Raw genomic sequence first — 57,671 nt, forward strand, 5'->3', positions numbered from 1 at the left:
CTCCTATGTTTGTTACCAATTAATATAGCTAATAATTTTGTATTGAGTGAAGGAGTATGAGAGCCGATTTGTGCTCAAACAACTCATGAAGTATGTTCTCGCAAAGATACGGCCTCATGCTCTTTTGCCCATTGGAGTTTGAACAGAATGTAAGGCATACTGCATAGCGGTATAGCTTGGATATCCAACCAGGAGACAAAACGAAGATGGGTTATTCACTTATTAAAATAGATATTAACAGGTGATGACAAGTGTTTTAAAGCAAGTTGCCGGCATTGATGTGGCACAAAAGGAATTAGTAGTATCGTTAGGCAGGATAGGCAGCTCCCTTGAGAAGGATATTTACGCTTGTAAATCGTTCGCCAATAAAGAATCGGGCTTTAAGGCTATGCTGGTTTGGGTAAGCAAGCATAGCGTAAACACTACCAGCGTAAGGTATGTGATGGAAGCCACCGGCGTTTACCATGAGAAGCTGGCGTACTACCTGTCCGACAACGGTTACGAGGTTAGCATAGTACTACCCAATAAGATCAGCAACCATATAAGGTCGCTGGATATCAAAACCATTACTGATAAAACTGCTTCAAGAGGCATTTGCGATTTCGGGCTTGGTACAAAACTGGAGGACTGGCAGCAACCGGAGAAGGGGTTCAAAACATTAAGGCAGTTAACCCGGGAAAGGGGGCAATTGATAGCAGAACGTACGGTGGCTAAGAACCAGCTGCACGCCGAGCAGGCAGAAGCATACCCTAACGAAAGGAGCGTAGCCAGGCTCAAAGATCGTATCGGGCTGTTCAACAGCCAGGAAAAAGAAGTTAAAGAAGAGATCGATGCCCTGATAAAGCAAGATGCCGAATTGACTAAAAGAGTACGTACTATTACATCTATCCCCGGCGTAGGGTGGCTTACGGCAGTTACCATCCTTGCAGAAACGAATGGCTTCAACCTGATCCGCAATAAAAGGCAACTGGTAGGGTATAGCGGGTTGGATGTAAAAGTTAAAGACTCGGGCACTTCGGTAAAAAGTAAGCCTCGTATATCCAAACGAGGGAACCGTTATTTACGGAAGGCAATGTATATGCCTGCATTAGCCGCTATACGTAGCGACAAGCATTTCAAAGCAGTGTTTGTGAGGTTAGTATCTAAACATGGAATTAAAATGAAAGCGGCGGTAGCGGTGCAGAGGAAGTTATTAGAACTGGTTTACACCCTTTGGAAAACAGGCGAGAGGTACGACAGCCGCTACCTGCAAGTACAAAGCGAGGAAGCAACCTCATAAAATAGTTAGGGTGGTTAAAGCTAAAGCCAACCACCCTAAACAGGCTGGCATAAAGCCGCCTTAGACAACAAAAGTAAAAAATCATTTGGTAATCAACACAGAATCTTTGCGGTTAAATGAGTTGGACAGTTAAACGAAGCGGGCGGCTTAATACTGCCACAAGCCTAGTTCCCAGCCGCGGAGGTTTGCTTTTTGGCGTTCAGCTTCGTAGAGTTTATCAATACCTTTGGCGTAATCGCGGATGCGTTCGTCGCGGTCGTTGCTTTGTTTGATAATGTAGCTGGTGAAGATGCGCTTCATAAACACATCATCAAAGCTCAGCGCGGTGGCATCGTTGCTGCGGTTCATGGCTTCGCGTGTGGCTAAAATGCTGCGTGCTTCGGGGAAGTAAATCCAAAAGGCGGGCTGAAATTCGGTATTGCTGATACCTGCTGCTTTAACCTGTATCAGCGGAGCAAGGCCTACTATACGTGGTTCGAAAATGCCACGTTGTTTATCGTACAGCCAATCTTCTTTTATCCTAAACTTCAATACATTGTCGGGGTTAAAATCGCCGGCAACTACTTTGGAGCCTTTTTTCTCGCCCGTTTTTTTATCGAAGATGTCTACCACCGTGCTATCGGCAAGGCGGCTAAGCGCTTGTTCAACGGTTAATCGTTTGGTAAACCCATCGCCATTAGGGTCGTCTTTGCTGGGTGTAGGGTCGTAGGCAATAATGTCACGCGCTTCAACGGCAGCCAATAACACATCCATCAGCCTCCTTTTTGGCGATGCCAGGTATTGGTTCATCTTTTCGCGCACATCAATTTCGCGCCAAACGCGTTTGGCAAATATTACATCGGCTTCGCGGGCGCTGGCATAAGGCGTGGTTTTGGTAGAATTGGTAATGTTATTTTTACGATAGTACCCATCCATCGGGCGTAGGAACGCGGGCTTCACAATAGTAAACTGCCCGGGCGTGCAAACACTGGTGAGGTATTCTTTGCCGTTATAAGAGCGTTCGCTGGTCCAGGTGCCATCGATAACAAAAAGCGTGTTTAGCGAGTCGACCATGAAGGTCCCCTTCATTTTTTTGAGGCAAAACTCATATTTACCCGCCTCGCAATCGCAGCTGATACCTTTGTTTTCTTCAAGCGTAACGGTTTTACCATCAATGCTGCCGGTTAACGCAAAAACAACTTTATGGTTATCAATGGTGCTGAAGGTGGATGTACCGGTGAGCGTTTTACCGGTTTGTACCAGGTCAATCTCCAGTTTAAACTTTACATCACGGTTGTTTTGGGGCAACTCGCCGAGCCATTTACCGGTAAGGTTTTGCCCGAAAGATATATGCGTAAACAGGAAAGCGGCTACAAAAAACAGGTATTTCATTTGCAGGCCAATTTGCAACAAAAAAAGCCTCTCTGCAATATGCAGAAAGGCCTTAATATACAATTATGTAAATTAAACGCGTTTTGACTTGATACGGGCTGCTTTACCGGTAAGGGCACGCAGGTAGTAAAGTTTAGCGCGGCGAACTTTACCAACGCTGTTTACTTCAATTTTATCAATGTTTGGAGAGTTGTATGGGAAAATACGCTCTACACCAATACCGTTTGATACTTTACGTACGGTAAAAGTTTCGGTGTTACCAACACTGTTGCGTTGTAAAACAACACCTTGGTAAAGCTGTATACGTTCTTTTGCACCCTCTTTAATTTTATAATACACGCTAACAGTGTCACCGGCTTTAAAAGCGGGGAATTGATTCTTAACTACTGATTGCTCTTCTACAAATTTTACTAAATCCATGATTTTTAGCCTTTAAAGCGACTTTTAACCCGTAAAAATCGGAGTGCAATAATAGGGAAATTATTTGAAATAAAAAAGTATGTTTTAAAAATTTCCACATTTTGTATTTTATGCACAATGTGGCAGCGGTTTTTGGTTCATTGAGTTGATTCAGAGAGTGGTTTTGAGGCGTTAACTATTAACTGAATCAACCACTCACTACTCACCAATTAACTTCTAACAGATATATTCTCCGTCATGGCGAAGATAATAAAAGCAGCAATAATGGCCACACTAAGCGCAATAAGTGCGATGTTCCACCAACGGATGCGGATGGTAAAGCTAAACTCGCGGTACTTGTAACCCTCGCCTGCCTTTTGGGTTTGCACATGGGTAATGGCCAGCAGGTTGATGATAATGCAAATTATTGGCAGAATGAAGAGCACTATCGGCGCCAAGAAATCAACCACCGGGCTGCTATCGAGGCTGATGATGGTATTGAACATAGCCTCGAACCAGTTACTGTTGGCATGCGAATAGTAATAAACAAACACACTCAACAGAAAAAAGCAGGGCAGGGCAACAAGCCATACGCCAACTTTTGCCGAACGGCTGGCGTTCAAAATAGCCATCTTGATAATTTTTTGGTGCTGCGCCGACGGATCGGCAGCGGGTACTTGCAGGTTTTCCATTTCTTTTAAAAATTCGTTTTTATCTTTCATTGTTATATCTCTATAATGCCTGAATGTTAATTGGTTGCAGTATTAATGCATCATTCGTAATTTTTCCAGCCCGCGCGAGAGGAGCGACTTTACGGTACCTTCGTTTTTATCCAGTATCTGGCTTATTTCGGTATTGGTTTTTTGTTCAAAATAGCGCAGGGCAATTACTTCCTGGTATTTTACATCAAGCTTAAGCAGGTTTTGGCGAACCTTATTATAGGTTTCCAAATGCAGCAATTCTTTTTGGATGATCTCGCGTTCGTCGTCCGCGCGTTGGCGCAGCAGCTTTTCCATGCCGGGCTCCTCCAACAGTTGCTGCAACGATTCGGGTTGGTACTTTTGCTTGCGGTAATATTGGTTAAGCTCGTTGGTGGCAATGCGGTACAACCATGCCGATAGGCTAACACCCCGCCATTTAAAATTGCCAATGTTGAGGTAGGCTTTCAGGAAGGTTTCGGCGGCTATGTCGCTACTCAGGTCGTAGTCGGCAGTGCGGCGGTATATGTAACCGAATATAGGGGCATACCAGGCATCAAACACTTCACCAAATGCTTCGGGGTTTTCCCGGCATCGTTGTAAAAGTAGTTGTTGCTGTTTGGTATCCACTATAGGGTATAATACAAAAAGCAGTTTTGGTTGCAGCGCAGTTGCAGTGAATGGTTGAATAGGTTAAGTGGTGAGTGGTTGAGTTGCTTATTTAGGCTTTACGAAAAGAACCACTCTCCATTCACTCATTCAACCATTCACCAACCGCTACTCCAACAAATCAGGCCGGCGCTGTTTGGTACGCTCTATGGCTTGCTCAAAGCGCCATTGTTCTACTTTGGGCGTATCGCCGCTTAGCAGAATGTCGGGTACTTTGTGGCCATTCCAATCTGCAGGGCGAGTGTAAACCGGTGCATCCAGCAGGTCGTTTTGGAAAGAATCTGATAATGCAGATGTCTCATCATTTAATACGCCCGGTATCAACCTAACAACGGCATCTACTAAAACGGCAGCAGGCAATTCGCCGCCCGAGAGTACATAATCGCCGATAGAGATCTCGCGGGTAACAAAAATATCGCGTATGCGCTGGTCGATGCCTTTATAATGCCCGCAAAGGATAATGATATTGCCTTTGATAGATAGCTGGTTGGCTATTTTTTGGTTAAGTGTTTCGCCATCGGGGGACATGAAGATGATCTCGTCGTACTCGCGTTCGCTCTTTAGCTTTTCTATGCAGGCCGCAAAGGGTGGTATAGCCATTACCATGCCGCTGCCGCCACCATATGGGTAATCGTCAACACTTTTTTGTTTGCCGGGGGCGTAGTCGCGCAGGTTATGCACCACAATTTCGGCCACACCCTTTTTTTGGGCACGCAGTAAAATAGAGTGGGCAAAAGGGCTTTCCAGCAAGCCGGGCAATACAGAAATGATATCGAAACGCATGGCGCAAAGATACGGAATTGGCGGATGTGCAAATATGTAGATTTCAGGTGCGCAGATGATGTCCGTTTCTCCATGTTATTTTCATAAGAAAACGTTCTACGAGGGTCAAGCAAGGGTAGTTTGAATTGGGGCCTTGCTCCGGAAAAACCTCATCGCATAATATATAATGAAGAATACTGTCTGCAATGATACCATCAGGTATACCAATGCATCCCAATACTGCAAGCCATATAATACCCAGGTAAATGTTAGTACTAATACCGCGTTAATAAATACACCAAAAGTCATGGCTGTTAGCCGGGTACTATCGTTAGGTTCTTCTTTTTCTTTGGACGCAATTAGTAAAACTACGAAAGGAAGCAAGGCGATAAAATTATCGGAGAAAGAACTGTAGGGAATATCAAATATTATGGCCACCGAAATGAATATAGCAAACAAAAGAATCCCGGTTTTGGCAATAATATTGTACGGCTTGTATGGTAATAAGTTTAATTTAACGGAATTGGTTTTATTCGATAACACATAGTAGAAGCGGATAACAAACACAAACAATAACGTGGCGAAATTCAATTCGAAAAGAAAGAAAAACACGCTGTCTGGTAAAAGCTGTTTTATGCTTTCGGGCATTGCTGATACGATGGCTAATAAACACATACACCCCGCTGTAATAGTGCATACTACAATTACAGACCAATACAAACTGTGTAAACGTAGTTGGTGGGTAAGGTTATTCTCGTTTTTTAGCCTTGAGAACCCGATAAGTATTGCGCCCAACACCATCGCGGTAGCGCCTGTCTCGTCGGTTAGGTTGCTCATTTGATTTGCAAATGGTTTTATGCTCTGGGTGCGCCCTCCGTAATTTAACCACGGAATTACGTATTCGGCAAACTGAACTAATACAGATAATATTATTCCAGCGGGTAATAGCACCCATCCAATAAATTTAAAATATCGAGGCAATAACATGGTTCAGCTTAGGTTTGGTTAATATAAAAATAGCGAGCCGTAAAGCTTTCTTTTACAAAGGCATAACGCAAGCCTTAAACATTAAATTATTCGTAGGCCAAAAAATAAGGCCTAAACGGTATCCGTTTGCGGAACGCCATTTGTAGCCTTATACCGCATCCAATAAAACACTACCAAAAATATCAGCTGGCTGGCTACCACGCTGCTGCCCAGTGCATCGGCATAGTCCCAGCCGTAAACCAACCAATATACAAGTACAAAAGCTATATAATGTATAAATAAACTTAACTGTGCTGCCTGTAACCGCAGTTTGAATAACTCCGGAGTTTCGTTCGGTTCTTTGCTGCAAAGCCATAAAGCAATAGCCAATGGGAAAAATGTGAGCAGCACATGGTAGTTGTTATTTGATGCGAAGAAAAGCCCGGTAACCATACCAATGCCCATGAATATAATGGTGGCGTATTTCCCCGCAAGGTTTAAATAAGGATAAGGCAATAGGTAAAGCTGTTTTAGCGGCAAGCCCTTTAGCGCCCTCCGCCTGAAGTAGCCAAATATGGGGAAAAAGATAATTATAGGTATGAACACATTGTAGGCCACAAACAGGTTGCTGATCTGGAAAAAGAAATCGAGCCAACGAGAAGGGGCATCTATCAGTTCAAAAAAATTGATAATAATAAAATATAAGCCTGTGGATAACCAGGTGATAACGGCCGCCCAATAAAAGGCATGCAGCCTTGCAGTGGTTGTTAAAGCCGTTTCGTTTTTCCGCTTACTAAAGGCTATCAAAACCAAAACAGCAACCAGCAATGTAACGCTCGCCTCGTCAGAAAAATCGTAGGTACGGCTCAGGAATATGCCCGCCTCGCCTGCCTGCTTGTGGAAATCTAAAAAAGGAATTACAAAATGGCCGAATTGCACGCAAAAGCACACAAACGACACAGGGAACAGTAATATACGGCCTATGAGTTTGCAAATGCGAGGTAGTAACATTGCCCTAAAGATAGGGATTTAGGATGTGCAGATATGCAAATGTGCGGATGTGCAGATGAAAAATTTAGCGGGCTTCATGCAACGTTATCCGCCATGCTGGTATATCGTCCATACATTGCCGCTTGGGTCGGCAAAGCGGGCTATGGGGATGCCTGAATCCGGATCGAACGGATCTACTATCGTGCCGCCTGCCGCAACAATTTCTTCCAGTGTTTTTTGTGCGTCATCTACCATGATGGATACCCGCATGCCCGATGTAGTTACCGGTTCATCAACCTTAAACCACATGCCGCTAACGCCGCCGGTGCCATCATCAAAGTTGGCGTTGCCCTGGTTATCGCTGCGTATTTCCCAGCCAAAAACTTTTTGGTAGAAAGCTACGGCGGCATCAATATCCAGTGCGGGTATTTCTACATAGCATATTTTGCCATGCCCGAAGATAGGTTCGTTACTTGCCATAGGTTATATTGCTTGTTGTATTTGCCATATATGCCCAAAAGGGTCTACAATATTTCCCTGGCGGTAACCATAATCGTAATCCTGCACGGGTGACGATAATGTTGCCCCCGCAGCTATTGCCTGCGCCACCACCGCATGTACATCATCAACAAATAAGCCTATCTCTACGGTGGTATGCCCTCCTGTTGCTTCAGGGTCGCGCGCGGTAGAATTTGGGGTTAATTCGTGCAGGTGAAAGTAGGCTTCGCCCAGCATAAATTCTGATACATGTATGCTGTCATCATCATTGCCAAACCTGCGTAACTCAACCGCGCCAAAGGCTTTTTCATAAAAGCTTACGTCTGTAGTCCCGTTGGGGATATACAACATGGGCGCAAAGCCGCTTTTGGGCGGGGTGCCCTGTTTAAATACCTGCACGTTCATAGCCGTTTAATTATTAATTGGTTATGCTAATATAGGTATTTGTAAACAGCTTCTGCCTTAATCAATCTTCTTAAAATCGTAAGGGCCGTATTCCACAAAGTCGGCCACTTTTACACGTACGCCGGATACTTTATTATTGGTAACAAAAAACGGGAAAACGGCTTTGCCTAATGTTGGGTCGCTAAAGGTTACGTAGAAGCGGTTGCCGCCCAGTGCCTGTAATTTGGCGTACATTTTAGGGTGATGCTCAAAACGCATCTCCAGTATATTGTCCTCGCCGCGAACTATTTCCATATTGCCGTAAAACTCGTTGTTGTATTTGCCGGTATAATCGCCCAGAGATTTTTGCGGTTTGGGCATAGTAGCAACGGTATCGCGCAGGCGCTTATCGGCCTGTAGTTCGCGGGCGGCATCGGCTTTATACTCGGCAAGGTATGCGCCGTTATAATTATGGAATTTCTGCTTAAAGTAAGCATCCATTATATCCCAGCGCAGTGCATCGTAAAAGCCGTTCTTATCGGTATTGGTAAGCACAATTATGCCCAGTTTATCCTGCGGAACTAAGGTCACTGAGGTTACAAAGCCGTTCACCCCGCCATCGTGCATTATAATACGGTGGTTGCTGTAGTCCTGTATCATCCAGCCCAGGCCATAAAGCACATAGTTGGTTTCGCCGTTAAGGTGTTTTTCGCTGCCCATAATATCCTGGGGCTCTCGGGTTGCTGCTATAGCGGCTGCGGGAATTACTTGTTTGTTGCCCACCTTGCCGTTGTCTAATAAGGCCAATACCCACTTGCTCATATCATTTACCGACGAGCTGATGGCGCCGGCAGGTGCCATGCCGTCTAATTGTGCATAAGGTATGGCCGTTAGGCGGTTATCAACCAAAGTGTGCGGTACGCTACGGTTAAAGGCTTTTGGCATATCCGCGCTTAGTGCCAGCGTATTCCCCATACCCAGTGGCGCAAAAATATTTTCTTTCATATAGGCTTCCCATGGCTTGCCTGCTACACGGGGGATAATTTCGCCGGCGGTTAAGAAGGCTGCGTTGGTATAGCCCCATGTAGTTCGAAAAGGATACACCAATTTCATTTTACCCAAGCGGCTTATTACTTCGCTACGGCTTAGATTGGTGTTGTAAAAAGTAAAATCGCCCTCGAAAGTCTCAAAGCCCAGGCGGTGACTCAACAAATCTTTCACTATAGCCAGTTCGGTAGCGGCTTTGTTCTCCAGCTTAAATTCGGGGATGTATTTAGTTACTTTCTCATCCAGCGAAAGTTTTTTATCGGCCTGCAGCATGGCCAGTGCGGTAGCGGTAAAGGCCTTGGTATTACTGCCTATCATGAACAGGGTATTTTGATCTACCTTGTTCATCATCCCCAGCTCTTTTACACCGTAGCCTTTCATTAAAACAATACGCCCATCTTTCACAATACAAACGGCCGCGCCGGGTATGCGCCAGTTGGTAAGCGCGCGGTTTATATAGCTATCGAGGCTATCGCGGATGAATTTGCTGCGGTCGGCATTTTGGGCTTGGGTGGTAACAAAGGCTAAAAGGCTTGCGCAAAGCAGGTATATTTTTTTCATTCGGCGTGGTTTTAATTTAAAGGCATTAAAATGCTAATTTAACGCAAAATTTATCAGGGCCGGTACAATTGCTAAATTATCGCCGCCCCGCATTCATAAACTATTGACTATGAAAAAATTTAGTTGGAGAGCCCCCGCTCTCGCACTTTCGTTATTGCTGATGGCCGGGCAAGGCGCATTGGCACAAATACCATCAAGCCATTGGGCTGCCGATGGCTACCAATACTACAAAGCCCAAAGTGGCGAAGTAGTAATGCTTGATGCCCGCGATGCCGCCAAAAAAACTGTATTATTGAGCAAAGAAATGCTAACGCCGCAAGGCGGAAAGGCTATTACGCCGCGCAACTTCTACTTATCGGCCGATGGCCAAAAGGTACTGGTGTATACCAATGCCAAACGTGTATGGCGCTACCCTACCCGCGGCGACTATTGGGTTTACGACCTTACCGCCAAGAAACTAACTAAAATTGGTGCGAAGTTCCCGGCATCGTCACTGATGTTCGGCAAATTCTCGCCCGATGGTACTAAAGTTGCCTACGTAAGCGGCCACAACATTTATGTAGAAACCCTTGCCGATGGCAACATTGCGCAGTTAACCAGCAATGGTACAGATAAGATAATCAACGGTACTTTTGATTGGGTTTACGAGGAAGAGTTTTTCTGCCGCGATGGTTTCCGTTGGAGCCCTGATAGCAAGCAGATAGCCTATTGGCAAATAGATGCCAGCAATACCAAAAACTATTTGATGCTGAACACAACGGACTCGATATACCCTTATATAATACCGGTAGAATACCCTGTTGCCGGCGAAGCGCCGTCGCCATTTAAAATTGGTGTAGTAAGCGTTGCGGGTGGCAGTACAAAATGGATGGATATACCAACCGATGCGGTGCTGCAATCATATGTGCCGCGTATGGAGTGGGCAGCCAACAGCACCGAGCTTATTATTGAGCACATGAACCGTGCGCAAAACCACACCGAAGTAATGTTGATAAACTCTGCGAGCGGCAAGGGCAAAACCATTTACCAGGAAAGCGATGCAGCCTGGATAGATATTTTGCCTGAGTGGGAAGGCACTTATTATTATGGTGGCTGGGATTGGTTTAAAAACGGTGCGGATTTTCTGTGGGTGAGCGAGAAAGACGGCTGGCGCCACCTGTACCGCATAAGCCGCGACGGCAAAAAGCAAACGCTGATTACCAAAGGCAACTACGATGTAATGCAGATAAACGCTGTTGACGAGAAATCGGGTTATGTATACTTTTCGGCTTCGCCGGATAATGCTACACAGAAATACCTGTACCGTACCAAATTGGATGGCAGTGGTAAAGCTGAACGCCTGACCCCAATGAACCAACCCGGCACACATAATTACGATGTATCGCCAAATGGTAAAGCGGCTACGCATAGCTTCACCAATTATTACTCGCAGGGTGCAAGCGAGGTGGTATCGTTACCGCAGCACAAAACCTTTAGCGGCGAAGAGCAGGCAGCCAAGGCCATTGCAGCTTCGGCAGATGCTAAAGCAAAATCTAATGTAGAGTTCTTTAAAGTGAAAACAGAAGAAGGCGTAGAGATGGACGGCTGGATGCAGAAACCCAACAACTTCGACCCATCAAAAAAATACCCGGTTGTATTATATGTATACGGAGAACCATGGGGACAGAATGTGAGGGATGTGTTTGGCGCTACCTATAACTCTTTATACGCAGGTGATATGGCAGCCGATGGCTACATCTACATGTCGATAGATAACCGTGGTACCCCTGTACCCAAAGGGCGCGAGTGGCGTAAATCTATCTACAAAGGCATTGGTACCCTTAACATCCGCGATCTGGCTTTGGGCACTAAGCAATTGCTGAAAGAACGCAGCTACCTCGATACATCGCGCGTGGCTGTTTGGGGCTGGAGCGGCGGCGGTTCATCAACCCTTAACCTGATGTTCCAATATGGCGATATATTTAAAACAGGTATTGCCGTAGCTGCAGTAGGCAACCAATTCACCTACGATAATATTTACCAGGAACGTTATGCCGGTGTGACGGTGGATGATGCGGGTAAAGCGGCCTATATTAAAGGCTCGCCTATTACCTACGCCAAAAACCTGAAAGGCAACCTGCTGTACATACATGGCACCGGCGACGATAACGTGCATTACAATAACGCCGAGCAATTGATAAACGAACTGGTGAAAAACAACAAACAGTTCCAGCTGATGCTGTACCCTAACCGTACCCACGGTATATCTGAAGGGCCGGGTACTACGCAGCACCTGCGCACTATGTATACCAATTACCTCAGGGCCAACTGCCCTCCCGGAGCGCGTTAACAAGCGTTTGAATATCCAATGTTGAAGTCTCTTACTTCATTATTCGAAATTCATCATTCAGTGTTCTATATTAAATAGAAAACGCCCGAGGCAACAATGCCCCGGGCGTTTTTATATTTAAGTCGGTCGTTTTTTATTTCAGTGTGAATGAGCTTTTACCCATGGTAAAGCCATCAGCATATAAAATAACTGTATAAGTGCCTTTTTGGAAAGGCGAATACTGCCAGTCGATGGTGTAACCGCTGCCATCATCTTTAAAATCGATAGCGGTTTTGTAAGTGTATTGCAGGTCTTGCGCATCGGCGCTGAACGTGCCACTATCTGCCGGGGTTATCAGGTTGCCGGTTGGGTCTATTACACGTACGTAAATATCGTGCAGCCCTTTTTCGGCTACAGTGTTGCCCGCTACAGTAAAGTTTACTTTTATTTTCTGGGTGTTTTTGGCTTTCTTCTCTTCAACCTCTTTTCCGCTGTTTTTAATTTTGTAAGCCACTACATCGGCGGAGCCAACCTTCAAGGCGGATGCTTCTTTCACCTTGGCATCCAGTTCAACGGTTTTCTTTTCTAAGTCCGCAGCCTTGGTACTTACTGTGGCCAAATTGGTTTTTAGCGTATCCCGTTCAACGGTAAGGTTGGTGTTTTCCTTCTTCAGTTCCTCAATATCGGCGGTGTACTTGGTTACAAAATAACGGAGTTGCTTAATGTCTTCCTGCGCGTGCGATAGTTCGGCTTTGGTTAGTTTGCCCTTGGCCAGTTCGCGCCTCAGTTCTTTAATTTTTGCGCGCAACGAATCGTTTTTGGCCTGCATCTCGGTGGTCATTTTTGCACGGCCCATGTTTACCTGCTCTATCTGTGCTTCCAGGCTATCCAGTTCGGTTTGCAGGCGGGTTTTCTCGTCGTTTTGGTAAACTATCTTCGTGTCCGATTTATTTTTCTGCATGTACAGGTATACATCGGTGCCTAACAGAGCCACCACTACCGCAATTAAAAAATAAATAACGTTCGAATTTTTCTTAGGCGGCTGTTGTCCGTATTGGTTTTCCATCGTGTTTTCTAATTAAAGTTTGCCGGGTTTAAACAGCTATAAAATCCGGGGTTTTTTCATGGTTGTTAAATAAAAGTAGTACTTTTTTTAATACTACGGTACAAAAATCGGTTTAACCACGTAAAATTAACCGCTGCGTTAACAAATTAACAATATGGTTAAAACACAAAATGCTTACAATTATTATATGTTATAATAAATCTGCTTGCTATCGAGTTTATATCTTTGCACCTTTTAATTAATACTACTGCTTAATGCGTTTATATAAATATCTGTTTGCCACTGTACTTTCGGCCATTGCAACCACTGTAACTATTGCGCAAACCGTTACTGAAGCTATCGCGCAAACTGTTGCCGAAGAGGATAGCGTACTGATACAACCCAAACGCGAATTTCGCGCGGTTTGGATAGCCACCGTAAGCAACCTCGATTGGCCGCAAAACGCCCGCGCTACCGCCGAATTGCAAAAACGCGATCTGCTGAACCAGCTTAATTCGCACCAGCAAACGGGTATAAATGCCATTATGTTCCAGGTGCGCCCTGCCGCTGATGCCTTTTACGCCAAGAGCCGCGAACCATGGTCAAAATACCTTACCGGCAAACAAGGCGATGCGCCCGATTACGACCCGCTGGAATTTGCTATTGACGAGGCCCACAAGCGCAATATGGAACTCCACGCCTGGTTCAACCCTTACCGCGCAACCTTCGATGGCAAGTTCAACCTGCTATCGGCCGACCATATAACCCGCACAAAGCCCGAATGGTTTTTTATTTATGAAGGTATAAAGCTTTTTAACCCGGGTATACCCGAGGTGCGCGAGTATATTGTGCAGGTAGTGCTTGACGTAGTGAAGAACTACGACGTAGATGGCATACATATGGATGACTACTTTTACCCTTACCCGGTAAGAGGGCAAGTGATAAACGATGCCGACGCTTTTGCCGAATACGGCGCAGGTTTCAGCAACGTAAAAGACTGGCGACGCGATAACGTGGATAAGCTGATACACATGCTGGCGGATAGCATTCATAAGTATAAGCCAACTATGAAATTCGGCATTAGCCCGTTTGGTATATGGGCCAACAAAAGCCAGCACCCCGATGGTAGCAATACGCACGGTGGTTCATCATACATCGAGAACTTTGCCGACACCCGCAAATGGATGAAGGAAGGCTGGATAGATTATATTTCGCCGCAGATTTATTGGCAAATTGGTAACCGCGCCGCGGCCTTTGATACCCTGTTGGATTGGTGGAGTAATAACACCTACAACCGCCACCTTTATGTTGGACTTGCACCTTACCGCTTTTACGAGGCGCGAAGCCCTGCTTTTAAAAACCCATCCGAAATCCCTAATCAATTAAGGCTGATGCGCGATAACCCGCGGGTGCAGGGTGGTATTTATTTCCGCTCGCAAACACTGGTGGCTAATGCCAACCATTTGGCAGATACGCTGAAGCAGGATTTTTATCAGTTCCCGGCATTGCCGCCGCCGATGCTCTGGCGCGATTCGGTACCGCCTAATGCGCCGCAAAACTTTATTGCCCGTGCCGAAAGGAAAAACATTGTGCTAAAATGGTCGATGCCTTTGCCTGCGGCAGATAGCGAACCCGTTTACGGCTACGTAGTTTACCGCTTTACCGAAGGGCAAGCCTTTGACCTGGGTGACCCGGAAAACATTCTGCATATACAGTACAATACCGAACCGGTTTATGTGGATACCAACGTACAACCCGGCAAAACCTACTTTTACGTAGTTACCGCGCTGGATAGGATGAAGAACGAAAGTGAACGAACGCCAACGGTAGCCGTAAGCTTGCCTGCCTTGTAGTTATTGTAATTTTACCAGGTTTCTTTCGGTTAGCGTTTGCAGGTAGCCATCCAACTGGCTATCGCCCATGCCGTATATTTTTTCGGTTTTCCAAAATTGAGGATATATGGTGCTTTTGGTATGGTTGCCGCTTTGGTAAATGTGCAGCAAGATTTGGTGGATATAATTGAGCCCATCGCTATCCACTTCAAGGCGTTTTACATGAGCTTCCAAGGCGGGTTTCAGGTTATGCATATTGCCCCAAAAGGTTGTTTCGGCAAGCCATGTTTTTAGTTTTGCCGCGTCGCCTTCCACATATAATTGCCATGCTTCGGCAGCCAACACAAAATCGTATTCGCTCAGGTGAACTCTGATATTATCGAACAGGTAGTCCATTTCTTCGCCGTTCAATTCGCCCATGCCCATAAAATCAGGCTTATCAGGATACTCAGCGGGGCTTATCAAATATACTTGGGGGGCAGATAAATTGGTTTGCTGGTTTAGCAGCATCATGGCGCCAAGCAAATTCACCTGGCAATGCAGATCGAACTCGAACCACAGGTTTATTTCTTCGTAAGGTTCGCTCAACTTTTCCAGCGGGACTATCATGTTGTGGTGATAGCCGTCGGGTGTTTCGCCATAGGTGCGGCTTATCCAACCCGAGCGTAATTGCCAAAATTCTGCTGAAGCAATGTTTTGCTTAAGCGGGCCTTCTGATAATACTTCGCGCCATATCATTATATCGCCATCAAGCCCGGCATCGGTAAAACCGGGCAGGGTGGCATCGCCATTCAGGATGTGGAGAGTTGAGTTCATTTGCAGGTTAATCTAATAGTCCGTGAAAAATGTATCGTTCATCATAATCAACCTCCTAGTTATTCAATAATTTGAGGTATTCCTCTTTAAAAGGCGTTTTTAGGTGATGTTGTTTTGGGCTTACGACATATCTCACCCCACCATCGGTTTACGATTTACTTCCCTTTCAACGTTTCTTCAAATAATTTGTAAATACGCTTATACTCATCCGTCCAGCTGCTGGGTTGAACAAAACCATGGTCTTCTACCGGGTACGATGCCAGCTCCCAGTTTTCTTTATGCAGTTCTATCAGTTTTTGGCTGAGGCGCACAATGTCCTGGTAATTCACATTTTGGTCTACCATGCCGTGCAGCATCAGCAGGCGTCCTTTTAGCCCGTCGGCAAAGTAAATGGGCGAACTTTGGCGGTATGCCTTATCATCTTCAAATGGTTCATTCAGGATATTGGAGGTATAGCCGTGGTTATAATGTGCCCAGTCTGTTACCGAGCGGATAGCGCCGCCGGCGGCAAAAACATCGGGCTGGGTAAACAGCGCCATCAGCGTTATAAAACCACCGTACGATCCGCCGTATAAACCCACATGTTTGGGGTTCACGCCGTACTTTTCGACCAGGTATTTCACACCGTCGGACTGGTCGGTTAAGTCCTTACCACCCATGTGGCGGTAAATGCCTGTGCGCATGTCGCGCCCGTAACCCGAACTGGCGGTGTAATCGATATCCATTACCGTGTAGCCATTATCCGCCAGCATATTGTTGAACATGTATTCGCGGAAGTAGCTGCTCCACCAGTAGTGCACGTTTTGCAGGTACCCTGCCCCATGCACAAATACCACCGCGGGCCTGGCCGGGTCGGGGTTCTTGGGCTGATATACGCGGGCATAAACATCGCTTCCGTAGCGGTTTTTAAAGCTGATCACTTCCGGTTCTTTCCATGCGTAGGACTCAAACTCGGCAGTGGTCGACTTAGTAACCGGCACAGCTTTCGCACCCGGTTTGTTGGCTTGTACGTACAGTTCCCAAGGTTTATTGGAGTATGAATAACGAATGGCCAGCCATTTTTCATCGGGCGACAGATCTACCTCGTTGCCCCCCTTCATCGAAGTTAGCTTAACCGGCGCGCCGCCAGTTACGGGTATTTTGTAAAAATGCGTAATACCCGGATGCTCGATATTAGCCGTAAAGTAGAACGTCTTTTTATCATTAGATAAGCGCAAGGTTTGCACCTCCCATTTGCCCGAGGTAAGCTGTTTTTTATCGCCGCTTATTACATCCACCACATACAAATGCGAGTAGCTGCTGGCTTCGCTTTGGTAATAGAAGTGCTGGTTATCAATAAAACCTAAAGTGCCATTGGCAAAGAAACCGCCGGTACCCGGGCCGCCTATCCAGGCCTCGTCGCGTTGACGATCCAGCAGCGATAGCTTGCCCGAAAAGGCATCCAGTTTCATTATCCAGCGGTCTTTATTATCCTGCGATTCTACCACCACTACCGCGGTTTTGCCGTCCTCGCTCCATATAACGGAGCCTATATCCACCTTGCGGTCGGCATTTGCCTTTTTGCGGTCTTCCAGTAGTTTGGGGTAATCTTTCAGGTAATCGGGCAGGTCTTTTATACCCGGAATTTCTTTAGTGGAAATGGCATACACACTATCCCTTTTCTTATCGTACACATAACTTACCGACGATGATTGCGGCGCCCCAACCTTGGTGCGGTTCGGTATATCTTCGGTAAAGCCCGAGCCGGTTACATAATTAGGCACTATACCACTGCGCGCGCCTTCGGCGGCTTGTATCAACCGGTAAGTAACATAGCGTCCGTCGGGGCTTAGCTGTACACCGCTTACACGCTTATCGCCAAAAGCTATCTCCTTTAATTTCGGCAAAGCCATTTCCGCGCGCTCTGCACTGTCCAGCTTGCGGTTTTTATCCTCCACTTTAATAATATCGAACAACTCCAGTTGCTGTTTCTTCAGGTAAGTTGTTTGCTGGTTATCGGTACTTTTTTTAGCGGCGTTGCTTGCAGTTTTTACAAAATTGGTTAGCTGCACCAATTCGCCTTTTGCCAGGGTAAGCTTATATAAGTTATTCTCTTTTGAAAAGAGTACGGCACTTTCGTCAGCAGTAAAAACGGGGATAGCCTCGCGTTCCGTAGTGCTTGTTAGCTGAGTCACTTTGCCTGTTCGCACATCCGACAGGTAGATATCACCATTCTTCTCAAATGTTTTTAGCGTATGCTTTTTATTCCAGCTGCCGCTTTCGGGTGGCATGCTGCGCTCTTCTTCCACACCAACTTCCTGTGGTTTAATATTGGTTGGGGTAATGGAGAACAAGGGGCTGCGCTCTGCTGCTTTTGGGTTCCAATCGAAATATATCTTCTTGCTGTCGTCGCTCCAGCGGATATCTGATGGCGATGTACCCATCCATTTGGGGTCGCGCATTATTTTTTCTACCGTGAGCGGACCAAGGGTTTGTGCCGATGCAGCAGCAGATGCCAATAAAAGTATGGGGGTAAAAAATTTCTTCATGATGAGATCAGTGGATAAAGCGCCGCAATTTAGCAGTTTAAGTAATATTACTAATTTTAGCACACGTATTGTTACAATGGAAGATATCAAAGGCAGCAATTTTACCCTGCGCCACTGGCGCGAAACCGATGCAGTTACCCTGCAGCGCCTTGCTGATAACCCCAAAATCGCCGCCAACCTGTACGACCGCTTTCCTTCGCCATACTCCTTAGCCGACGCAGAATTTTTTATCGGGTTACACCTTGGCAAAACACCTGCAATATCGTTGGTGATAGATATAGACGGCGAACTGGCCGGAACTATCGGCATCAATTTCCGAGAGGATGTATTTGCAAAGTCGCCCTTGTTCGGCTACTGGCTGGGCGAACCTTACTGGGGCCGCGGCATCATGTCGGAAGCCGCGATACTTGCTAAAGACTACGCCTTTACCAATTTTGATATTATTTGCCTGCAGGCGGGTGTATTCAGTTATAACCCGGCATCAATGAGGGTGTTAGAGAAGGCCGGGTTTGTGAAGCAAGGCATACTGAAAGCCGGAGTGTACAAACTGGGGCAGGTTATTGATGAGCATATTTATATGGCTTACCCGCCCAAATAACTATTGCTGCTTTGCTGTAGGCGCATGCCCGAACATCTTTTTAAAGGCTACTGAAAAATGCGATAAACTTTCGAAGCCTAATTGAAGGTAAATATTACTCGGGTTCTTGCCTTCGGTATTTATATTAAAGTAAGCTTCCTGTAAACGTTTCCTGGTTAGCCAACGGCCCGGCGAATCGTTGAATATTTCCTGGAAATCGCGCTTGAATGCTGAGAGGCTGCGCCCTGTTAGATAGGCAAAGCGGCTCATGCTCACATTAAAGTTAAAGTGCCGGTTCATGAAAGCCTCGAGGTTTATCTTTTCGGGCGGGGCAAAATCGAATAAAAGCCCACCGATATAGGGGTTGGTTTTCAGCAGGATGATGAGCAATTCTTCATACTTCAGATCTTCAAAAGCCTCATCTAATTGCATCACTTCTGTTTGGTATGGCTTTATAGATGCCATAAAGTTTTGCAATAATTCGCTGCCTTCTATCGCAACGAAAGCGCCCTCGGTTTTAGCCCTCGTAACAACCGGCTTATATTTAGTTTGAAAAGAGCGTAGGAAAGGTTCATCAAAGCAAAATAACACCGGGTCGAAACCTTCCGCGCTATCTGCTACAGCAAATTTAGCGAGGCTATTTTTACGCACTATGCAGCTATCGCCTGCAGACAAAACCCGGGTATTGCGGCCATCAAAAAAGCTTACCCCGCCCTGCCTGATGTATACGAACACGTGGTCGGGAATGAACTGCTCGCGCAGGATGTTGGCCTGTGTTTCTTTTGCTATCGCTCTCATTTAATAATTCCGTATTGGGCCATGCTGTCCACCGCCGCTAAAATAGCTTCCTCCAGCGTTGCCCGCGGTTGCCAGCCCAAAATGTTTTTGGCCTTTGCATTACTCACATTCCTGTTCATGCGGATGAACACCGCACCTTCGCTTGCCCGGGCGTTAAACAGTGATGCTAATTTAATAACCCAGGCGGGAATTACCTTGTTTGGTATTTTGCCGGCAATGGCGGGGCGGTTAGCTTTTGTAAAAGTGGCTATCTCCGGCATACTGATTTGCCCGTCGGCGGTGGCAATAAAGCGTTGGCCATTTGCCGCCGGGGTTATCATGGCACGGATATGCAACTCGGCCACATCGCGTACGTCAACAATATTCAGAGGGATATCCGGGATGGCCTTCATGCTGCCATCGAACATATTGCTGATGATATGGAAGCTGCCCGAAACATGCCCGTTGAGCGATGGGCCTAAAATAGCTACAGGGTTTATGGTAGCAAACTCCAACCCTGCGCCTTCGCGTTTTATAAATTCCCAGGCCGCCCGCTCGGCAAGCGTTTTGGATTTTTCGTAGACCGATAGCCCGCGCAGGTTAGTGTCGGTCCAGTCCTCTTCGGTGGTGAGCCTGTTTTTATCGGTTTGGCTAAAACCAACCGCACCAAAATTTGATGTCATAACCACGCGTTTCACACTGGCTTGCTTAGCAAATTTCAGTACGCGGCGTGTCCCCTCAAGTGCCGGGCGAATGGCTTCCTCTTCGTTTTTGGGCTGATGGAAGAAGACAGGCGAGGCTACACTCAATACATACTTGCAGCCTTTCATGGCTTCGGCCCAACCGGCGTCGTTGGTCAGCTCGGCTTCGGCAAAGGCTAATGCATTTATATTGGTGATGCCCTGCGCTTTTAGTGTATCTATGAGTTTTGTTTTACTGTTTAAACTGCGCACGGTGGTACGCACAGGGTAGCCTTGTTGCAGCAATTGCAAAATAATATGCATGCCCACAAAACCGGTGCCGCCGGTAACCAATACGGTTTCTGTATTTTCCATAATTGTAGTATCAAATTTATTAATACCACAAAGGTCGTGGGTTACGATGCCGGAAGGTTTATTGAAAAGCCCGTATCTACTTTATCCAGAAGCCCAAATTTGTACTGGTTTAGTATATCTTTCTATAGATCTCTTTAACCGCTTCGCCGGGATCCAACGACAAGTTAATGGCAGACGATACCGCAATGCCATAAACGCCCGCCGCCAGCAATGGCTCTACATCGGTTATTTGGATGCCGCCAACGGCTATAACCGGGATATCGATAGGATGCTTTTGCAATTCGCGGTAGCCGCCGTAACCCAACAGAGGTTTAATATTGGGTTTGGTATCGGTATGGGCAAAGGGGCCGTAGCCGCAATAATCAATCACGCCAGAGTTTTGCAAGCGTAACAAGGCTTCTACATTTGTTGCCGACGCACCAAGGGTTTTATCATCATCAATCACGGCACGGATGGCGGCAAAGTCGGCATCAAGGTCCTCTATATGTACACCCTGCGCATCTACCTTATCCAGCAGATGGTAGTGGTTAGCGAGTATCAGTGTTGCGCCCCAATCATCGCAGATGGCAGCGATTTGGTTTATCTCGTCAATAAGCTCCTCATCGCCTTTACTCATGCAACGGTATTGCAGCCAGTTTGCACCGGCCTCGCAAGCGATCTGTGCTTGTTCTGCATGGCTGCGGTGCGGCAGATCCTGCGTGAGGTAATGGAATTTGGAGATGTATTTGCGCATAATGATAGTCCGTAAGTCCGATGTCGGAAAGTCCGAAAGTCCAATGTCGGAAAGTCCGAAAGATAAGAAGAAGTCGGGATGCCCGAATGTATAAAAGTCCGAAAGATAGGTCGCTAAACACGATTCTTCTTTCGGACTTCCTGACTTTCCGTCTTTCGGACTAAGATCTTATTTCAATACCTCGCCAATGGCATCGCCAATGCTGCCGCTTGGGGCTTGTATATGCAGCAGGGCGGCGATGGTTGCGGCAATATCGGTCATATGCGTCTCGCGTACCAGGCTGCCATGTTTAATGCCCCAGCCCATAAATACCAATGGGATGTGCGCATCGTATGGGTTCCAGGTGCCGTGGGTAGTGCCTGTACCTCCGTGGCCGCCGTAGAAGCCCGGTTTTAAAACTATTTGCACGGTACCGCTGCGCTCAACATTGTAACCGTTGGTAATACGGGTACGCAGATCTTCGGGGATGTTGGCGGCTTGTACGCGTTGCATATCAACCACAAAGGCTACGCCCGCTTGCTTTTGCAAATACTGTATGCTTTCCGCTTTTATAGCATCTTCGCTTAAGCCTTCTTTTTTAATGGCAGCGTTGTTATAGTTAACCTGGTAGTTACCCAAATTTAGCACCAGGTTTTTCACTTTGAATTTCTCTTCCAGCAAAGCATTCAACCCGGTGCGTGCGGCCGACTCGTCAAAGTAACCTGCCGGGATATTGTGGTCTATCAAAAAGTTGGGGTTGTGGGCTGCGCCATGGTCGGCAGTTAAAAATACGGTGTAGTTGCCTTTACCCACTTTAGCGTCAAGGTAAGCGAAGAAAGCACTTATGTCTTTATCCAGACGCAGGTAGGTATCTTCTACCTCTACCGAGTTTGGGCCAAATTGGTGGCCGATATAATCGGTTGATGAAAGGCTCACGGCAAGGAAATCGGTCAGTTGGCCGCCACCTAAATGCTCATTCTCTACGGCAGCTTTTGCCAGGTCGAGCGTTAAGGTATTACCATAAGGCGTGCTGCGGATCATGCCCACGCGGCCTTTATACAATTCAGATGTTTTTACCGGGAATACAGGAGCTTCCGCGCCGCCAAACTTACCTTCGTATTTCGGGCTGTTATCGTCCGCGCTTTGTACGTAGGTGTTTATAGGGTAAAGGGTGTTCCAATCCTGTTTCAAGTATTTCTCCGCATTTTTTTGTGCATTGAAAGCAGTAACCCAGGCAGGCAGGGCATTCATGTAATAAGTACTGGTTATCCAGTTGCCGCTGGCATCATCAAACCAGTAAGCTGCATTGGCAGCGTGGCCAGCAGGGAGGATACCTCCGCGGTCTTTCAGTGCGATACCAATAACTTTCGAACGGAAGTTGGTAGCCAGTTTCAGCTCATCGGTAATGGTGCTTGCCTGCAAGTTACGGGGCGACATTTTACCCGCTGCCGAAACTGCACCAACGCTGGTAACCGTGCTATCATCAGTGCAATACATCGACTTGCCGGTGGCTTGTATGGTAAAATCGTTACCTGCAATGCCATGTATAGCCGGTACCGAACCAGTGTAAACGGTAGAGTGGCCAATGGCGGTTACTGTTGGTATATAAGGGATCAGCGTATTCTCGCAGGTGAAACCTTCGTTCAGCATGCGCTTAAAGCCGCCGGCTTGGTAGCGGTCGTAATAACGGTAAAGGTAATCCCAACGCATTTGATCTACCACTATACCAACCACCAGTTTGGGACGTGGCAGGGCAGTTGCAGCAACAGTAGTTTTTTTATTTTGAGCAGATGCGCCGGTAGCAAGCAGCAACGCGGCTAATATCAAGGGCCTTATTTTCATGCTAAAAAGTAATTTTAATGCGCAAATATGGGCATTGCCCGCCACTTTTGATGTGATATTTGCGTTACGTAAAGGTTAAAATACTTGCCCTACTATTTCATCAGCCCGTTAAAAATGGTTTTGGCCATCAATTCGCTGCCCACATCGCCGGGGTGCTTACGGTCGGGCGACATAATATCATCATATATAGATTGCTCGCTGAAATGCGGGAAAACCTTAGCAAAATCAATGTACGCCGCCTTGTTTTTTAATGCCAGTTTAAAAAGCGCGTCGGCATAGTTGCCAATGTTGTACGTCCTCGGGTCTTCGTTTTCATAAAGCGTTTCTGGCGGGCACATGATCATAATATCGCAATTGGGCTGTATGTGGCGCAGCCTGTCAATAATATGCTGCACATTTACGGCCATATCTGCCGGCTTTACGTTAAAATCCATCTCGTTAGTGCCGAACATAATTAATGCGCCCTTAGGGTTCAATAGTTTTATCGACTGCTCCCACAGGCCGTTGTTAGCAAAATAGTCGGCAGTGGTGCCGCTGCTCCCAACCTTGTGCATATTGAGAATATCGCCGGTGCGGCGGGCCAGTACGCCGCAAAATACCTGCCCTTCTTTAAGTGCTTCTATCTCCATGCTAATGTTATCGCCTTCGTTCTCTACATTTACTACTACGCTGCCGATATCCTCCGCAGCGTTTTCTTCGCTTACCACCGTCCAGGCGCCGCCATTTACACGGTACCTGAAATTGCCTGCGTTGGAGTGCCGTTCGTAAATAATGGTCATGGTGCTCAGTTGCACTAACGATTGAGCAGTTATTACTGCGTTGGGCGTATTACTGGTTACATTGCCGCAGGGGCCGTAATAATTGCTCTGCGCGGGGTCCCAAAGTAAGGGGTCGTAATCAAAGGTGAGCTCGTTCAGGTCCATCGATGCATCTATCGAATACATGCCTGTTGGGTCCCAACGCCCAAAGCTATCGTAGCCGGGCCCGCCATCGTTAAAACCATTGCTAAGCAACTTACCACGCAGCCTCCAGCTGTAAAAGTTCCCTTGTGTGTACGAGTCGCCAATTAGTAGCATATCATAAGCGCCTGTTTTGCTGGACTTGTATGCTTGCCAGTTTATCAGCCTGTTAAAATTGGCAGTGGCGGGAGTTATGGTATCTTTTATAACAGTATCGGTGTTACCCGTAACGGGCGGCGGGGTGGTAGGCGTGGTATCGGTTTTGGTAGTATCGGTTGGCGTGGTTATTACCGGCTTTTCGGGGAATACCGGGGCATCCAGTTTACAGCTTTGAAAAAACGAAAAAGCTATTGCAATTACGAAACCGCACGACAGGAAACGGACGCGAAGCTTCCGCTTGGGCTTAGGGGTAGAGTAGATCATTTTATTAGGGGCTTATGCAACACAAAACAACTGTATTACACACAGATAAAAATACATAAAAGCCATACCCCAGCCGTGCGTGCAACAAGAATGTTACAACCTGCAACCCTTATAATTACTCCATGAAAGTTAATAAAGCATGCTGGCCGGCGGTATGCAGATCGCGCCAAACGCGATTGATCTCCGTATCGGGCGATGCGGCAAGCAATCCGCAGTAAGGGTATAGCGCATCTACACTTTCGCGCGCGGTTTTGGCAAGCAACCGGCTCGTAAAACTTACTTGTTTTAAGAGGGCGGCATCGGTAGGTTTTAGCCATGAAGCCTCAACAGCTCTAAAGAATTGCTTCCTTATACCGTTAAGCTCCTCAACAGCATCCGCAAGAGCCTTATCCATAACGGCCACGTTGGCCGCATTTACTCTGCGAATGTTAGTTGCTTTGTGGGCAAACGCAGGTACGCAAAGGTCCATAAAATGCACGGCCATGCCCGATAGATTTGCCGCAAGGGTAGCTTCTGCCAGTTGCAAAAATGGGTAAGTATATAGCTGCTCGTTAATAACAGTAGCATGGGCATCTATTTTAAAGCAGCGGCTTTTATCTACCAAAAGCTCTTTCACCTCATAAGCATCGCTGCCTGTAGCTATCATGCCCATGTACTTCCAGCCGGGTAAAAGGTTTACATCGGCTCTGTCGAGTATGAAGGGTAATATGAGCTGCGCACCGTCATCCCCGAAAACAGGTTCTCCGTTATGAGTAATAACACAATTGACAGTTATGTGTGTAGCATGATGCACACCGCTGGCGTATTTCCAGCTGCCGTTAATAATGTAGCCCTCGCCGCTTATTTCGGCGGTACCGGTTGCTGCGCCACTGCCCGCTATGCAGGCGCGGGCATCAGCATATACCTGCCGGGCAATATCGGGTTGCAAAAACCCACCGAACCAACCCGCACCGCAGCATAAGGTAACCACCCAACCCAGGCTGCCATCGGCCCAGGCTAATGCTTCCTCCATTAATACGGCCTGTGGCAGTGGAGCTTGCAAGCCGCCATAAACCGCAGGCGATAACAAGTTGAACCATTTTTGTTGATACACCAATTCTAACTGCGCCGGGTGCAATTTGCCCAGCTTTTCGGCATCTGCCGCATACTTGCGTATAGTTTCTACCCAGTCGGCCTGCAACTGTGCGGAGGGATGGGGTATGGTTTCTATGTCAGGCATCCTGGTTTGATAAACGTTCGTTGATGATGATCTTGCGCCAATCGTAATAACCAAAAATGGCCACGATGAATAAAATGAGGGTAAGCACGGCGAACATCGCCAGGTCTTTATGGTAAAGCAGTGGAATAGCGAAAAGGTTACTGATGTTCAGCAACACCCAGTTTTCAATTTTACGCCGTGCCAGCAGCCACATACCCGCCCATGCCGTTGATGATACCCAGGCATCCCACAGCGGCACTGTCGACTGGGTGAAACTCACCAGCAGCCAATACAAAAGCCCCCAACCCGCAAAAACAATAAGCAAAGTGGTTATCCATTCGCGCCGGTTGGCATAAGCTACTTTTACGGGTGGTTGGCCGCGCTTTTTTATCCAGTGGTACCAGCCGTATACACTCATCACCACATAATAGCCATTCAGCAGGCATTCGGCGTAAAGGGCTACTTTCAGTAACAGGTAAACCGAAATTAAAGTGGCGGCTATACCTGTTGGGTATAGCCACACTTTGTTTGCCCGCGCCAGCAATACTTCGGCAACGCCTAATATTACGGCTGCCCATTCCAGCCAGGTGGTAGCTTTTAGCTGCTCTAAAAAAAGAGCTATCCAATGCTGCATGGCTTAAAAGCTTAAACTAACCGAAGCCATAAAGTTGCGCGTGGCCTGCGGGAAGTAATAGTTGTAGTTTACTACCTGCCCGCCCTCGATATCCGGATAGGTAGCACCATTGGCCTCGTACTTTTTGTTGAATACGTTATTCACCTGCAGCCCCAGCCCAATATTTTTCACCGAGCGTACGCTGAAGTTGTACCGAACCCTTACATCACTCACAAAGTAGCTTTTCAGCAACCTATCAGTAACGTAAGCGTTATTGCCCGATACCGGGAAGCCTACCGGGTTGGTGTTTGATGTATTATCTAAATACTGCTGACCAATGTATTTGCTGATGAAGGCTATCTCGCCGCCTTTAATTGGCGTAAGGCTCAACTCGCTTGAGCCAATGAACGAAGGCGAAAAGGCGATATTAGTTTTCTTCAACAGGATGAAGGCCTGGCTGCCGTCATCGTAATTGTTCAGGAACTGGCCGTAGTTCTTAATTTTATTACTGCTGATGGTTGCCGTAGCTGCCCAGCTTAGCGCTTTGGTAATTTTCAGTCGGCCATCCAGCTCAATACCCGTGCGGTAGCTATCCTTTACATTGCTTCGTATTTGCGCACCAACATCGTTAAGCGAACCTGTTAATATCAACTGGTTTTTATATAGCATATAAAACAGGTTAATGCCTCCGCGGAATGCAGATGTAGCAACGCGATAACCCGCTTCAAAATCTTTCAGGTTCTCTGCTTTAGGGCGGCTGGCAGGTGTACTGTTTGTGTAATCGTCGCGGTTGGGTTCGCGATTGCCTACGGCGAAGGATGCATACACATTATTCTGCCCGTCGAACTCGTAGGTAACGCCCACTTTAGGATTGAAGAAATTGAGCGTAGCGTTCTGCTGAATGTTGTTCAAATTCCTGTCGAACCCTAAGAACGAGTAGTAAATTCGGCGGTACTGCATATCGGCAAATACGGTGGTATTACCGGTTTTCAACTCGCCACGGCCAAAGATGTTGAAATCGTTCTTGGTTGCATCGTCGCGGTAGTACTCGTAGTTCGGCGGTATACCGGCGCTCTCGCGGGTGTAAATAATATTACCAAAGTGCGCGCCTTTATAGCGGTTGTACGCGCCACCGAGGGTGAAATTCAGGTTATCTTGCGGCAGGTATTTCAAGGCATAAGTAACGCCATAAAAATCGTTATCCAGCCAACGGCGGCGGGCTAAGTCGGTATTGGTGATGGTGGTGCCGCCTATTACAACAGGGGTTAAGCCGTAATCCTCTACGCTGGCATCCGCTTTATACTCTTCGTAATAGCCTTTGCCTTTGGTGTAGTGCAGGGCACCACTGAAAGATACTTTGTCGGATAGTTTTTGGTCGTAAAGTAATTGGTAGTGGTTTTGCAGGTAATCGTCTACCTGGTCTTTATAAAAGCTGCCATCGGGCAGTATGCCCAGCTCGTTGTAAGTGCGGTTGTTTGGCAGGCTGTTATCGCTGATGATATAGTCGGGCACGCCGTTCCAGGCCTGGTAGGTGCGCTCGTAGCCCGAGAACACATTCGCACGCAAGGTGCTGTTTTTGCCGTAATAAGCACCGCTCACAAAAAACGACTTCAGTTGCGACGATGCCCTGTCGATGTATCCATCGGATTTGATACGCGATAACCTTCCATCCACACTAAAGTGGCCACCTAACAAACCTGTACCCAGGTTAATGGTGTTTTTTACCGAATTGAACGAACCCATAGAATTACTGATATCGGCATAACCTGTATCTCGCCTGGTTGTGGTTTGAATGTTGATACTCCCGCCGAACGCACCTGCGCCATTGGTAGACGTACCCACGCCGCGTTGCACCTGTATGTTGTTTACCGATGAAGCGATATCCGGCAGGTCGACAAAGAACGAACCCTGGCTTTCCGAATCGTTGTACGGGATGCCGTTAATGGTTACGTTCACCCGGCTGCCGTCACTTCCGCGTATGCGGATGCCGGTGTAGCCAATGCCCGCGCCTGCATCAGAAGTAGTTACTACCGATGGGGTTTGGTTAAGCAGGTAAGGCAGATCCTGCCCGAAGTTGTTCTTCTCCAAATCCTTTTTGCTCAGGTTGGTAAAGGCCGTTGGCGAGTTGCGGCCCGCACGGGTGGCGGTAACCACCACTTCTTCGGCACTGAAAACACCGTTGGCAAGTGTTAAATTGATAGTTTGGCTGCTGTTTAGTGCAACCGTTTTTGTTAATAGCTGGTAGCCCACATAACTGGCTTGCAGCGTGTAATTGCCTGCGGGCAGGTTGGTTAAATTGTAATTGCCATTAACATCGGCTTGTGCGCCACGGTTTAATTTGATGATACTGATGCTTGCGCCGGGCAGTACTTCGCCGGACTGGTTGATGATTTTTCCGCTGATGGAAAATTGTGCCGATGCCACATACGGCAACAGCAGGGCGATAAGCGCCGCTAATAAATTTTTCAAAATTGTTGAACAAAAATGAGTTAAACCATCTGCCGCCAGGGTAAAGCGTCAGTACACTTAACTTGTTACCTCTCCCTACGCCGGCATTACCCGGATCAGGTGCATGTTTTTTGGAGTTGAGAGTTGATGTTTAAAGCTTAAGCTATCGCTTTTGACTTTTTACTTCTAACTTTTGACTTTGCAAAACAATGGGTTTGATCTCAGCCTGTCTTTCAGTTTGGTAGAAACAACCTGCAGTTTATTTCTATTGGCCAAAGCAAGGCACCCCTTGAGAATTATAGGGCAAATATATTGTTTTTGTTATGGGAATAACAATATCAACTAACATATATTACAATATCGGCATCCCGAGGTGTTAATATTATTAGCTTTGGTGTGCATGGCAACCATTAAACAGCTCGACCAGGGGCGCAACAACAACTTCGACCTTCTCAGATTCATGGCCGCCGTAATGGTTATCTTTTCGCACAGCTACTTAGTTGCGGGCACATTTGAGCAGGAGCCATTGGCCACAGCCATCGGCTTTATGGACTTTGGAGCCTTGGGTGTGCGCGTATTTTTTGTTATTAGCGGCTTCCTCATTACCAAAAGCATGTTCAGGCAGCCAACCCTGGGCAGTTTTGTGTTGGCAAGGGCGTTGCGCATATTCCCGGGGTTGTTAATAGCAGCGGTATTGTGCGCTTTTATTATAGGTCCGCTTTGCACTACGCTTAGTTTAGCAGATTATTTTGCCAACAGCCGTGTATACGATTTTGCCTGGAGGCTGTTCACGGTGCATAACCTCAACAATACCCTCCCCGGCGTATTTGAAACATTGCCCTATAAAGCGCAGGTAAATGGCTCGTTGTGGACATTGGCTGCCGAGCTTTTGTTCTATGTGGCGGTTTTGTTGTTAGGCATTATCATTGTAATATTCCGCCGGCAATTCCGGCTATTAGCGGGTGCATTTCCGGCTATACTTTTAGTGGCGGCTTTCTTTTGGGGAATAGTGTATGCCCCCTGGTATATGGATTTTGTATGGGCCTGGGCAGTTTTGTTTCTGCTTGGCGGGTTGGCTTATCTTTTTTCCGGCAGAATCATTATTAATATACCCGTCGCAATTGGTATGCTTGTTATTACTGCCTTGCTTTTCCATTACCGGTCGCCGTTGCTTATTAGTTCTTTTAACATAACCCTCGCCTATGGCATTTTCGTATTTGCTTATCACCCCAAATTACAGGTAGGCTGGTTCCACAAGTTGGGCGATTACTCTTACGGGCTTTACATCTATGCCTTCCCCATACAACAATTCCTCAAACTGAAGTTTCCATTGTGGAGTGCCGCGCTTAACTTCGGTACTTCGTTTTTACTCACGCTTATATTGGCTATCGTATCCTGGTATTTTATTGAGAAGCCCATGCTTAAATTAAAATGAAGCCAAGCCCCAAAACGGCTTAGTAGTAAATAAATTTACAACAACCCTTTCATATGTTTTAGGCCCTGCCGGACACCGTTCAGGTATATAATCGGCCGTTTATGTAAACTTCTTTACGCTCAATTACCATATCGCATAGCTGGTATGTCAAAAAAATGTACTTTTGCAGACTTTTTAAAAAGGAATTATGCTTAGAACACACACCTGCGGGCAATTAAATATCAGCAATTTAGGGGAAACTGTTACCCTTTGCGGATGGGTTCAAAAATCGCGCGATTTGGGCGGTACTACTTTTATTGACGTACGCGACCGCTACGGCCTTACCCAGCTTGTTTTTAACACCGATACTGATGCGCAACTGCGCGATGCCGGCCGCGAACTGGGCCGCGAATTTGTGATAAAGGTAACCGGCAAGGTGGTTGAACGTTCTAACAAAAACACCAAAATTGCTACCGGCGAAATTGAGATTACAGTTACCGAACTGGAAGTTTTGAACGCCGCTAAAATACCTCCGTTCCTGATCGAAGACGAAACCGATGGTGGCGAGGAACTGCGCGCGAAATACCGCTACCTGGATCTGCGCCGTAACCCTATCCGTAACAACCTGGTGCTTCGCCACAAAATGGCGCAGGAGATACGCCGCTATTTATCAGATCTTGATTTTATCGAGGTGGAAACCCCGGTTCTGATCAAATCGACCCCGGAAGGTGCGCGCGACTTTGTAGTACCAAGCCGCATGAACCCGGGCGAGTTTTACGCTTTGCCGCAGTCGCCGCAAACCTTTAAGCAATTGTTGATGGTGAGTGGTTTCGACCGTTACTTCCAGATCGTAAAATGCTTCCGCGATGAAGACCTGCGTGCCGACCGCCAGCCGGAGTTTACACAGATAGACTGCGAGCTATCGTTCATTACCCAGGAAGATATCCTGAACATATTTGAAGGCTTAACCCGTCACTTGTTCCGCAACGTAAAAGGCTTGGAACTTGGCGATTTCCCACGCATGCAATATGCTGATGCCATGCGTTTATACGGTTCGGATAAACCCGACACCCGCTTTGGGATGCAGTTTGTTGAACTGAACGATGTGGTAAAAGGCAAAGGCTTCGGCGTTTTCGATAATGCTGAACTGGTTGTAGGTATCAACGCAAAAGGTTGCGCCAACTATACCCGTAAACAATTGGATGAACTGACCGAGTGGTTGAAACGCCCGCAGGTTGGTGCAACAGGTTTGATCTATGCCCGCCATAATGAGGATGGTACCATCAAATCATCGGTAGATAAATTTTACAACGAAGAAGAACTGGCGAAATGGAGCGCTGCTTTTGAAACCGAAAAAGGCGACTTGATACTGATACTGGCCGGCCAAACCGATAAAGTGCGCAAACAACTGAACGAACTGCGTTTAGAAGTAGGCAGCCGCTTAGGCCTTCGCGATAAAAATAAATTCTCGCCACTGTGGGTGCTTGATTTCCCGCTGCTGGAGTGGGACGAAGAAACCGAGCGTTACCACGCTATGCACCACCCCTTTACTTCGCCAAAACCTGAGGACATCGCCCTGTTGGATACCGACCCTAAGAACGTACGCGCCAATGCTTACGACTTAGTAATAAACGGTACCGAAATTGGCGGCGGCAGTATCCGTATTCACGATAGAGAATTGCAGGCCCTGATGTTCAAGCACCTTGGTTTCTCTAAAGAAGAAGCGCAGAAACAATTTGGCTTTTTGATGGATGCCTTTGAATATGGTGCACCTCCGCATGGAGGTATTGCTTTCGGGTTTGATAGGTTGGCATCGATTTTCGCCGGACTGGATTCTATCCGCGATGTGATCGCTTTCCCTAAAAACAATTCGGGCCGCGATGTGATGATCGACTCACCATCAACCATTGCCGAAGCGCAAATGACTGAGTTAAAAATTAAAACAACTGTAGCATAATAGCGGCTTTTGCCGTTACCTGTGATATGAAAAGATACTTATTGATCATTAGTTTATTGGCTATCGGTTTGTCGGCTTGTAAAAAAGACAAGACAGTTAGTGTAGAAGAGCAGGCAAATATTGACGACAAAGCAATTCAGGCTTACCTTGCCGCTAACCCAAGCATAACGGCAACTAAAGACCCATCCGGCGTTTATTATCAAAACATTACACCCGGCACGGGGAGCAATCCTACTGCGGCGTCTACAGTATCTGTTAACTACGTTGGCAAATTGCTGTCGGGTTCCCAGTTTGACTCCGGCACTTATACCACCGGCTTAGCTGCAGGCAGCCAGGTTATTGAAGGCTGGAAAATAGGTTTGTTGCACGCGAAAAAGGATGGCAGAATACTGCTGATAATACCGTCGCGCTACGGATATGGTCCATCCGGTTCGGGCCCTATTCCGGCAAACGCGGTAATTACATTTACCATAGATGTATTAAGTATTACCAACTAATAGTTTATACTTTAAATAATTAAGAGCGCTATATAACCTATAGCGCTCTTTTTGTTTTAGGGGCCTACTATACCAATACGCTACAACCCAACAACCCTACCATATCGAAATTTCATTTAAGTTAACTACTGTATCAAAACAAGGTTAACACAACTTAACATATTTTAAATTTTAAAAATTATAAACTATTGATAATTAATATATTATAGTTTAAAGAATTAACGATGGCAAAAGCTCAAATTTTTCGCATTGGTTAACAACCCTCCATTTATGCGAGTTAAGCACTTCGGCGAATATTTTATACGGCAAATAATTATATTTAGAAAAATTACCAAAGCCATAGCCAATGAAAAAGTTTTTACCTTTTGTATTCACCGCCATTTCATTAGCCGCATCGGCTCAAAACAACTCCTCCAATAAAATTATCAGCAATAAAGCCGATGCCCTAAAGGATAAAATTATTGCCTGGCGGCGCGATTTCCACGAGCACCCCGAGCTGGGCAACCGAGAAGTACGCACGGCAGATATTATTGCAAAACATTTAAAATCGTTGGGGATAGAGGTGCAAACGGGTGTGGCTACAACCGGCGTAGTGGGCATACTCAAAGGCGGCAAGCCGGGCCCCGTAGTGGGGTTACGTGCCGATATGGATGCATTGCCTGTTACCGAGCGCGTGAATATTCCCTTTGCATCAAAAGTAAAAGCGCAGTATAATGGCAACGAAGTTGGCGTAATGCATGCCTGCGGTCACGATTCGCACATGGCCATAATGATGGCGGTTGCCGAGGTATTGGCCGGCATGAAGAAAGATTTGCATGGCACCGTAAAATTCCTGTTCCAACCGGCAGAAGAAGGCGCACCAGCAGGAGAAAAGGGCGGAGCAGAGCAGATGATAGCCGAAGGTGCTTTGGAGAACCCTAAGGTTGATGTGGTATTCGGCTTGCACATCAACTCGCAAACCGAAGTGGGTAAAATTGTTTACCGCCCGGGCGGTACTATGGCCGGTGTAAGCGATATGCAGATAACTGTGAAAGGCCGCTCGGCACATGGGGCTTACCCCTGGAGCAGTATTGACCCGGTAGTGGTATCGGCACAAATTATCAGCAGCCTGCAAAGCATCGTTAGCCGCAACGTAAACGTGACCGAAAACCCTGCCGTGGTAACCGTTGGCGTTATACAGGGTGGCTCACGTTTCAATATCATCCCCGAAAGCGTAAAAATGCAGGGCACAATACGCTACTTTACCGAATACGATGAAAAGTTGGTTACCGATAACGTACGCCGCATTGCCACCAAAACAGCCGAAGCCTATGGCGCTACCGCCGAGGTATTAATACCCTACAGCAACCATTACCCGGTTACCTTTAACGATGTTGATTTAACGGCCAAAATGCTGCCATCGCTGCAAGCCGCAGCCGGTAAAGAAAATGTACTGTTACGCCCGCCGGTTACAGGTGCCGAAGATTTTAGTTTCTTCCAGCAGAAAGTGCCTGGGCTATTTTTCTTTTTGGGAGGGATGCCCAAAGGCGGCAGTCCGCTTACCGCTCCATCGCACCACACGCCAGATTTTTATTTGGATGAAAGCGGCTTTACACTTGGTGTGAAAGCACTTTGTGATTTAACGCTGGATTATATGGCGGGGAAAGGGAAATAGTTTTAAAATAAACAGGCAGGTTTTAGCCTGCCCATTTTGTCGCGGTGTCTACTTCTGCCCTGCTATAACATCTTCGCCCGGCACTTTGCTGTAGGCATACTCTATTACAATAATCTCGTTAGTAGCAGTATCGTGGCTTAAACGCAGCCAGCCGAAGTGCGGTTCACCGTTCATTTTGAGAGCAAAGCCGAGGTATTTGTCCTGCTTGTTTTTCCACAGGCCTTCCAGATCGGTTTGGGCATTGGTGGTTACCACGCTCATGATAAAGGCCTTTTGCTGTAGCGCTGTAAACGCTACCTGGTTGGCCTCGGTAGGCTCTATTACCTCATCCTTATTAAATGGGTATGCCCATTGCGCGTTGATCACCTGCTCAGGCCCTTTCTGAATGAAAAATTTATTGCCCGATGTGCTTTTGGTATAACCCGATAAGTATAAATGCTGCTTACCATCGTGGAAGATGAGCGTCCCGCTGAAGCTTAGGTCTACAGTGCCATCGTTATTGGCATCTAAAAAAATGTGCTTGTTATAGCCTAAGCGCAAATTCAGCGTGCGGTAAACCATGTTTTCTGACGATGGCTGGGTTACGCCTGTTACCGGGGCAGCTTCAACCGGGTCGGGTTGTATTATAACCTGTGAGTTATCGGGTTTGTTATTATCCTTTTTGCAGGCCTGCGCAAACAACAGTACGCATGCGCCTAATAGTAAAAACTTTTTCATAGTAACGGCATGACGGGTAAAAATGTCGTGGTGTTACAATGTTCTTGAGTTTTAATGAGATTTAAAAAGCGACGAAATTTAACCGCAGAGGCCGCAGAGTTTTACGCAGAGGTTCACAGAGCCTATATTGTGGTTAAGTTTTGAGCACAGCCACGAAAAAGTCGGCTATAAAAGTCTCTTGAAAAGTTTGCAAGGCTCTATGTGTGTCTCTGCGGTTTTCCCTCTGTGCGCTCTGTGGTTAAATAGCCACCCAAATTAGTCCCTACGTTTAACCGCAGAGGACGCAGAGTTTTACACAGAGGTCTGCAGAGCCTATATTGTGGTTAAGTTTTGAGCACAGCCACGAAAAAGTCGGCTATAAAAGTCTCTTGAAAAGTTTGCAAGGCTCTATGTGTGTCTCTGCGGTTTTCCCTCTGGGTGCTCTGTGGTTAAATAGCCACCAAAATTAGTCCCTACGATTACCCACCAAGAACGATGCGTAATACACCAGCGTAGCCAGCGAACCAAGGGCGGCTACCACATACGTCATGGCGGCCCACCAAAGGGCATCTTTTGCCTGGCTATGCTCTTTACTGGTTTGCATAATGTTGTAATTATTGTTCAACCAGGCCAATGCACGGTTGCTGGCATCAAACTCTACAGGCAGGGTAACAAAACTGAACAGCGTTACCAGCGCGAGTGCGCCAACGCCAATGGCCAATACAAAGGTAGAGTGCGCAAATATCAGCAGCATTATGCCTATCATAATAGCTACCTGGGTTATCCGCGAAGCAATGTTCACTACAGGCACCAGCGACGAACGCAAGCCCAGCCAGCCATAAGCTTTGGCGTGTTGCACGGCGTGCCCGCATTCGTGTGCGGCAACGGCGGCAGCGGCCACGCTACGGCTGTGGTAAACATCGGGGCTAAGGTTAACGGTTTTATCGGCGGGGTTGTAGTGGTCGGTTAGTTGGCCTTCTACAGATATTACGCGTACATCGTAAATACCGTTATCGCGCAGCATCTTTTCGGCAACCTCGCGGCCCGAGAGGCCCGACAGCAGCGGCATCTGCGCGTACTCGTTAAACTTACTCCTGAAACGCGCCTGAACTAAAAAGCTCACCAGCGCAATACCGGCCATCAGCAGCCAGGCCGAGCCGGTGGGTATAAATGTAAATATCATCGACAAGTGGTACATGTTTATATGGTTTTATATGAAACGGCTATTTCAAAAAGCATTCCAATTGCGGGGGAACGCTTCGGTAAAGGAGGGCTGATATGATAACGTTTTTACTACATTTGAGTTTGGAACAAAATTTTTCATACTGGGAGCGCACCGCCTTTATAAATAATGCCGATGTAATTATCATTGGCAGCGGCATTGTAGGACTAAGCGCTGCCCTGCACCTGAAAACCCGCGAACCCCAGCTAAAGGTACTGGTGCTCGAACGTGGCTTCCTCCCCAGCGGCGCAAGTACCAAAAACGCGGGATTTGCCTGTTTTGGAACCGTTTCCGAGCAATTATCCTATTTATCCGACTCTTCGGAAGAGGAAGTTGCCCGCCTGGTGAACTACAAATGGCGGGGCTTACAAAGGCTGAGGCAAAACCTGGGCGATGATAATATTGATTACCACCAGCATGGCGGTTACGAATTGTTTATGCAGGCCGAAGAACAGCACGCCGACGAATGCATTGAAAAGATCGGCTATCTCAACACCCTGTTAAAAAACGCCATCAGCGGGCATGACATTTATTCAGTAGCGAATGAAAAAATTGCAGCTTTTGGCTTTAGCAAAGTAAGCCGAATGATATACAATCCCTTTGAGGGGCAGATACATACCGGCAAAATGATGCGCGCACTGCTGCATAAATGTTATGAGAAAGATGTAATGGTTTTGAACGGATGTAGTATTAACCGCGTTGCACAGGCCGATAACCACATCCGTCTAAGTACTTCTCAGGGCGAGTTCAAATGCGGCAAAGTGATATTAGCCACTAATGCCTTCGCTAACCAACTATTCCCCGAATTAAAAGTGGTTCCTGGCCGGGGGCAGGTATTGGTTACTAAACCCATTCCCGGCTTAAAACTGCAGGGTACCTATCATTTCAACGAGGGGTACTACTATTTCCGGAATATTGACGACCGGGTGTTGTTCGGCGGCGGCCGCAACCTTGATTTTACCGCCGAAGAAACCGCAGCGTTCGGGCATACCGATGCTGTGAAACAAAGCCTCATCACGTATCTTAACGAAGTTATCCTCCCCGGGCAAAATGCCGAGGTCGACTACTGGTGGAGCGGCATTATGGGTTTTGGCGAAGGCAGCGGCCCTATAGTAAAACAAGTTGAGCCTAACATATTTTGCGCCGTACGCTGCAACGGTATGGGGGTTGCCATGGGCAGTTTGGTGGGTGAAGAAGTAGCTGAGTTGTTGCTGGAAAGCTAAGCTTCGTGGACTGTATTATTGAGGGGGCTACGCTGTAGCCAAAATGCACTTTTACTGTTTCTACAAACACGGTGCTCCTACCGGAGCGCAAAGCCCAAACATACGTTGAGGCAATAATTAGCCGGCAAAACGGCTACAGGGTAGCCACGCGTTTGTAGAAATGCAATAAATTAATTTTGGCCTCGTTAGGCGCCTCCTTTCGCGTACAATGCCGTTAAGTTAAGCCTTCCGCTACCCCATTAGGGATAAAAGCTTTGTAGAAAATCCCGCCCCTAAGTTTGGAGTGCCGTAGGTACTCAACAAATCGGGTTCAACACCTAACGGCGTTTTATTTTTTTACTGCCTTTTTCTGTAGCCAAAATGCGCTTTGGATACCGTGCAGGGAGATCGTTTTTAAAACATACGCCGCAGTTTGGCTAAAGCCTGCGCAATCCCAACACCAAACCGTCCCATAAATGGGGACGACAATTAAGCTTGAAAAGTTGAATTCATTGCCGTTCGGCTTCAGCCAACGGTTTATGAGTTAACAAACGACGGCTTCAGCCAAATTTGAAGTAGCGATAATTTTCAAAGCGATTGCTCTCGGCTACAGTGTAGCCACGTGTTTGTAGAAATAGGATGAACTAATTTGAGGCTCCGTAGGTGCCTCCTTTCGCAAACATTGCCCGATGCGACTTTTCACGCACAAACACATTAAAACCCTCTTTTCCTGTTCCCTCCAATTCTTCTTGGCCTCGGTGACGGCTCGGGCACATCATCTTCATCGGCACCGTAGCGGCGGGCCATTTTGGCAATGCGTTCTTCCAGCGTTTCGGTAGTGAGTTTTTCGCGGCCAAGGCTGTCAACCATTATCGGGAAGGCAAATGGCGTAGGGCGTTCAATGGTTTTTAAAACGATGCTTTGGGTTTGTATGCGCTGCAAAGCTGCCCGTAGCCTGAACTCTTCCAACTGAAAAGCCAGTGCTTCGTTATAGGCCTGCCGCACCAATAGGTTATCCGGCTCGTACTCCTGGAAAACCTCGAACAGCAACGATGTAGATGCCTGCAAGTGCTTGTTTTTTACCTGCTGCCCGGGATAGCCTGTAAACACCAGCCCACCAATGTGGGCAATATCCCTGAAACGGCGGCGTGCCATTTCGTTCGAGTTCAGGCTGTTTTGGATGTCTTCGATCAGGTTATTGATAGAGAAGAAGTCTGCATCCTCTAAAGCCTGCTCAATAGGGATATCTTCATCCGTCAGCAGTTCAAATCCATAATCATTCATGGCGATGGAGAAACTTGCCGGTTTTATTTTGGAGATACGGAAGGCCAGCAAACTTGCCATCCCCTCGTGCACCAATCGCCCCTCAAAAGGATAGAACAGCAAGTGGTGCCCCTCGCGCGATTTGAAAGACTCTATTAAAAACTCATGGCTCTGCGGCAGGTGCGATAAGCGCGATTGCAGATCGAACAAGGGCTTCAGGGCTTTTACCTCAATATCTTCTTCACGACCGTGCGCTACCTCATCCAGCTTATCACGAAAAACAGCTGATAACTGCGACGACAACGGCATTCTTCCCCCCGCCCAGCTCGGTATCATCCCCTTGGTTTTGGTCGATTTTTTTACGTAAGCGGTCATCTCCTTTATTTTGATGAACTCCAGGCTTCGCCCGGCAAACCAAAAGGTATCACCGGGTTTCAGTTTCGATATAAAACCTTCTTCCAGCGTGCCCAGGCTGCCGCCGCTGAGCCATTTCACGCGGATGCTCAGCTCGCTGGTAATGGTGCCTATACTAAGGCGGTGTCGCATAGCCACGCGGCGATTATTCACTTTAAACAAACCGTTTTCTACCTCTACCTTCAAAAACTCATCGTACTGCGCAAGGGTTTTGCCACCGTTGGTAATAAAATCTAACAGCTGGTTAAACTCATCGCGCCGCAAGTCGGCAAAGGCAAAGGTGCTTTTCACCTCTTTGAATAATTCATCCGCCCTGAAGCCCTCTGATACCGCCAGCGTAACCATGTATTGTATCAGCACATCCATAGTAAGCAGCATAGGGTCGCGGCTTTCGAAAACGCCGTTTTGTATGGCTTGTTTTAATGCCGCACCTTCCAATAATTCCAGCGAATGTGTAGGTACAAAATAGGCTTTAGAGATGGCACCGGGGTGGTGGCCGCTCCGCCCGGCACGCTGCATAAAACGGGCAACACCTTTTGGGCTGCCTACCTGCACCACGGTATCTACCGGTCGAAAATCTACACCCAAATCAAGGCTAGATGTACAAACCACAACCTTCAGCGCTTCGGCGTGCAGGGCAGCCTCTACCCAATTGCGCAGTTCGTTATCCAGCGAGCCGTGGTGCATGGCCATTATCCCCGCATACTCAGGGTAATTATCAATAATGGCATGGTACCATATCTCTGCCTGCGAGCGGGTATTGGTAAAGATGAGCGTGGTTTTGCTTTTGGATACTATCTCCATCACCTGCGGCAGCAGCTTAACGCCTATATGCCCCGCCCAGGAGTAGTTCTCGATATTCGGCGGAATAACCGATTCAATCTGCAGCCGCTTGCTGATATTCGCCCGCACCATGCGTATCTGCTCCGCCGGAAAATCGTTACCCAACAGCACTTCGGCAGCTTGCTCCAGGTTGCCTATAGTGGCGGAGATACCCCAGACTTTAAGTTTGAAGTCTGAAGTTTGGAGTCTGAAGTTTGGAGTCTCGCCGCTTTCGACTTGAGGCTTCCGACTTAAGACTTTCAATTTACTTAAACCTAACTCCACCTGTACACCGCGTTTGGTGCCCAGTAGTTCGTGCCATTCGTCGCATACTAAAACCTGCAGACCGGCAAATACTTTGGGGTATTCTTTTTGGGCGAGCATGAGGTGCAAGCTTTCGGGGGTGGTGAGCAAAACCTCGGGCAGTTTGCGTTTCAGGGCAGCCTTTTCTGCTGCGGAGGTATCGCCGGTGCGGGTCATTACACGCCAGGGTAGCCCTATCTCGTCGCAAACCTCCTGCATGGCCTTACGGATATCGTTAGTTAGTGCGCGCAGCGGCGTTATCCAAAGCATCAGCAAGCCGTTGTTACTTTTGGTTTGGTAATTATCCGGGTGCTTATTGATGTAATCAGCCAAAAAAGGCAGGAACAAAGCAAACGTTTTGCCACTACCGGTTGGGGCATTCAACAGGCCCGAAAAGCCCGCAAGGTAGGCTTCCTCCATCTCCTTTTGAAAGGGGAACTGTTTCCAAGCCTTTTGCTTATACCATTGCTGTATTACCTGTTGCCCCTTTGTTGCCATTGCCCATAATATACAATGCAAATTGTAATAAGTTGCAATAGCTTCAAAACTCTACGCTTTATTTTATGCAGCACAAAACCCGAGCCCAACAAAAGCAACGTATGTTAGTTATAGTATATAACCAACCATAAATAACTTGATATGAAGGCTTACGTGCGTTTGATGATATTTTTTGCCATAGTGCTTATAGCTGCCTGCAAGCAAAAAGGTAACGGAACAAGCGATGCAGCTGACACAGCAGATGCACCCGACCTTCCCGACACTACCGAAGTACGCGCCATCCCTGCTGAGCAATTGATAAAACCCGGCGAAAGCATTGGCAAGATTAGGGTGGGAGAAGCTTTAGATTCGGTGATACTGGTGCTGGGCAAACCCGACACAGGCGATGCAGCCATGGGCAGCCAACTAAGCACATGGTATGCCAACCATGATACCACCGGTTATCAAACCAGCGTATTCAGCCACCGCAATATGGGCGGTAAGGACGAGAACAAGAGCCATATTAAGAAGATACTTGTCACCTCGCCATGGTTTAAAACTGCCGAGTACATCAGCACCGGCAACAACATGAAGGATATTGGTAAGTACTATAAATTAAAAGAGGGAAACAGCTACAAAGACAAAAACGAGCAAACCATTAAAACATACTCCGATATTGCCCGGGGTATCTCTTTTGAGATCGATGGCGCCGGCGAATGCGTGAGCATACTGGTACACCAGCCTAATTCAACGGCGGATACTTATTTGAATATGCATTAATGTGTTTGTGGCTATTCCTTGTTCTTTATTTAACCGCAAAGGGCGCAAAGTTTTCGCAAAGGAGCACAAAGCCCGGCATATTAAAAAAGAGGCATTTACCTTGTTTTTTTCTTTGCGGCTTTGCGTGAAATGACTTTCTAACACAAAAAATGCCCGGCTACTCACCGGGCATTTACATTCTTAATCCGTCGAATTTACTTTTTCTCCGGCATCAATATCAATTTGATGAGGTTGCTGGTGTTTAAGTATTTCGTAGCCGTTGCTTTGGTGCTTTCTACGGTTATTTGTTCCAGGTTGCTTACGTGTTTCAGTATGTCGGCAGCGTTTTCGCCATTTTGCGATGAACCGCCAAGGTAGCCTGCCCAAAATACATTCTCTTTTAACTGCACCTGGGTAGAGCGTGCTTCCTCGGCTACAAACTTTTGTATATCGGTAGCGGTTGCGCCGTTCAGCTTCAGTTTGCTTATTTCGTCCATGGTGGCGGCAATAAGCTTATCAACATTAGCGCTGCTGCAGGTAAAGTAAATGGTTACGGTATACCTGCCTGCCGGTATTTTGTTGTAAGTTATACGTACACCGGGTGAGTAAACGCCACTTTCCTGTTCGCGCAGGCGCTCGGTAAGTTTTATGTTCATCACCTCTTCCAAGGCATCCATCTGTATGTTGTTGGCTTCGCCATATTGGTAATCTCCACTGAACAGCATCTGTACCGAACTCTTATCATCCTGCCCTTTGTATACAGTTTTGGTTAACTGGCCTGCAGGTGGGTATATCTTCAGGTCGCGGTATGTTTCTTTTTTGCGGGTAGATGGCAACGACCCCAAATATGCCTCGATGTAAGGTTTAATTACGCCAACATCAAAATTACCTACAAAGGTGAAAGTAAAGCCGCTGGCATCGGCAAACCTGTCTTTAAAAAAGCTATAGGCCTTATCTAAAGTGGCTGCATTGAGGTTTGGCAATGTGGTAACCATAGCGCGCATGTTGTAGTTGCCCAATACTGCCGAAACCGTATCCTGGTAAACGCTCGACGGGTCTAAGCCACGGTTAGTCAGTATCGATCGTGTTTGGCTGATGTTGCCTTTCCAAATATCTTCATCCTTACGCGGCTGGGTAAAGTACAGGTAAATAAGCTGCATGGCGGTTTCAAAATCGCGCGGTGAGGCGCTGGCGCTTATGCCCTGCGTAGCATCTGCTATATACGGGCTCACGTTCACGTTTTTACCTGCCAGCATTTTCTCCAATTGTCCCTGGTTAAAATCGGCAATACCGCTACCGCCAATAATTGGCGCTGCCAGGTTAGCCGAAGTAAAATCGGCATCGCTGGCCAGCGATGTACCGCCAAAACTATAGCCGTTTATCAGTATCTGATCGTTTTTAAACTGCGTAGGTTTTAGTATTGCGGTAAGTCCGTTTTCCAGAACAAGCGTGGTAGTACCAATAGCCTCATCGGTTGTTTCGCTGGCTATTTTGCCCGGTGTGGGTAACTTTTCCATCAGCGGCCTAATGGTAACGTTATCCACATAAGCCGTAACGCCGGCACCGGCGGTATTTACCCAGGTTAAAAGTGTTTTTTCGTCGGGCAGTTTATCCTTGTCTTTTTCGGGGCCTTCAACAATTATAACGCGGTTTTGTTCGGTAATCACCTGGGCAGCCATGGCGTTCATATCGGCAGTGCCAATTTTATTAATGTTGCTTGCAATAAAATTGTACTCGAAATCGATACCCGGGATAGCTTCGCCGGTAATAAAGTGCTGGCTATACTGGCGCACAAAATTTGCCGAGTTGGTTTTATCGCGTTCGTTAAAGGCGTTTTGCATTTGCACAAGCGTAGCTTGCTTGGCACGTTCTAACTCGGTTAACGTAAAACCAAATTTGCGTGCGCGCTCGGTTTCGCCAACCAGGGTTTTAACAGCATTTTGCAGGTCGCCGGGTTTGGCAACCACTACTGCCGAGAAAGCATCCTGCTTGGCCACCAATGCTGAGTAGCTGGCCCTGGCATACAAAAATGGTGGATCGGGCTTGCGCTGCAACTCGTCTAAACGCTGGCTCATCATGTAGTTGAACAGGTTTACACGTACATCGTGCATATAATCTGTAGTAGTTTTCACTACTCTTGCCGGGTGCTTAACCACAATTTGCGCAAGTGTGTATGGGAACTCAGCATCGGTAGCGATCTTCACTACAGTACCGGGTGCTGCAGGCACGTTATATATTGCCCTTGGTTTTTCACCGGCAGGGTTAGTAAGCCCCGAAAATTTGTTTTTTATCAGTTCTTCAACCGTCTTCACATCAAAATCACCCACGGCAATTACCGCCTGCAAATCGGGGCGGTACCAATCGTGGTAGAAGCTTTTAATGGTAGCGGCATCAAAGGTTTTCAATACACTCTCCTGCCCAATAGGTAAGCGCGATGCATAGCGCGAGTTGTTCAGCAACACAGGCAGGGTTTGCAGGCTTAAACGCTCTTGCGCGTTTTTACCGCGCAGGCGTTGCTCTTCCAGCACCACGCCACGCTCTTTATCAAGCTCACTTTGGTCGAAGGTTACATAGCCGGCCCAGTTAGCCAAAATGTTGAAGCCATTTTTGAATACTTCGGCGCTATCAGTCGGTAATGGCAGTTGGTATATGGTTTCGTCGAAAGATGTACGCGCATTTAGATCGGCACCAAAACGTACGCCCGATTTTTGCAGGTAATTTACCAATTCGTTCTTCGGGAAATCGCGCGTGCCGTTAAAGGCCATGTGCTCGGTAAAGTGGGCAAGCCCTTGCTGGGCATCGGTTTCCAGTATAGAGCCGGCTTTTACTACCAAGTAAAGCTCGGCGCGGTTTTTTGGTTGCTCGTTGTGGCGTATGTAATAGGTAAGGCCGTTGGGCAGTTTACCTATGAGTACATCCTGATCGGTTGGTAACACGGTTGGCTTTACCACCGGTACAGCGGCAACAGGTTTGCTTTTTGGCGAAGGCGTGGGTTTTCTTTTAACCTGGGCAATGCTGCTTGTTGCAGCAACCGCAACAACTGCCAGGGTAACAGAAAAGTGTTTACTAAGGTTCATAAATCAATTAAGAATGAGAATGCTAAGATGCGAAACGAAAAATGGCTTTACAAATGGTTTTGAGCCTAAATACACTAAGCTTAAACCCAAGCCGCACGATTTAACATTTTTTAACAAAACAAAAACAAGCAGGGCACAAAAGCTTAACATAGCTTTGCCAAAGCATAATTTAACAAATTGAATTAGGCACCAACCGTTTAATAATATAAATTTGCGGTGAAACATTTAATAACGAATACCATGTCGCATCACGAAGAAGAAAAAAACTTTGATTACATATTTTACCTGGTTGCCCTTATCAGCGGCGTATTTGTAGGCGCTATAGTTGACCGTGGCTTTATCTGGATACCTGTAGGTGGCGTTTTCGGCTTGCTTACTGCTGCTGTATTCATCAAATTCCTCGTAAGAGGCCGTGAAGAGGTATAGCGAAAGCCTCCCGTCATTCATAAAAAACTGGAACCAGTTTTACGGCATTGTGCTTGTATGGCTGGTTTTTTTAATTATTGTATTTTCGCTCATTACCAATTATTTTGAATGAGCCTTACCGACTGGATAGTTCTTGCCGGCACCTTGCTGGCCATAGTTATTTATGGCGTTTTTAAAAGCGGCGCCAATAAAAATATCGACGAGTACCTGGGCAGCCGTTCGTTGCCCTGGTACCACGTTGGGCTATCGGTAATGGCCACGCAGGCCAGCGCCATCACTTTTCTTTCGGCACCCGGGCAGGCGTATACCGATGGGATGCGCTTTGTGCAGTTCTATTTCGGGCTGCCGCTGGCCACTATAGTGCTTTGCGTAACATTTGTGCCCATCTTCCACAAACTGAAGGTTTACACGGCCTATGAGTTTTTAGAAAGCAGGTTCGACCTGAAGACCCGCACGCTCACATCGCTGCTGTTCCTTATACAACGCGGGCTATCTACCGGTATCACTATTTACGCTCCTTCTATTATCCTGTCGGGTATATTGCATATCAATACTACCTACACCACTTTATTTATAGGCGGGCTGGTGTTGTTTTACACCGTTTATGGGGGCGCCAAGGCGGTATCGTACACCCAGCTACTACAAATGAGCATTATTTTTGGCGGGATGTTTTTGGCGGGCGCTTTTGTAGTGATGCTGATGCCGGGGGATGTCGGCTTTATTAAGTCGATAAAGCTCGCGGGTAATTTGGGTAAGATGAATGTTATCGACTGGAAATTTGACCCCAATAACCGCTACAATATCTGGAGCGGCATCATCGGCGGTTTCTTTTTACAATTGGCCTATTTCGGTACCGACCAAAGCCAGGTTGGCCGATACCTTACCGGCAGCTCGGTAGAGCAAAGCCGGCTGGGGCTCATTATGAACGGGCTGTTGAAAATACCCATGCAGTTTATGATACTGCTGGTTGGCGTGCTGGTTTTCAGCTTTTACCAGTTTAACCAGCCACCTGTTTTTTTTAACAACTACGAGGTTGAGCAAGTAAAGCAGAGCAATTATGCGCCGCAGTTTAACAAACTGGAAGCCGATTATAACAAAACCTTCGATAAACGAAAAGCCAAAGCCAACGAACTTGCCAAAGCTATAGACGGCCACGATGCTACAAAAATAAGCCGTGCCAAAACTGAACTGATGGGTCTTAACAAAGCCGCCGGGCAGATACGTAACGACGCCATTGCCGTTATAAAACAAAACAACAGCAAAGCCAATACGGATGACACCAACTACGTATTCCTCACCTTTGTTACGCAGTATTTGCCGCAAGGGTTAATCGGTTTGCTGATAGCCGTTATATTTTTAGCCTCCATGGGCTCCACCGCAAGCGGGCTAAACTCGCTGGCATCAACTACCGCGGTAGATATTTATAAGCGCATTGTTAACCCCAACGCGTCCGATAAAAGCTATGTAAACGCATCGCGCGTGGCAACTATATTTTGGGGGCTGTTTTGTATTGGCATGGCGCTGTATGCAGGTAAAATTGGCAACCTGCTGGAAGCCGTTAACCTGCTTGGCTCGTATATTTATGGCACAGTGCTTGGCGTTTTTGTTGTGGCCTTCTTCTTCAAAAAAATAAAGGGCACGCCTGTTTTTGTTGCGGCGGTACTTAGCGAGGCTATTATTTGTTACATGGGCTATAAAAACACGGTGGCTTATTTATGGCTAAACCCCATAGGTTGTTTTATGGTGATCATATTGGCGGCTATAATTAACCTGTTTATGAAGCCTAAACCACAAACGGCCTAAAACAAAAAAGGCGCGAAGTATCGCGCCTCTATAAAGATCAATCTTTTATTCTCTTAATTTTTAGCCTGGTTAATTACCGCCTCATTCAATCGAACGTACTCATCATCATTGGTCGCAAGGGCAATTTTAACACCTTCCTGGGCGGTAGCTATGGCTTTTGCCTTATCACCCATTTTTAACTGGATACGGGCTTTCCATAATTTATACCAGGGGCCATTGGGCTCCATTTGCTCGGCCTCTAAGGCCCATTTCATGGCCAGGTTAAGGTCCTTATCGTTTTCGTAAAAGTATTGTATGGCATTAAAGTAAGGGCGCTTAGCTTTATCGCCCAGCATTAATTTTTCGATGTTGGCAGTAATTTGCGCATCGTCATCGGTTTGCATATGGATAGGCACAGCGGTGTGGTCCCAAACAATATACAAGTCGGTAGATTTGGTGGTAGAGTTTGCAAACTGCATGGTAAGCGATTCACGTTTCTCATCAACCGGGCGCGACTTTACTTTGAAACGCAGCAGGTCGTCTTCCTGTTTGTAGCTATACGCACCCCATTGCCTTGCGGTTTTGTTCAGGATGATGGTCCACTCGTTTTCTTCGGGAATGCTGAACAGTGCGTAGGTACCGGCGGGTACTTTGTTGCCTTCTACAATTACATTTTCGGTAAACGTAATGGTTGTTGCAGCATTTGCACCCGTACGCCAAACCTGGCCAAACGGGTTTATGCCACCGAATATTTTGCGGCCTTTTACGTTGGGGCGGGAGTATGTAAGGGTTATTTTACCAAGGCCAAAATCCTGTATAATGGTTTGCGTAGAGCTGGCTTCGGGTATACGGAGTTCCTGTGCAAGGCTGCTGAAAGAAGTAAAACAGGCAAGCAAAATTGCACAAAGGCAACAATAGGCGTTCTTCATTAGTGGCTTAATTTAAACACTAAGGTAACAATTGTTGTATGAATTTTAAATGAAATGAATTTTGCGACAGTGTAGTGCAATACAGTAAAAGTAATACAAATGGGAGGGCATCTTCTTTCAAAAACATTATTAGTTCAACTCTCCACAATGGGCGTTTGAACTAATAATGCCTATTCTTAAATCGCTCCTATATTTTTCCAACTGTTAGTATCAAAAGCTATTAACACCGCGCACTACCCCGAAATAAAATACTCCCTTCGTTTCGATTTGTAGCTTTGCCGGTTAAAATGCGACGCGATCCAAGAATTGTCAGGTTTTAAATAGCCGGCATCAGGGTTGTTTTTGTTATTCTCTGTAAGTTTTTTGAAAATGTAGCGGGCATAATGATGGTCAAATATCCTCATAAATTCGCCAAAATAAATATCTGCCACTCGCGTATCTCCTCGTATAACCAGCATATTTTCATCGTTGATCCGCTGAGATGGCCTACTGAAGTTGGCTGAACCAGTAACTACTATCGGGTCTTCGCTTAGGGGGTCTATGAGCATAAACTTATTATGAATATAATCGTTTACGTTAAGTGGGTTATCCCGCTCTTCCCGAAAATTGAATAGTGATTTCTTGCCAAAGTGTCCTCCTGCAGCAAAAAGCACATCGTTGTCCTGGCCAATAATTTCATTTTTGCCAAGGTCGTCATCCTTTACGATATAACGCAACACATCATTTTGTTTTTGTATTACCTTTTGAAACACTTCGTCGATATTAAAGGCGAAAGTTATACACATTAATTTTTTTGCACTGTCCATCAAATCGGCGTACCATTGAAGGGTTGTATTATCGTCGTCTTCGTCCCTTGCACTGAATACCGGAAAAATCGAATTCCTATCCGGTAATCCTTTAGGTATGGGTGAATCTGCTTGGTTAAGTGCCCTTATTTTCCTTGAAGGGATGTTTTCTGAAAGATGTTTCCAATATTTCAAGTATGATCGAGCTATATCACTGTCCCATACAATATGGCCAACATTCGATTGTCCAAAAATCCCCCCCGCTGAAATATTTGTCGACCCGGTCCATACTGCAACTGGTTCATCCTTATGTAATAGCACTATAAATTTATTATGCCTTATACCTTCTGAAACAGTTCTTTTTATAACCGCTTTTATTTTGTCGAGGCCGGCAGCTTCGATAGTTTCCAAGCTACTCACCTTATAACTACTTTCGGCATCATATACTATTTTCACATCAGCCCCGGCTTCGGCACTTTTCGCAAATGCAACAGCTACGGGGAGGTAATGAAATTCATACAAGGCAGCCCTAAGGGAGTATTCTTCACTCTTTGCCAATGCAATGAAGCCGGTTAAAGCTTCGAATAAGCCTCGTGAAAGCCATACCATCTCTTTTGAAAAGGGCTCATTTTCATCAGGAGGCGCATTGCCGAATTCCCTTGCATAGGCCTGAGAACCAATAACTCCGCGATTAAAGAAAATATCATGGCCTTTTTTATTATCAATAGAATTGCCTTCCGCTTCCATTTCTAACTCCGTATTTATCGCAATTTCAAGAGAATTCTCATCATCAAGTTTCATAAACTTTACCGTGCCGTAAGCAGGAACTATTCGAAATGAATAATGATGATTTGCTTTAGCTGTATAATCACACCATTGAAACGATTGTATCGGGTGGTCTGAAGTATTAACAGGAGTACCCGGCGCAAGGCCTACGTCCTTATTTTTAAATCGTTTGATACCTTTCATCCAGTAGCGCTCGGTAGGTACGCCATTTTTATACTCAGTTCGCTCGATTTAGAAACCAAGCAAATTATCGGTATTTACCTGATTAGGCGTTAAAAAGTCCCAAGCAAGGACTACAACATAAGTGCCGGCATACGCGCGCCCCTTTAACATCGCGTTGGTAATTAATTGTGATCTCATAAGGTTTTAAATTTGCCTGTTAAGTTACTCAACATTTTCTTTGATTTAGCAAATAATTTTTTATAACATATTAATTTTCTGCGATTTAAATACTTATCAAACTTTATTTCGCAAAATGACTGCTACAGGAATCAAAATTACTTGTCACCATAAAAAATAAAAGCCCCCCAGACTTGCTCCGGGGGACTTTCAACCTAAACCTTATCACAATTAACCGGCAGAGTCGCCGGTCCGTGAAGTATATTACAAATACTATACCAAAATAAAATAAATGTTTAACCGTATTTTATTTGTTACTTAACATGCTGTATTTGCAGTATTGACAGCCTTGCTTAGTGTAATTTTTACAGTTAATGTCAGTGGTGTCAGCAAAAACGTCCACACTTGTACACAATTAGTGTTGCTTAACGTCTCGTTTTCTACGCAAATAAGCATCAAACAAAAATAATCCCATTACCACATCAAAAAACAGGAAACCTTTTACAATGCTTCCCGAGAAGAAACTTTTTACGTGCGTGGCATCTAACTGCTGGGGTATTTTAACATCAAAAGTGGTATTTCCGCCCCGCACCGTCCAATCCATACTACCGAAGGCAACGCCCAGCAGCACCAGTATCGAGACGATGAAAAATGCAGCTATACCCCATATGATACGCTTGTTGATAGTTGCTTTAAGCGGTTGCATGGCATTTTCGGTACGGATGCTTTCCATCACATTGTAGGTAAACGCCATAGATGGCTCGTCCAGTTCCATCGTGCCGAACTCTTCGTTCAGCTTTAGCAGCTCAGCGTACTTTAAGCTATAAGCTTCATCCTGTGCTATGAGCTTTGTAATGGCCTGCTCCTCGGCGGGTGTGCAGGTGCCATCAATATAACTCCAAAGTTGTTCTTCCATGTGGTTCATATCAACTCCTTAACTTCGTGTTTTAAATTGCGCTCCAGCTTTTCTTTCAAACGCTGGCGTGCCCTAAATAGTTTCACCTTTACGGTGTTGGCTTCCATACCCAATGTTTGGGCAATTTCTTCCAAACTCTGCTCGCCTTTGTAAAATAAAGTTATTACGGCGGCATCGTCGGGCAGCAACTGCTCAATAGCCTGGTTTAGGTAAAACGACCTCGATTTGTTCTCGATGTTGTGCGCATCGTAGGCGCTGGGTTTACCCTCTATCTGTATATAGCCTTCATCATCGTCTATAGATGAAGTATCCACGCGCTTCTTTCTCAAGAATGTCATGGAAGTTGTATACACTATGCTATACAGCCAAGTACTGAATTTGCTCTGCTGCTGAAAGCTTGCCAAATTGCGGTAAGCCTTCACAAAGCAATCCTGCGCTATCTCCTCGGCATCTTCGCGGGTCTTTGCAAAACGCATGGCCAGTGTAAACACAAAGCGCTGGTGCCGTTTAACCAGATCGGCATAGGCCGCCTGGTTACCCGCCAATGTTTGCTCTATCAATTCTATATCCGAAAGCTTGCTTTGCATATACAACCTCTCTGACTACACGATGGAAGCTTAGGTTACACTCTAATTTACGATTTTAGATTTTCGAATTACGATTTGTATAAATGTACCTCTATTTGAATTGCTTAGCAAAGGAAAAAAAGGCTAACCCTTCAGGTTGTTGTTCACAAAGTTTTGGATGTATTGGCGTATCAGCTCGCGCACGGCGCGGAATTGTTCCATCACCTGTTCTTCGGTACCTTGTGCCTTGGCCGGGTCGGGGAAGTTGTAGTGTAATTTAACTGCCCGCGTGGGGAAGTAAGGGCAGCTTTCTTTGGCGTTGTCGCAAACGGTTATTACAAAATCGAAATCGACACCGAGGTATTCGTTCACATTGTTGGAGGTGTGTGAGGAAATATCGATGCCGTCACGCTTCATGATCTCGATGGCGCGCGGGTTAACGCCATGGGTTTCTATACCCGCGCTGTAAATGTTGGCTATGTTGCCTGCAAAGTATTTTAAATAACCCTCGGCAATTTGGCTGCGGCAGCTATTGCCGGTGCATAGTACCAGTATATTTTTCATGTAAAGCTTTATACAAATAACCAGATGATGTTAATGATGCAAAACTTGGCATCCCAGCCAAATAATAATTGAAGTATGAGTACCGAAGTTGTTATGATCAGCGGTTTACGGTATTGATAACCTTTAGTACGCAGCCAGGCCGAAGCGTGGCCGGCACCGTTAAGTGAAGCATTTTTCATTATTATACTATTGGCTTTTCGGCAAATACGGTTACGCTGAATATTCCTGTACTACCTGCCTTAAAGCTTTCCAGCTCCGGTATATCCAGGTATTTGTTCAGGATATCATCGGGTATTACAATAACCTTTTCTTTCTGGATGGTTATACCCTTAAAACCATTGTTGGTTATCAGCTGCAGGTAAGCATCTTTCTGAATAGCACCCGCAACGCAGCCGGCGTACATTTCGGCATCTTGGCGCAAGGCATCAGGCAGGGCGCCAACCAATACAATGTCAGATATACTGAAGTGTCCGCCGGGCTTTAATACACGGTAGATCTCTTTTAACACTGCATCTTTATTGGGCACCAGGTTTAATACGCAGTTGCTAACAATTACATCTGCCATATCAGATGCTACGGGCATTTCTTCTATATCGCCCCGGCGGAACTCCACATTATCAAAGCCCAATTTTGCGGCATTTGCAATGGCTTTTTCTATCATAGCGGGCGTAAAGTCGATACCGATAACCTTACCTGTTTCGCCGGTTTCGGCGCGGGCTATAAAGCAATCGTTGCCTGCACCGCTGCCAAGGTCTATCACCACATCGCCTTTTTTTATTTGTGCGAATTGCGTGGGCAGCCCGCAGCCCAGGCCAAGGTCGGCATCCGGGTTATAACCTTGCATTTCGGTGTAATCGTCGCTCATGATATTATACACCTCGGTTGAGCAGCCACCCGCGCCGCAGCACGATGCCTGGTTGGTTTCTTTATCCTGCAAAGCAATGCTGCTATACTTCTGCCTTACAATTTCTTTTAGTTTGTCGTTAGCTTCCATATTCATTGTAATATTACGATTGATTTGTGTAAAAAATTTTAACAGCAGGTATTACTTACTTTATACGATGCGAAAAGCTTATTTAACTCGTTTTGCAATGCTGCCCATGCCTTTGGTTCAATACAGTAGCAAACGCTTACCCCTTCAATAGTGCCCTGTATCAACCCTACTTTTTTTAGTTCTTTTAAGTGCTGCGATATGGTAGCCTGCGCCAGGCCCAACTCCAAAACCAGGTCGCCGCAAATACAGGCATTAGCTTTTATCAGTTCCTGCAAAATGGCAATGCGGGCAGGGTGTGCAATGGCCTTTAATTGGTTGGCCAGTGTGTTCTGCTCTTCGGTATATATTTCTGATTTAGTAACGCCCATATATCTATCGCAATATTACGATTAATATTTTAAATGCAAGGGTAAAAGTCGCTTAAAATAAATAACAGGCTTATTCTTCTGAGGATCGCATGCGCTGGGACGCGCGCAAAGCAGCTTTCTTCGCGTTTTTATCCGCTTCAAGCTTTCTAACCAGCTCCAACACGCGCTGCGAAGGGTTTTTGATATGTAATACTTTGGAAGCCATTGCAATATAAAGATAGCATTCGATAGAGTAACACAAAGTCAGCAGCAAAGAAATATTCCGAAATTATTTTCACTCAGGGTGTAACCTGATCAAAAAACGTGTGGTCATAGCTTACAAATACACCGTGGTGGTGGTTTTGAAAACAAAAATTACACACTTATAAATTTAAAATATCATGGAAACCGCAAACTTAGGCATACTGGCAGGCATCATTGCCATTATAAGCTTCTTCGCTACCATATTTGGTGGCATCTATTTAAGCCGTCGCGAAAAATTAGCGATGATAGAAAGAGGGATGGACCCTCGCAGCTACAAACCGCAACCTGCTCCTTATCAGAATTTAAAATGGGGTTTACTGCTGGTAGGCGCAGGCCTTGGGTTGTTCCTGGCCTTCTTGCTCGACCGCACCGTATTTGCCGGCGCAAACCGTTATGAAGACGGGGAGAATGCGGCCATCTACTTTGCTTTAGTAGCTATCTTCGGTGGCCTGGGCCTGGTTCTTTCTTACCGCATCGAGAAGAAAGAGCTCTACACTAACGAAAAAGAATAAGCCCGCGCAAAACCTTTACAAAACACAAATGCCCCGAAATTTTCGGGGCATTTGTTGTTTATAAATATCTTTCCTTCAATATCCGCAGGTGGTGCAATTCGTGCCCGGCTGCCATGTAAACCAGTGCGCGGACGGTAATAGGGTTGTCGTTAGATGTACCCCAGTTGTTTATCTGCGCTTCGGTTAAATTACGGAATACATACAGGTTAGATAAGCGGGTGATCTTAAATTCGTCTGCAAGGTCCTTTAAGCTACGGCTGTTGTAATCGGTGCCGTTCACGTAGGTATCCTGGTCGAAGCCCGGCAATACGGCAGGCTCGCGCGATATGCAAAAGGCACGGAAGGCAAATACCCTTTCGGTATCTATGATGTGGCCCAACACTTCTTTAATGGTCCACTTCCCTTCGGCGTAAGCATACAGCGCTTTCTCTTCAGGCAGGTTGGTAAACAACTCGTAGGTGTCAGTAAGCGAATCGGTTAATAACTGCATTACATCAGCACCATCGGGTACCATGTTTACATACGTACCGGCAAATACCGGGTACTCGTTAGGTTGCGGGCGTGCTATCATCATTTAAACTTTTTAATACTATCCTAAAGGTGGTGCCTTTTCCCACTTCCGAGTCGCGCACAAATATCTGCCCGTTGTGGTAATTATTTATCATACGCTTGGTGAGCGATAGGCCTAAACCCCAGCCCCTTTTGCGCGTAGTGTACCCCGGCTGAAACACGGTTTCGAACTTAGAACGGGGGATACCTTTGCCCGTATCCGACACATCTATAAAAACCTGTTTTTTGGCGCGGTTGCCGCTAATGTTTACCTTAATGCTCCCCGTGCCGTCAATCGCGTTAACGGCATTCTTTAGCAAATTCTCCAACACCCAATCAAACAGGGGTACATTCAGCCCGGCGAATAATGCCTGGTTGCCCGTAAGCTCAAAACTGATCTTGTCGCTCACGCGTACTTTAAAGTAGTCTACAAAATCTTTCACCACATCGTACACAGGCTGGGTTTCCAGTTTGGGTACCGAACCTATCTTGGAGAAACGGTCGGCCACTATCTCCAGCCTTTTTACGTCGTTCTCCATCTCCGCCATCAGCGGGTCGTTTTCGGCGTCGAACTTATCTTTTATCAGTTCTATCCAGGCCATCAGCGATGATATAGGTGTACCCAACTGGTGTGCGGTTTCTTTAGCAAGCCCCACCCAAACCTGGTTCTGTTCCGATTTGCGCGAGGAGCTGAAGGCCGTATACGCCACCATTAAAAATATAGCGATAACGGTAAGCTGTATATACGGGAATATCTTTAACTGCGTAAGCAGGGGCGAGTCTTTATAGTAAACGAACCAAGGTTCCTTCAGTACCGTAAGCTGTATAGGTTCGTGCTGGCTTTTCATGTATTCCAGCTCCTGCTTAAAATATTCAGGGTCGTATTTCTGGTGTTTTTCCTTTAGTTCGGCTTCGTCTAATTTAATGAAGGTTTTAGTGGTATCGAGCCCACGGGTAAGCTGAAACTCGCCTTTAGAATCCACCACCAAAGCCGGCACCACCGAGCTATCGCGAACGGCCAGTACATAGTTCAGGAAGTCGTTATCGTCCGACGATAGCATCTGCCGCATACTCATGGCCCATACCTGTGCGCGGGTACGCTCAGATTTGGCAATGTTTTTTACAAGATAGCTGGTATATAGCAACGAACCACTGGCAATAACTACCGCAAATGCAAGCAGCGAATATTTCCATCGGCGTTTTTGTTGGTATGGATTCATTTTTTAAAGTCGGAGGTCCGAAGTCGGTAAGTCCGAAGAAGCGGCAAAGTACGTAAAATGTTTTTATTTGAGAGTCCGAAGTCGGTAAGTTGGGAAAGTCCGAAAGATGAATAGTGTCGTATTCCTGTCCTTTCTTTGGGCTTTCGGACCGCGGACTTTCCGACTTCTGACTTCCCACTTAAGACTTTCCGACTTAAAACTTATCTTTGCCCCACTATGCCTGAAAAGAAAGTAAGAGTCCGTTTTGCGCCGAGCCCTACCGGTGGTTTACACCTGGGTGGTGTGCGTACCGTTTTGTTTAACTACCTGTTCGCCAAACAGCATGGCGGCGATTTTGTGCTGCGTATTGAAGATACCGACCAAACCCGTTACGTAGAGGGCGCCGAAAAATATATTAACGATTGCCTTGCCTGGTGCGGGCTGATACCTGATGAAAGCCCGGCAAAAGGTGGCCAGTATGCCCCCTACCGCCAAACCGAACGCAAACCCATATACCGCGAATACGCAGAGCGCCTGGTAGCCCAGGGTCACGCTTATTATGCTTTTGATACGCCCGAAGAACTGGATGCTAAACGCAAAGAGATACCAAACTTTCAGTACGGGCATGCGCACCGTAGCACATTGCGTAATTCGCTGAGCCTGCCGTTGAGCGAAGTAGAAACCTTGCTGCATAATGGTACGCCGCACGTTATCCGTATAAAAATGCCGGAAAACGAAACAGTGAGCTTTACCGATATGATACGCGGGCACGTGAGCTTTGACACCGCGCAGGTTGACGATAAAGTATTACTGAAGGCAGACGGTATGCCTACCTACCACTTAGCCGTGGTGGTCGACGACTATTTAATGAAAATAACCCACGCTTTCCGCGGCGAAGAATGGCTGCCATCGGCACCGGTACATTTGCTGCTTTGGGAGTATTTGGGCTGGAAGGCCGATATGCCGCAATGGGCACACTTGCCGCTGATATTAAAACCCGACGGGCACGGCAAGCTAAGCAAGCGCGATGGCGCGCGCCTGGGTTTCCCGGTGTTCGCCATGAATTGGTACGATGCCAAAAACGATGAGCTTACCCCGGGTTTCCGCGAGTTGGGCTTCTTGCCCGGCGCATTTGTAAACCTGCTGGCCATGCTGGGCTGGAACGATGGCACCGACCAGGAAATATTTACGCTGGATGAACTGGTAGAGAAATTCTCGATAGACCGCGTGAGCAAGGCCGGCGCTAAATTCGATTTCGAAAAAGCCAAATGGTACAATGCCGAGTGGATAAAACGCTCACCGGCCGAAAGCCTGAAAGTAAAAGTAGCCGAGGTATTAACCGCCAACGGCATCACTATAAATAAAGAAGCATACCTGCTGAAGATAATTGATATGGTGAAAGACCGCTGCATAATGGTAGCTGATTTTTACCAGCAGGCCGGTTACTTCTTCCGCGCACCGTTAGAGTACGATGTAAACTCGGTGAAACCTAAATGGACAGATGTTAAGACGGATTTCTTCATCGAACTAAAAGAAGTATTCAGCAACACCGATACTTTTGAACCAGCCGAACTGGAAGCTAAATTCAAAGCCCTTGCCGAAGCAAAAGGATTAAAAATTGGCGATGTAATGTTGCCTTTCCGTATTATGCTGGTAGGTGGTAAGTTTGGCCCGCATGTGTTTGATATAGCAGCCTTATTAGGCGAGGCAGAGACTTTAAAAAGGATAGATTTGGCGCTGGCGGTGTTTACCGCTTAAGGTGGCTAATTAACCGCAAAGGCCGCAGAGAAAAAATGCAAAGAAGCGCAAAGCTTTGCAAACTTATTATAAGGCAAAACTTTTCTTCTTTGCGTCTTAAGGTGGTGAGTGTTAAAAACTTTGCGCTTCTTTGCGCTAACCGACATGCAAATCCTCTGCGTACTTTGCGGTAAACAACGAATTATAAAGGCGGAAATTTAAAGGCTCTTCCGCATCACATAATCGTTCATCCAATAATCCCCTATCGGGATATCCTCCTCATAAACCACCTCGAAGCCCATTTTTTCGTAGAAAGTTTTGGCCTTGTTGTAGCGGTTCACGTTAAGGTCTAAAGTATGTTTGCCGGCCTCGCGGGTTTTATCGGCAACGGCGTTTATTAGTATTTTGCCATAGCCTTTGCCCTGGGTTACGGGCAGGCAATATAATTTGTGTAGTTTGTAT

The 57,671-nt window shown here is 46.5% G+C and carries 50 protein-coding genes (1 of these 50 running past the window's edge); 14 read left to right on the plus strand and 36 right to left on the minus strand.

Annotated features, from left to right (window positions below; all coding sequences use genetic code 11):
- Positions 1-244: 244 nt before the first annotated feature.
- Positions 245-1,279, plus strand: coding sequence for an IS110 family RNA-guided transposase (locus tag BC343_RS09010; RefSeq protein ID WP_078346504.1), 1,035 nt, complete (start codon positions 245-247; stop codon positions 1,277-1,279).
- A gap of 147 nt (positions 1,280-1,426) precedes the next feature.
- On the opposite strand, the gene porN is transcribed toward BC343_RS09010, so the two are convergent.
- The 10 genes from porN to BC343_RS09060 all read right to left on the minus strand — a co-directional run bounded on the left by porN (position 1,427) and on the right by BC343_RS09060 (position 9,624).
- Positions 1,427-2,650, minus strand: a complete 1,224-nt coding sequence (gene porN, locus BC343_RS09015) for a type IX secretion system ring subunit PorN/GldN (protein ID WP_238381733.1) — start codon at positions 2,648-2,650, stop codon at positions 1,427-1,429.
- 72 nt (positions 2,651-2,722) lie between these two features.
- Complete coding sequence (rplS, locus tag BC343_RS09020) at positions 2,723-3,070, minus strand: 50S ribosomal protein L19 (RefSeq protein WP_078347451.1); 348 nt, start codon at positions 3,068-3,070, stop codon at positions 2,723-2,725.
- Between the two features lie 209 nt (positions 3,071-3,279).
- Complete coding sequence (locus BC343_RS09025; RefSeq protein ID WP_078347452.1) at positions 3,280-3,771, minus strand: hypothetical protein; 492 nt, start codon at positions 3,769-3,771, stop codon at positions 3,280-3,282.
- Between the two features lie 42 nt (positions 3,772-3,813).
- Positions 3,814-4,377: an RNA polymerase sigma factor gene (locus tag BC343_RS09030; protein WP_162276843.1), complete on the minus strand. Its 564-nt coding sequence runs from the start codon at positions 4,375-4,377 to the stop codon at positions 3,814-3,816.
- A gap of 147 nt (positions 4,378-4,524) precedes the next feature.
- Positions 4,525-5,199: a tRNA (guanosine(37)-N1)-methyltransferase TrmD gene (gene trmD / locus BC343_RS09035; protein ID WP_078347454.1), complete on the minus strand. Its 675-nt coding sequence runs from the start codon at positions 5,197-5,199 to the stop codon at positions 4,525-4,527.
- Between the two features lie 105 nt (positions 5,200-5,304).
- The gene (locus BC343_RS09040) at positions 5,305-6,015 is read right to left on the minus strand and encodes a hypothetical protein (protein WP_078347455.1); all 711 of its coding nucleotides are present in this window, start codon (positions 6,013-6,015) and stop codon (positions 5,305-5,307) included.
- A gap of 261 nt (positions 6,016-6,276) precedes the next feature.
- The gene (locus BC343_RS09045; RefSeq protein ID WP_078347456.1) at positions 6,277-7,155 is read right to left on the minus strand and encodes a hypothetical protein; all 879 of its coding nucleotides are present in this window, start codon (positions 7,153-7,155) and stop codon (positions 6,277-6,279) included.
- An 84-nt stretch (positions 7,156-7,239) separates the two neighbouring features.
- Positions 7,240-7,614 carry a VOC family protein gene (locus tag BC343_RS09050; protein ID WP_078347457.1) on the minus strand — a complete coding sequence of 125 codons (375 nt, stop codon included), beginning with the start codon at positions 7,612-7,614 and terminating at the stop codon, positions 7,240-7,242.
- A gap of 3 nt (positions 7,615-7,617) precedes the next feature.
- On the minus strand, positions 7,618-8,037 hold the full coding sequence (locus tag BC343_RS09055) for a VOC family protein (RefSeq protein ID WP_078347458.1): 420 nt from the start codon (positions 8,035-8,037) through the stop codon (positions 7,618-7,620).
- A 57-nt stretch (positions 8,038-8,094) separates the two neighbouring features.
- Entirely contained in the window at positions 8,095-9,624 is a 1,530-nt protein-coding gene (locus BC343_RS09060) for a serine hydrolase (protein WP_078347459.1), read from the minus strand.
- A gap of 109 nt (positions 9,625-9,733) precedes the next feature.
- On the opposite strand from BC343_RS09060, the gene BC343_RS09065 reads away from it, so the two are divergent.
- A complete protein-coding gene (locus BC343_RS09065) occupies positions 9,734-11,953 on the plus strand; it encodes a S9 family peptidase (RefSeq protein WP_078347460.1) in 2,220 nt (739 codons plus the stop codon).
- Positions 11,954-12,086: 133 nt separating this feature from the next.
- On the opposite strand, the gene BC343_RS09070 is transcribed toward BC343_RS09065, so the two are convergent.
- Positions 12,087-12,998, minus strand: coding sequence for a hypothetical protein (locus tag BC343_RS09070; protein WP_078347461.1), 912 nt, complete (start codon positions 12,996-12,998; stop codon positions 12,087-12,089).
- A gap of 254 nt (positions 12,999-13,252) precedes the next feature.
- Here BC343_RS09070 and BC343_RS09075 point away from each other — a divergent pair, with 254 nt between their 5' ends.
- The gene (locus BC343_RS09075; protein WP_078347462.1) at positions 13,253-14,830 is read left to right on the plus strand and encodes a glycoside hydrolase family 10 protein; all 1,578 of its coding nucleotides are present in this window, start codon (positions 13,253-13,255) and stop codon (positions 14,828-14,830) included.
- Here BC343_RS09075 and BC343_RS09080 read toward each other — a convergent pair whose 3' ends face one another.
- Together BC343_RS09080 and BC343_RS09085 are read right to left on the minus strand one after the other, a co-directional pair.
- Positions 14,831-15,625 carry a hypothetical protein gene (locus tag BC343_RS09080; RefSeq protein WP_078347463.1) on the minus strand — a complete coding sequence of 265 codons (795 nt, stop codon included), beginning with the start codon at positions 15,623-15,625 and terminating at the stop codon, positions 14,831-14,833. It abuts the gene before it with no gap.
- 155 nt (positions 15,626-15,780) lie between these two features.
- On the minus strand, positions 15,781-18,153 hold the full coding sequence (locus BC343_RS09085; RefSeq protein WP_078347464.1) for a S9 family peptidase: 2,373 nt from the start codon (positions 18,151-18,153) through the stop codon (positions 15,781-15,783).
- Between the two features lie 76 nt (positions 18,154-18,229).
- Here BC343_RS09085 and BC343_RS09090 point away from each other — a divergent pair, with 76 nt between their 5' ends.
- A complete protein-coding gene (locus BC343_RS09090) occupies positions 18,230-18,751 on the plus strand; it encodes a GNAT family N-acetyltransferase (RefSeq protein ID WP_162276844.1) in 522 nt (173 codons plus the stop codon).
- Here BC343_RS09090 and BC343_RS09095 read toward each other — a convergent pair whose 3' ends face one another.
- The 8 genes from BC343_RS09095 to BC343_RS09130 form a co-directional block, all read right to left on the minus strand.
- Positions 18,752-19,528: a helix-turn-helix domain-containing protein gene (locus BC343_RS09095; protein ID WP_078347466.1), complete on the minus strand. Its 777-nt coding sequence runs from the start codon at positions 19,526-19,528 to the stop codon at positions 18,752-18,754.
- Positions 19,525-20,562: an SDR family oxidoreductase gene (locus BC343_RS09100; protein ID WP_078347467.1), complete on the minus strand. Its 1,038-nt coding sequence runs from the start codon at positions 20,560-20,562 to the stop codon at positions 19,525-19,527. Before BC343_RS09100 ends, BC343_RS09095 begins: the two co-directional genes overlap by 4 nt.
- A 109-nt stretch (positions 20,563-20,671) precedes the next feature.
- Positions 20,672-21,295 (minus strand): thiamine phosphate synthase, encoded by a 624-nt coding sequence (locus BC343_RS09105; protein ID WP_078347468.1) that lies wholly within the window; start codon positions 21,293-21,295, stop codon positions 20,672-20,674.
- A 168-nt stretch (positions 21,296-21,463) separates the two neighbouring features.
- Complete coding sequence (gene pafA / locus BC343_RS09110; protein WP_078347469.1) at positions 21,464-23,116, minus strand: alkaline phosphatase PafA; 1,653 nt, start codon at positions 23,114-23,116, stop codon at positions 21,464-21,466.
- A 92-nt stretch (positions 23,117-23,208) separates the two neighbouring features.
- Positions 23,209-24,498, minus strand: coding sequence for an SGNH/GDSL hydrolase family protein (locus BC343_RS09115; RefSeq protein ID WP_078347470.1), 1,290 nt, complete (start codon positions 24,496-24,498; stop codon positions 23,209-23,211).
- A gap of 115 nt (positions 24,499-24,613) precedes the next feature.
- Entirely contained in the window at positions 24,614-25,717 is a 1,104-nt protein-coding gene (locus BC343_RS09120; protein WP_078347471.1) for an acyl-CoA dehydrogenase family protein, read from the minus strand.
- Positions 25,710-26,330 carry a nicotinamide riboside transporter PnuC gene (gene pnuC, locus BC343_RS09125; RefSeq protein WP_078347472.1) on the minus strand — a complete coding sequence of 207 codons (621 nt, stop codon included), beginning with the start codon at positions 26,328-26,330 and terminating at the stop codon, positions 25,710-25,712. Before pnuC ends, BC343_RS09120 begins: the two co-directional genes overlap by 8 nt.
- 3 nt (positions 26,331-26,333) lie before the next feature.
- Positions 26,334-28,778, minus strand: a complete 2,445-nt coding sequence (locus BC343_RS09130; RefSeq protein ID WP_078347473.1) for a TonB-dependent receptor — start codon at positions 28,776-28,778, stop codon at positions 26,334-26,336.
- A 379-nt stretch (positions 28,779-29,157) separates the two neighbouring features.
- Between BC343_RS09130 and BC343_RS09135 the strand changes: the two genes are divergently transcribed.
- The 4 genes from BC343_RS09135 (at position 29,158) to BC343_RS09150 (ending at position 34,279) form a co-directional block, all read left to right on the plus strand.
- The gene (locus tag BC343_RS09135) at positions 29,158-30,192 is read left to right on the plus strand and encodes an acyltransferase family protein (RefSeq protein ID WP_078347474.1); all 1,035 of its coding nucleotides are present in this window, start codon (positions 29,158-29,160) and stop codon (positions 30,190-30,192) included.
- Positions 30,193-30,379: 187 nt separating this feature from the next.
- Positions 30,380-32,128 (plus strand): aspartate--tRNA ligase, encoded by a 1,749-nt coding sequence (aspS, locus tag BC343_RS09140; RefSeq protein ID WP_078347475.1) that lies wholly within the window; start codon positions 30,380-30,382, stop codon positions 32,126-32,128.
- A gap of 26 nt (positions 32,129-32,154) precedes the next feature.
- Positions 32,155-32,625, plus strand: coding sequence for an FKBP-type peptidyl-prolyl cis-trans isomerase (locus BC343_RS09145; protein ID WP_078347477.1), 471 nt, complete (start codon positions 32,155-32,157; stop codon positions 32,623-32,625).
- A 346-nt stretch (positions 32,626-32,971) separates the two neighbouring features.
- A complete protein-coding gene (locus tag BC343_RS09150) occupies positions 32,972-34,279 on the plus strand; it encodes an amidohydrolase (RefSeq protein ID WP_078347479.1) in 1,308 nt (435 codons plus the stop codon).
- Positions 34,280-34,327: 48 nt separating this feature from the next.
- On the opposite strand, the gene BC343_RS09155 is transcribed toward BC343_RS09150, so the two are convergent.
- Both BC343_RS09155 and BC343_RS09160 read right to left on the minus strand, forming a co-directional pair.
- The gene (locus BC343_RS09155; protein ID WP_078347480.1) at positions 34,328-34,996 is read right to left on the minus strand and encodes a hypothetical protein; all 669 of its coding nucleotides are present in this window, start codon (positions 34,994-34,996) and stop codon (positions 34,328-34,330) included.
- A gap of 445 nt (positions 34,997-35,441) precedes the next feature.
- A complete protein-coding gene (locus BC343_RS09160) occupies positions 35,442-36,173 on the minus strand; it encodes a zinc metallopeptidase (RefSeq protein WP_078347481.1) in 732 nt (243 codons plus the stop codon).
- A gap of 107 nt (positions 36,174-36,280) precedes the next feature.
- Between BC343_RS09160 and BC343_RS09165 the strand changes: the two genes are divergently transcribed.
- Positions 36,281-37,420, plus strand: a complete 1,140-nt coding sequence (locus BC343_RS09165; protein ID WP_238381734.1) for an NAD(P)/FAD-dependent oxidoreductase — start codon at positions 36,281-36,283, stop codon at positions 37,418-37,420.
- Between the two features lie 693 nt (positions 37,421-38,113).
- Here the strand turns inward: BC343_RS09165 and BC343_RS09170 are convergent.
- On the minus strand, positions 38,114-40,699 hold the full coding sequence (locus tag BC343_RS09170; RefSeq protein WP_078347484.1) for a ligase-associated DNA damage response DEXH box helicase: 2,586 nt from the start codon (positions 40,697-40,699) through the stop codon (positions 38,114-38,116).
- Positions 40,700-40,840: 141 nt separating this feature from the next.
- On the opposite strand from BC343_RS09170, the gene BC343_RS09175 reads away from it, so the two are divergent.
- A complete protein-coding gene (locus tag BC343_RS09175) occupies positions 40,841-41,458 on the plus strand; it encodes a hypothetical protein (RefSeq protein ID WP_078347485.1) in 618 nt (205 codons plus the stop codon).
- Between the two features lie 194 nt (positions 41,459-41,652).
- Here the strand turns inward: BC343_RS09175 and BC343_RS09180 are convergent, their stop codons facing one another.
- Positions 41,653-44,514: a M16 family metallopeptidase gene (locus BC343_RS09180; protein WP_078347486.1), complete on the minus strand. Its 2,862-nt coding sequence runs from the start codon at positions 44,512-44,514 to the stop codon at positions 41,653-41,655.
- 240 nt (positions 44,515-44,754) lie between these two features.
- Here BC343_RS09180 and BC343_RS09185 point away from each other — a divergent pair, with 240 nt between their 5' ends.
- Positions 44,755-44,940, plus strand: coding sequence for a hypothetical protein (locus BC343_RS09185; RefSeq protein WP_078347487.1), 186 nt, complete (start codon positions 44,755-44,757; stop codon positions 44,938-44,940).
- 108 nt (positions 44,941-45,048) lie between these two features.
- Positions 45,049-46,743 carry a sodium:solute symporter gene (locus BC343_RS09190; RefSeq protein ID WP_078347488.1) on the plus strand — a complete coding sequence of 565 codons (1,695 nt, stop codon included), beginning with the start codon at positions 45,049-45,051 and terminating at the stop codon, positions 46,741-46,743.
- 53 nt (positions 46,744-46,796) lie between these two features.
- Here BC343_RS09190 and BC343_RS09195 read toward each other — a convergent pair whose 3' ends face one another.
- The 8 genes from BC343_RS09195 to BC343_RS09225 all read right to left on the minus strand — a co-directional run bounded on the left by BC343_RS09195 (position 46,797) and on the right by BC343_RS09225 (position 52,969).
- Positions 46,797-47,651, minus strand: coding sequence for a DUF2911 domain-containing protein (locus BC343_RS09195; RefSeq protein WP_078347489.1), 855 nt, complete (start codon positions 47,649-47,651; stop codon positions 46,797-46,799).
- 233 nt (positions 47,652-47,884) lie between these two features.
- Positions 47,885-49,405 carry a phospholipase D-like domain-containing protein gene (locus tag BC343_RS09200; protein WP_202909757.1) on the minus strand — a complete coding sequence of 507 codons (1,521 nt, stop codon included), beginning with the start codon at positions 49,403-49,405 and terminating at the stop codon, positions 47,885-47,887.
- A 571-nt stretch (positions 49,406-49,976) separates the two neighbouring features.
- Entirely contained in the window at positions 49,977-50,477 is a 501-nt protein-coding gene (locus tag BC343_RS09205; protein WP_143822123.1) for an anti-sigma factor, read from the minus strand.
- A 5-nt stretch (positions 50,478-50,482) separates the two neighbouring features.
- A complete protein-coding gene (locus BC343_RS09210; RefSeq protein ID WP_078347491.1) occupies positions 50,483-51,064 on the minus strand; it encodes an RNA polymerase sigma factor in 582 nt (193 codons plus the stop codon).
- A 123-nt stretch (positions 51,065-51,187) separates the two neighbouring features.
- Entirely contained in the window at positions 51,188-51,607 is a 420-nt protein-coding gene (locus tag BC343_RS09215; protein ID WP_078347492.1) for an arsenate reductase ArsC, read from the minus strand.
- Between the two features lie 8 nt (positions 51,608-51,615).
- On the minus strand, positions 51,616-51,786 hold the full coding sequence (locus BC343_RS30980) for a hypothetical protein (RefSeq protein WP_156088744.1): 171 nt from the start codon (positions 51,784-51,786) through the stop codon (positions 51,616-51,618).
- Positions 51,787-51,788: 2 nt separating this feature from the next.
- Positions 51,789-52,601, minus strand: coding sequence for an arsenite methyltransferase (locus BC343_RS09220; protein WP_078347583.1), 813 nt, complete (start codon positions 52,599-52,601; stop codon positions 51,789-51,791).
- Between the two features lie 38 nt (positions 52,602-52,639).
- Positions 52,640-52,969, minus strand: a complete 330-nt coding sequence (locus tag BC343_RS09225; protein ID WP_078347493.1) for an ArsR/SmtB family transcription factor — start codon at positions 52,967-52,969, stop codon at positions 52,640-52,642.
- A 380-nt stretch (positions 52,970-53,349) separates the two neighbouring features.
- Here BC343_RS09225 and BC343_RS09230 point away from each other — a divergent pair, with 380 nt between their 5' ends.
- Positions 53,350-53,724 (plus strand): DUF6249 domain-containing protein, encoded by a 375-nt coding sequence (locus BC343_RS09230; RefSeq protein ID WP_078347494.1) that lies wholly within the window; start codon positions 53,350-53,352, stop codon positions 53,722-53,724.
- A gap of 58 nt (positions 53,725-53,782) precedes the next feature.
- Here the strand turns inward: BC343_RS09230 and BC343_RS09235 are convergent, their stop codons facing one another.
- Positions 53,783-54,298 (minus strand): DinB family protein, encoded by a 516-nt coding sequence (locus tag BC343_RS09235; RefSeq protein WP_238381735.1) that lies wholly within the window; start codon positions 54,296-54,298, stop codon positions 53,783-53,785.
- Positions 54,273-55,493 (minus strand): sensor histidine kinase, encoded by a 1,221-nt coding sequence (locus BC343_RS09240; RefSeq protein ID WP_078347495.1) that lies wholly within the window; start codon positions 55,491-55,493, stop codon positions 54,273-54,275. The genes BC343_RS09235 and BC343_RS09240 overlap by 26 nt, the downstream gene beginning before the upstream one ends.
- A 216-nt stretch (positions 55,494-55,709) precedes the next feature.
- On the opposite strand from BC343_RS09240, the gene gltX reads away from it, so the two are divergent.
- Entirely contained in the window at positions 55,710-57,230 is a 1,521-nt protein-coding gene (gltX, locus tag BC343_RS09245) for a glutamate--tRNA ligase (RefSeq protein WP_078347496.1), read from the plus strand.
- 197 nt (positions 57,231-57,427) lie between these two features.
- On the opposite strand, the gene BC343_RS09250 is transcribed toward gltX, so the two are convergent.
- On the minus strand, positions 57,428-57,671 hold the final stretch of the coding sequence (locus BC343_RS09250; protein ID WP_078347497.1) for a GNAT family N-acetyltransferase. It continues 251 nt past the right edge of the window; the window shows 244 of its 495 coding nt (coding positions 252-495); its start codon lies off the right edge, out of view; it ends in the stop codon at positions 57,428-57,430.

Origin of the sequence: Mucilaginibacter pedocola (assembly GCF_002013915.1) — a bacterium.
GTDB lineage: Bacteria > Bacteroidota > Bacteroidia > Sphingobacteriales > Sphingobacteriaceae > Mucilaginibacter > Mucilaginibacter pedocola.

Excerpts from the sequence above, each read along its gene's own strand:
- BC343_RS09175 (WP_078347485.1), top strand. The coding sequence starts at position 40,841 with ATGAAGGCTTACGTGCGTTTGATGATATTTTTTGCCATAGTGCTTATA.
- BC343_RS09195 (WP_078347489.1), bottom strand. The coding sequence starts at position 47,651 with ATGAAGAACGCCTATTGTTGCCTTTGTGCAATTTTGCTTGCCTGTTTT.
- BC343_RS09145 (WP_078347477.1), top strand. The coding sequence starts at position 32,155 with ATGAAAAGATACTTATTGATCATTAGTTTATTGGCTATCGGTTTGTCG.
- BC343_RS09205 (WP_143822123.1), bottom strand. The coding sequence starts at position 50,477 with ATGGAAGAACAACTTTGGAGTTATATTGATGGCACCTGCACACCCGCC.
- BC343_RS09235 (WP_238381735.1), bottom strand. The coding sequence starts at position 54,298 with ATGATGATAGCACGCCCGCAACCTAACGAGTACCCGGTATTTGCCGGT.
- BC343_RS09225 (WP_078347493.1), bottom strand. The coding sequence starts at position 52,969 with ATGGGCGTTACTAAATCAGAAATATATACCGAAGAGCAGAACACACTG.
- BC343_RS09240 (WP_078347495.1), bottom strand. The coding sequence starts at position 55,493 with ATGAATCCATACCAACAAAAACGCCGATGGAAATATTCGCTGCTTGCA.
- BC343_RS09050 (WP_078347457.1), bottom strand. The coding sequence starts at position 7,614 with ATGGCAAGTAACGAACCTATCTTCGGGCATGGCAAAATATGCTATGTA.
- BC343_RS09135 (WP_078347474.1), top strand. The coding sequence starts at position 29,158 with ATGGCAACCATTAAACAGCTCGACCAGGGGCGCAACAACAACTTCGAC.
- BC343_RS09105 (WP_078347468.1), bottom strand. The coding sequence starts at position 21,295 with ATGCGCAAATACATCTCCAAATTCCATTACCTCACGCAGGATCTGCCG.
- BC343_RS09220 (WP_078347583.1), bottom strand. The coding sequence starts at position 52,601 with ATGGAAGCTAACGACAAACTAAAAGAAATTGTAAGGCAGAAGTATAGC.
- BC343_RS09180 (WP_078347486.1), bottom strand. The coding sequence starts at position 44,514 with ATGAACCTTAGTAAACACTTTTCTGTTACCCTGGCAGTTGTTGCGGTT.
- BC343_RS09160 (WP_078347481.1), bottom strand. The coding sequence starts at position 36,173 with ATGTACCACTTGTCGATGATATTTACATTTATACCCACCGGCTCGGCC.
- BC343_RS09095 (WP_078347466.1), bottom strand. The coding sequence starts at position 19,528 with ATGAGAGCGATAGCAAAAGAAACACAGGCCAACATCCTGCGCGAGCAG.
- BC343_RS09080 (WP_078347463.1), bottom strand. The coding sequence starts at position 15,625 with ATGAACTCAACTCTCCACATCCTGAATGGCGATGCCACCCTGCCCGGT.
- BC343_RS09155 (WP_078347480.1), bottom strand. The coding sequence starts at position 34,996 with ATGAAAAAGTTTTTACTATTAGGCGCATGCGTACTGTTGTTTGCGCAG.
- BC343_RS09025 (WP_078347452.1), bottom strand. The coding sequence starts at position 3,771 with ATGAAAGATAAAAACGAATTTTTAAAAGAAATGGAAAACCTGCAAGTA.
- gltX (WP_078347496.1), top strand. The coding sequence starts at position 55,710 with ATGCCTGAAAAGAAAGTAAGAGTCCGTTTTGCGCCGAGCCCTACCGGT.
- trmD (WP_078347454.1), bottom strand. The coding sequence starts at position 5,199 with ATGCGTTTCGATATCATTTCTGTATTGCCCGGCTTGCTGGAAAGCCCT.
- BC343_RS09190 (WP_078347488.1), top strand. The coding sequence starts at position 45,049 with ATGAGCCTTACCGACTGGATAGTTCTTGCCGGCACCTTGCTGGCCATA.
- BC343_RS09070 (WP_078347461.1), bottom strand. The coding sequence starts at position 12,998 with ATGGAAAACCAATACGGACAACAGCCGCCTAAGAAAAATTCGAACGTT.
- BC343_RS09210 (WP_078347491.1), bottom strand. The coding sequence starts at position 51,064 with ATGCAAAGCAAGCTTTCGGATATAGAATTGATAGAGCAAACATTGGCG.
- BC343_RS09230 (WP_078347494.1), top strand. The coding sequence starts at position 53,350 with ATGGAAACCGCAAACTTAGGCATACTGGCAGGCATCATTGCCATTATA.
- BC343_RS09150 (WP_078347479.1), top strand. The coding sequence starts at position 32,972 with ATGAAAAAGTTTTTACCTTTTGTATTCACCGCCATTTCATTAGCCGCA.
- BC343_RS09200 (WP_202909757.1), bottom strand. The coding sequence starts at position 49,405 with ATGAAAGGTATCAAACGATTTAAAAATAAGGACGTAGGCCTTGCGCCG.
- pafA (WP_078347469.1), bottom strand. The coding sequence starts at position 23,116 with ATGAAAATAAGGCCCTTGATATTAGCCGCGTTGCTGCTTGCTACCGGC.
- aspS (WP_078347475.1), top strand. The coding sequence starts at position 30,380 with ATGCTTAGAACACACACCTGCGGGCAATTAAATATCAGCAATTTAGGG.
- BC343_RS09055 (WP_078347458.1), bottom strand. The coding sequence starts at position 8,037 with ATGAACGTGCAGGTATTTAAACAGGGCACCCCGCCCAAAAGCGGCTTT.
- BC343_RS09085 (WP_078347464.1), bottom strand. The coding sequence starts at position 18,153 with ATGAAGAAATTTTTTACCCCCATACTTTTATTGGCATCTGCTGCTGCA.
- BC343_RS09185 (WP_078347487.1), top strand. The coding sequence starts at position 44,755 with ATGTCGCATCACGAAGAAGAAAAAAACTTTGATTACATATTTTACCTG.
- pnuC (WP_078347472.1), bottom strand. The coding sequence starts at position 26,330 with ATGCAGCATTGGATAGCTCTTTTTTTAGAGCAGCTAAAAGCTACCACC.
- BC343_RS09075 (WP_078347462.1), top strand. The coding sequence starts at position 13,253 with ATGCGTTTATATAAATATCTGTTTGCCACTGTACTTTCGGCCATTGCA.
- BC343_RS09120 (WP_078347471.1), bottom strand. The coding sequence starts at position 25,717 with ATGCCTGACATAGAAACCATACCCCATCCCTCCGCACAGTTGCAGGCC.
- BC343_RS09065 (WP_078347460.1), top strand. The coding sequence starts at position 9,734 with ATGAAAAAATTTAGTTGGAGAGCCCCCGCTCTCGCACTTTCGTTATTG.
- BC343_RS09060 (WP_078347459.1), bottom strand. The coding sequence starts at position 9,624 with ATGAAAAAAATATACCTGCTTTGCGCAAGCCTTTTAGCCTTTGTTACC.
- BC343_RS09040 (WP_078347455.1), bottom strand. The coding sequence starts at position 6,015 with ATGAGCAACCTAACCGACGAGACAGGCGCTACCGCGATGGTGTTGGGC.
- BC343_RS30980 (WP_156088744.1), bottom strand. The coding sequence starts at position 51,786 with ATGAAAAATGCTTCACTTAACGGTGCCGGCCACGCTTCGGCCTGGCTG.
- BC343_RS09010 (WP_078346504.1), top strand. The coding sequence starts at position 245 with ATGACAAGTGTTTTAAAGCAAGTTGCCGGCATTGATGTGGCACAAAAG.
- BC343_RS09170 (WP_078347484.1), bottom strand. The coding sequence starts at position 40,699 with ATGGCAACAAAGGGGCAACAGGTAATACAGCAATGGTATAAGCAAAAG.
- BC343_RS09100 (WP_078347467.1), bottom strand. The coding sequence starts at position 20,562 with ATGGAAAATACAGAAACCGTATTGGTTACCGGCGGCACCGGTTTTGTG.
- rplS (WP_078347451.1), bottom strand. The coding sequence starts at position 3,070 with ATGGATTTAGTAAAATTTGTAGAAGAGCAATCAGTAGTTAAGAATCAA.
- BC343_RS09215 (WP_078347492.1), bottom strand. The coding sequence starts at position 51,607 with ATGAAAAATATACTGGTACTATGCACCGGCAATAGCTGCCGCAGCCAA.
- BC343_RS09115 (WP_078347470.1), bottom strand. The coding sequence starts at position 24,498 with ATGATCTACTCTACCCCTAAGCCCAAGCGGAAGCTTCGCGTCCGTTTC.
- porN (WP_238381733.1), bottom strand. The coding sequence starts at position 2,650 with ATGAAATACCTGTTTTTTGTAGCCGCTTTCCTGTTTACGCATATATCT.
- BC343_RS09045 (WP_078347456.1), bottom strand. The coding sequence starts at position 7,155 with ATGTTACTACCTCGCATTTGCAAACTCATAGGCCGTATATTACTGTTC.
- BC343_RS09090 (WP_162276844.1), top strand. The coding sequence starts at position 18,230 with ATGGAAGATATCAAAGGCAGCAATTTTACCCTGCGCCACTGGCGCGAA.